This is a genomic window from Mucilaginibacter sp. SG564 (assembly GCF_013149275.1).
GTDB lineage: Bacteria > Bacteroidota > Bacteroidia > Sphingobacteriales > Sphingobacteriaceae > Mucilaginibacter.
Window position 1 is genome coordinate 115,343 of sequence record NZ_JABGNA010000003.1, and the last position, 57,671, is coordinate 173,013.

At 41.7% G+C, this 57,671-nt stretch carries 38 protein-coding genes (2 of these 38 running past the window's edge); 7 read left to right on the forward strand and 31 right to left on the reverse strand.

Going from position 1 to position 57,671, the window contains the following annotated elements; translation table 11 throughout:
* The 6 genes from FHW89_RS08145 to FHW89_RS08170 form a co-directional block, all read right to left on the reverse strand.
* A protein-coding gene (locus tag FHW89_RS08145; RefSeq protein WP_172334539.1) for an RNA polymerase sigma factor crosses the window boundary here: on the reverse strand, positions 1 to 360 show its 5' portion. The gene continues 192 nt to the left of window position 1, outside the view; only the first 360 of its 552 coding nucleotides appear in the window; it begins with the start codon at positions 358 to 360; its stop codon lies off the left edge, out of view.
* Between the two features lie 814 nt (positions 361 to 1,174).
* Positions 1,175 to 1,894, reverse strand: coding sequence for an AAA family ATPase (locus FHW89_RS08150; protein WP_172334540.1), 720 nt, complete (start codon positions 1,892 to 1,894; stop codon positions 1,175 to 1,177).
* A gap of 369 nt (positions 1,895 to 2,263) precedes the next feature.
* Entirely contained in the window at positions 2,264 to 4,333 is a 2,070-nt protein-coding gene (locus FHW89_RS08155) for a hypothetical protein (RefSeq protein WP_172334541.1), read from the reverse strand.
* An 8-nt stretch (positions 4,334 to 4,341) separates the two neighbouring features.
* Complete coding sequence (locus FHW89_RS08160) at positions 4,342 to 5,685, reverse strand: sugar-binding protein (protein WP_172334542.1); 1,344 nt, start codon at positions 5,683 to 5,685, stop codon at positions 4,342 to 4,344.
* A 1,241-nt stretch (positions 5,686 to 6,926) separates the two neighbouring features.
* Positions 6,927 to 8,486 (reverse strand): DHA2 family efflux MFS transporter permease subunit, encoded by a 1,560-nt coding sequence (locus FHW89_RS08165; RefSeq protein ID WP_172334543.1) that lies wholly within the window; start codon positions 8,484 to 8,486, stop codon positions 6,927 to 6,929.
* A 184-nt stretch (positions 8,487 to 8,670) separates the two neighbouring features.
* Complete coding sequence (locus tag FHW89_RS08170) at positions 8,671 to 9,276, reverse strand: SRPBCC family protein (RefSeq protein ID WP_172334544.1); 606 nt, start codon at positions 9,274 to 9,276, stop codon at positions 8,671 to 8,673.
* Between the two features lie 305 nt (positions 9,277 to 9,581).
* Here FHW89_RS08170 and FHW89_RS08175 point away from each other — a divergent pair, with 305 nt between their 5' ends.
* Positions 9,582 to 10,478 carry an AraC family transcriptional regulator gene (locus FHW89_RS08175; protein ID WP_172334545.1) on the forward strand — a complete coding sequence of 299 codons (897 nt, stop codon included), beginning with the start codon at positions 9,582 to 9,584 and terminating at the stop codon, positions 10,476 to 10,478.
* A 71-nt stretch (positions 10,479 to 10,549) separates the two neighbouring features.
* Entirely contained in the window at positions 10,550 to 11,353 is an 804-nt protein-coding gene (locus tag FHW89_RS08180) for an SDR family oxidoreductase (RefSeq protein ID WP_172334546.1), read from the forward strand.
* Positions 11,354 to 11,421: 68 nt separating this feature from the next.
* On the opposite strand, the gene FHW89_RS08185 is transcribed toward FHW89_RS08180, so the two are convergent.
* The 3 genes from FHW89_RS08185 to FHW89_RS08195 all read right to left on the reverse strand — a co-directional run bounded on the left by FHW89_RS08185 (position 11,422) and on the right by FHW89_RS08195 (position 15,548).
* Positions 11,422 to 12,126 carry a response regulator transcription factor gene (locus FHW89_RS08185; protein WP_253952195.1) on the reverse strand — a complete coding sequence of 235 codons (705 nt, stop codon included), beginning with the start codon at positions 12,124 to 12,126 and terminating at the stop codon, positions 11,422 to 11,424.
* Positions 12,123 to 13,481: a sensor histidine kinase KdpD gene (locus tag FHW89_RS08190; protein WP_172334547.1), complete on the reverse strand. Its 1,359-nt coding sequence runs from the start codon at positions 13,479 to 13,481 to the stop codon at positions 12,123 to 12,125. Before FHW89_RS08190 ends, FHW89_RS08185 begins: the two co-directional genes overlap by 4 nt.
* Positions 13,482 to 13,637: 156 nt before the next feature.
* Positions 13,638 to 15,548 carry a TlpA disulfide reductase family protein gene (locus FHW89_RS08195; protein WP_172334548.1) on the reverse strand — a complete coding sequence of 637 codons (1,911 nt, stop codon included), beginning with the start codon at positions 15,546 to 15,548 and terminating at the stop codon, positions 13,638 to 13,640.
* A gap of 584 nt (positions 15,549 to 16,132) precedes the next feature.
* On the opposite strand from FHW89_RS08195, the gene FHW89_RS08200 reads away from it, so the two are divergent.
* Together FHW89_RS08200 and FHW89_RS08205 are read left to right on the forward strand one after the other, a co-directional pair.
* Positions 16,133 to 16,954, forward strand: coding sequence for an SDR family NAD(P)-dependent oxidoreductase (locus tag FHW89_RS08200; protein WP_172334549.1), 822 nt, complete (start codon positions 16,133 to 16,135; stop codon positions 16,952 to 16,954).
* Positions 16,955 to 17,036: 82 nt separating this feature from the next.
* Positions 17,037 to 17,927 carry an AraC family transcriptional regulator gene (locus FHW89_RS08205; protein WP_172334550.1) on the forward strand — a complete coding sequence of 297 codons (891 nt, stop codon included), beginning with the start codon at positions 17,037 to 17,039 and terminating at the stop codon, positions 17,925 to 17,927.
* 173 nt (positions 17,928 to 18,100) lie between these two features.
* Here the strand turns inward: FHW89_RS08205 and FHW89_RS08210 are convergent, their stop codons facing one another.
* From FHW89_RS08210 to FHW89_RS08220, 3 genes are all read right to left on the reverse strand, one after another.
* The gene (locus FHW89_RS08210; RefSeq protein WP_172334551.1) at positions 18,101 to 18,898 is read right to left on the reverse strand and encodes an AraC family transcriptional regulator; all 798 of its coding nucleotides are present in this window, start codon (positions 18,896 to 18,898) and stop codon (positions 18,101 to 18,103) included.
* A 139-nt stretch (positions 18,899 to 19,037) separates the two neighbouring features.
* A complete protein-coding gene (locus FHW89_RS08215; RefSeq protein WP_172334552.1) occupies positions 19,038 to 19,349 on the reverse strand; it encodes a Dabb family protein in 312 nt (103 codons plus the stop codon).
* 602 nt (positions 19,350 to 19,951) lie between these two features.
* Positions 19,952 to 20,737 (reverse strand): SDR family NAD(P)-dependent oxidoreductase, encoded by a 786-nt coding sequence (locus FHW89_RS08220; protein WP_172334553.1) that lies wholly within the window; start codon positions 20,735 to 20,737, stop codon positions 19,952 to 19,954.
* Positions 20,738 to 20,902: 165 nt separating this feature from the next.
* On the opposite strand from FHW89_RS08220, the gene FHW89_RS08225 reads away from it, so the two are divergent.
* Together FHW89_RS08225 and FHW89_RS08230 are read left to right on the forward strand one after the other, a co-directional pair.
* Positions 20,903 to 21,472, forward strand: a complete 570-nt coding sequence (locus tag FHW89_RS08225; protein ID WP_172334554.1) for a Crp/Fnr family transcriptional regulator — start codon at positions 20,903 to 20,905, stop codon at positions 21,470 to 21,472.
* Between the two features lie 104 nt (positions 21,473 to 21,576).
* On the forward strand, positions 21,577 to 22,311 hold the full coding sequence (locus FHW89_RS08230; RefSeq protein ID WP_172334555.1) for an SDR family oxidoreductase: 735 nt from the start codon (positions 21,577 to 21,579) through the stop codon (positions 22,309 to 22,311).
* 413 nt (positions 22,312 to 22,724) lie between these two features.
* Here FHW89_RS08230 and FHW89_RS08235 read toward each other — a convergent pair whose 3' ends face one another.
* The 3 genes from FHW89_RS08235 to FHW89_RS08245 all read right to left on the reverse strand — a co-directional run bounded on the left by FHW89_RS08235 (position 22,725) and on the right by FHW89_RS08245 (position 25,992).
* Positions 22,725 to 24,368, reverse strand: coding sequence for a protein-disulfide reductase DsbD (locus tag FHW89_RS08235; protein WP_172334556.1), 1,644 nt, complete (start codon positions 24,366 to 24,368; stop codon positions 22,725 to 22,727).
* A gap of 85 nt (positions 24,369 to 24,453) precedes the next feature.
* The gene (locus FHW89_RS08240) at positions 24,454 to 24,900 is read right to left on the reverse strand and encodes a protein-disulfide reductase DsbD domain-containing protein (RefSeq protein ID WP_172334557.1); all 447 of its coding nucleotides are present in this window, start codon (positions 24,898 to 24,900) and stop codon (positions 24,454 to 24,456) included.
* A 21-nt stretch (positions 24,901 to 24,921) separates the two neighbouring features.
* The gene (locus FHW89_RS08245) at positions 24,922 to 25,992 is read right to left on the reverse strand and encodes a PLP-dependent cysteine synthase family protein (protein WP_253952196.1); all 1,071 of its coding nucleotides are present in this window, start codon (positions 25,990 to 25,992) and stop codon (positions 24,922 to 24,924) included.
* Between the two features lie 149 nt (positions 25,993 to 26,141).
* Here FHW89_RS08245 and FHW89_RS08250 point away from each other — a divergent pair, with 149 nt between their 5' ends.
* On the forward strand, positions 26,142 to 26,609 hold the full coding sequence (locus tag FHW89_RS08250; protein ID WP_172334558.1) for an Lrp/AsnC ligand binding domain-containing protein: 468 nt from the start codon (positions 26,142 to 26,144) through the stop codon (positions 26,607 to 26,609).
* Positions 26,610 to 26,954: 345 nt separating this feature from the next.
* Here FHW89_RS08250 and FHW89_RS08255 read toward each other — a convergent pair whose 3' ends face one another.
* The 16 genes from FHW89_RS08255 to FHW89_RS08330 all read right to left on the reverse strand — a co-directional run.
* Positions 26,955 to 29,750 (reverse strand): pitrilysin family protein, encoded by a 2,796-nt coding sequence (locus FHW89_RS08255; protein WP_172334559.1) that lies wholly within the window; start codon positions 29,748 to 29,750, stop codon positions 26,955 to 26,957.
* A 10-nt stretch (positions 29,751 to 29,760) separates the two neighbouring features.
* Positions 29,761 to 30,915: a TlpA disulfide reductase family protein gene (locus FHW89_RS08260; RefSeq protein ID WP_172334560.1), complete on the reverse strand. Its 1,155-nt coding sequence runs from the start codon at positions 30,913 to 30,915 to the stop codon at positions 29,761 to 29,763.
* 30 nt (positions 30,916 to 30,945) lie between these two features.
* Positions 30,946 to 31,467, reverse strand: coding sequence for a hypothetical protein (locus tag FHW89_RS08265; RefSeq protein WP_172334561.1), 522 nt, complete (start codon positions 31,465 to 31,467; stop codon positions 30,946 to 30,948).
* A gap of 2 nt (positions 31,468 to 31,469) precedes the next feature.
* On the reverse strand, positions 31,470 to 32,651 hold the full coding sequence (locus tag FHW89_RS08270; RefSeq protein WP_172334562.1) for a TlpA disulfide reductase family protein: 1,182 nt from the start codon (positions 32,649 to 32,651) through the stop codon (positions 31,470 to 31,472).
* Between the two features lie 85 nt (positions 32,652 to 32,736).
* Complete coding sequence (locus tag FHW89_RS08275) at positions 32,737 to 34,197, reverse strand: RagB/SusD family nutrient uptake outer membrane protein (protein ID WP_172334563.1); 1,461 nt, start codon at positions 34,195 to 34,197, stop codon at positions 32,737 to 32,739.
* Between the two features lie 13 nt (positions 34,198 to 34,210).
* Positions 34,211 to 37,540, reverse strand: a complete 3,330-nt coding sequence (locus FHW89_RS08280; protein ID WP_172334564.1) for a SusC/RagA family TonB-linked outer membrane protein — start codon at positions 37,538 to 37,540, stop codon at positions 34,211 to 34,213.
* Between the two features lie 225 nt (positions 37,541 to 37,765).
* Positions 37,766 to 38,938 carry a FecR family protein gene (locus FHW89_RS08285; protein WP_172334565.1) on the reverse strand — a complete coding sequence of 391 codons (1,173 nt, stop codon included), beginning with the start codon at positions 38,936 to 38,938 and terminating at the stop codon, positions 37,766 to 37,768.
* 109 nt (positions 38,939 to 39,047) lie between these two features.
* Positions 39,048 to 39,638, reverse strand: a complete 591-nt coding sequence (locus tag FHW89_RS08290; protein ID WP_253952197.1) for an RNA polymerase sigma factor — start codon at positions 39,636 to 39,638, stop codon at positions 39,048 to 39,050.
* Positions 39,639 to 40,862: 1,224 nt separating this feature from the next.
* Positions 40,863 to 42,995, reverse strand: a complete 2,133-nt coding sequence (locus FHW89_RS08295) for a glycoside hydrolase family 3 N-terminal domain-containing protein (RefSeq protein WP_216650516.1) — start codon at positions 42,993 to 42,995, stop codon at positions 40,863 to 40,865.
* Positions 42,996 to 43,192: 197 nt separating this feature from the next.
* Positions 43,193 to 45,394 (reverse strand): alpha-galactosidase, encoded by a 2,202-nt coding sequence (locus FHW89_RS08300; protein WP_172334568.1) that lies wholly within the window; start codon positions 45,392 to 45,394, stop codon positions 43,193 to 43,195.
* Between the two features lie 2 nt (positions 45,395 to 45,396).
* Complete coding sequence (locus tag FHW89_RS08305; protein ID WP_172334569.1) at positions 45,397 to 47,439, reverse strand: alpha-galactosidase; 2,043 nt, start codon at positions 47,437 to 47,439, stop codon at positions 45,397 to 45,399.
* Positions 47,436 to 50,396: a discoidin domain-containing protein gene (locus FHW89_RS08310; RefSeq protein WP_172334570.1), complete on the reverse strand. Its 2,961-nt coding sequence runs from the start codon at positions 50,394 to 50,396 to the stop codon at positions 47,436 to 47,438. Before FHW89_RS08310 ends, FHW89_RS08305 begins: the two co-directional genes overlap by 4 nt.
* 115 nt (positions 50,397 to 50,511) lie before the next feature.
* Entirely contained in the window at positions 50,512 to 51,738 is a 1,227-nt protein-coding gene (locus tag FHW89_RS08315) for a DUF4998 domain-containing protein (protein ID WP_172334571.1), read from the reverse strand.
* A 16-nt stretch (positions 51,739 to 51,754) separates the two neighbouring features.
* Positions 51,755 to 52,984 carry a DUF4959 domain-containing protein gene (locus tag FHW89_RS08320; RefSeq protein WP_172334572.1) on the reverse strand — a complete coding sequence of 410 codons (1,230 nt, stop codon included), beginning with the start codon at positions 52,982 to 52,984 and terminating at the stop codon, positions 51,755 to 51,757.
* A gap of 31 nt (positions 52,985 to 53,015) precedes the next feature.
* Complete coding sequence (locus FHW89_RS08325; RefSeq protein ID WP_172334573.1) at positions 53,016 to 54,926, reverse strand: RagB/SusD family nutrient uptake outer membrane protein; 1,911 nt, start codon at positions 54,924 to 54,926, stop codon at positions 53,016 to 53,018.
* Between the two features lie 12 nt (positions 54,927 to 54,938).
* Positions 54,939 to 57,671, reverse strand: the 3' portion of a protein-coding gene (locus FHW89_RS08330) for a TonB-dependent receptor (RefSeq protein WP_172334574.1). 708 nt of this gene lie beyond the right edge of the window; only the last 2,733 of its 3,441 coding nucleotides appear in the window; the start codon falls outside the window, past its right edge; the stop codon is at positions 54,939 to 54,941.

Genomic DNA, 57,671 nt, shown 5'->3' on the forward strand with positions numbered 1-57,671 from the left:
CTTTTCTCTTATTAAACTGTCGGTAATGAAATCCCCTGATTCCTCCATGTCTTTAAGAGAGTCCAAGAATTTACCTTTTACTTTCTTATTCTTTAAATGATCAAGAACTTTGTTCCGAACAGCGGTATAAAGATATGCGCCCAAGGGGGGCCTAATACTGACTTCGTTTGATTTAATCCAAAGCATGGTGAAAATTTCTTGGGTAATATCCTGAGCTTCAGTATCGTCCTGAAGCATTTTCCGGCAATGCCGAAACAATATCGGCCAATATCGGTCATAGATCACCTTATATGCATGCTTTTCTCCGGACTGAAGCCGCTGTAATAGTTCGTCATCCCCTAAAAGGGTTAAATTGTCCATCTCCCCGAAAAATCAACTTGGTGGTTTATAGAAAAAGCAATATTAACTAATTATTTAAAAACCTATCAACCAAAATTATTCTAAATAACGGCGTGCGTCCGATTTTATGCAAATAAATGACGGAAACCGGCTAAAAGATAACTATTGGATCAAAGCCACGTTTAAAACAAATCGTCCTGAATCTGGTATCGCAACACCACCTCTGCACTAGATATTATTGATTCTACATTTCCAAAAGCATATAAGTCACTTAAAAGATTGTAGCTTGGCTACGTCAACCCAATAGTGGATGGATAAATAATATTACTTGTCGAAATTATAATGTTATTGCTATACCCCATTACATTTTAATTGTTAAAGATGGACGGATGGTTGACAACAATGCGCCTGCACCACATGACCGGAAAACGTTAGATCATTTGCTTGATCAAATAATTAAAAATTGATACCGGTAAAATATTAGGAACAACTCATCCGGCACCGTGCTAACAAGTAAACAACGCTATAAAATCACTTGCATTTGGAGAATGAAAAAGAAAATAAAGGATGTATTTAAAAGCTTTAGATTGATGATCGAAACGCGAATCATGCCGCAATCCAAAAAACACAAAATGACTAGATACTCTTTACATATCACATGTCAGATTTAATCTATAATTTTCGTAAAATCAATTCCATAATTAAACGCATATTGATAACGAAGTGCAAATTATATTTTATAGCCAATGATCGTAATGTAAACAATTACCTGTAAAAAATCGTTTTTTTTGAACTTGCTATTCCTCTTTGAACACCAACCATTTTAAACTTTTCTTTAGACCAATCTCTCAATGAAAGATTTATAATTATCGAGAAATGTTTTGGTCGTCAAATATTGCTCAGTCTGTTCATATTTCACCTCGGTAATACCGTTATCGTCAAATTGAAGAATTTTTGAATGGGGATAAGCTAATAAGATAGGTGAATGGGTTGCAATTATAAGTTGAGAATTTCTTTTAACTAAACTGTCTATCAAGCTAAGGGCTGTTATTTGTCGTACAGGGGATAACGCAGCTTCAGGCTCGTCAAACAAATACAAGCCATCTTCCCCCAACCTATTCGCCATAACAGCCAAAAATGATTCGCCATGTGAGCATTCATGCAGAGAGTTTACCCCGTAATTACGCGCGACTCCTCCGATTTCATCTAAATATGATGCAACATTATAAAGACTTTCTGCTCTTAAAAAAAAATAGTCTTTGGGTCTGCGATAACTTTTTGAACCGGCGAAGCTGGAAGCCAAGGAATGTTCAGCTCTTTCAATAATATTTCCATGTTTTGAGCCTCCTTCTCTTGATATTCCTAACCATTGAGAAAGTGATTCAATAAAAGTTGATTTGCCTGATCCGTTTTCACCGACGATAAATGTTACATCTCGATGAAAGGATACTGTTGGAAAATTTTTAAAAGCAGGTATATTGAATGGGTATTCATTGGTGTTTTGAAACCCATCCTCCTTAAAAGTAATTGTTTGCAAATAAGGCTTAAAATCCATTATGATGTATTAAATCGTAATAATCAACTGTCATTGATAGTATTTTGACATTTTTTCCTTGTCTGTTGACTCAGCCAAACTTGGATTTTAATGTAAATTCATTTCCCTCTTGTAATTCGCCTAACGAAGATCTAACTTATCAGAATGGTTTTAATTAGTTAACATTAAAAATATTTAAGGAAATATTAAACCTCGCATGAAATATTAGTACATCATGAACATCAATATCGGCTTTCTATTTGCATTAAACTTCTAAGGCCTAGGATCGTTTCGTCCTCAAGATTTTCACCTACCATATACCAATCAATATATAATTTACACAAGTACTTTTAAATGATCCGCATATATCATAAAATTCAACTGAAACGCTTACCACCATAACTGCCGGCCATTTTCAACTGAAAAAATCCTCTCCTCAACGCCCCCTGATTTGCATTTCAGCCAAAAAAGACAATTACTCGGCAGATTTTTGTATGTTAATTGATAATCAACAGCTCTTTGAGATCCGAGCGATATCCATTTTCCATCCCAATAATACAGTTCATATTCATTTTGTGGGATGATACAATTTGAATCATTCTTCGGACAAAATTTAATTTTCGAAATTTTCTTTTGGTGTCCTTCACCCAGATCAAGCCCTATCCACCCATTTTTGATATTGGCATTCTGATAAAAAGTAGTTATATCACCATCAAAAGCCTTTTCGATCCCGTGGCCATCAACCCCTTCCGTACCTATATATTTTCCGGCAAGCACATTCTCCGAATTCTGACTAAAAAACTGTACTTCTGCTATGTTATCAGCCTCCCAGCTCCCGTTAGGCGGAGGAACGTATCGTAGGTAACGAAATAACTTGTCATTTTTCACCTTCGCTTCATTCATGTAAAAAGGATAATAATCAATCGTAGCAATTACCTCGGCATCTGAAAAATCGGGCTTATTAGCTCCCTCAAAATGCCCGTTTTTTAACGTTTCAGAATGAAACGCTGTGTAAGAATACATGGGAGCCTTTCTAGTCAACTCTACGCTTTTTTGCCTGCTCCTTAGATCTTTTCGAAATTTTCTAATAATATTTAATGAATCAAGATAAAAGGGATCGCCTGTTGAAATATATTTACCTTTATCGTATACAGCTGGCAGGTACACGGTATAACAACCCAATTTTTCAAAGTCAGCAAAGTGGTTGGTTATTTTAGTCGCAGCAACAGGTTTCCACCCACTGATATCAAATGCGCATAAATAAATCGCTTTATATTTTTGAAATTCAGGCTTAACATCAAAAGTAATAAACGCACATTTTAGATATTCGTCAGTCACATCTTTAAGGTTACAGTTTTGAAACTCTTCAGGTATGAAATCTCTGGGGACTGTTTGATTGATATTCACCAATGCCGAATCCTGGGAATACATGTAACGATATATTTTGGGAATAGTACGAACGTAATTTACATATAAATTAGTTGGCAACTCTTTTAAAGTGAAGTGATGTCTTTCCGGAGCATATTCAGATGAAAAGTCTACAAAGCTCCACGTATTTATCTTAACATTATTGTCATTTGTAATTAGAAATTTGTTGCTCTTACCATTAACCAAGTGGGTCAGCCAATGTTTACTATTAGCATTTCCCCAATGAGGTATATAGTCCATTGCCGCAGGTATACCAACCGACCTCAAAGCCGCTGTTGCATAGTAAGTTGTTGCTTCGCAACCGCCAATCTTCCCTTGAACCAGGTTGCCTATACTTTGCGGGAAGGGAAAATAGTTTTCGAAGCCATTGGTAAAACTAACATCAAATCCCATTTTCCACTTCATATAATCATGAACTGAATTTAAATCAGTGTTTTTATCAGCTTTTAACGCTGTTGAAAAATTATTCATAAACAATGCCGGTCGCCAGGATTCCAGCTTTTCATTCCGAACCCGATAGGGTAATATATATTCACAAAAAACTTTGAAAGTGATATTTTTCCCCCATGGGCTTTTCTTCCAAGCTTTAAATGCAAACTCTATGTTATTGATTAAATAATTGGCTGTTATTAGCTGATCATCCCGCATAGTAGTAACAGGTTGAAAATCAGAACTATTTAATATTTTACTAAGAGAATCACCTATGCTTTTTTTGTTTTCATCTGAAACTAGCTTCTTGAGGTTCCTTTGTGTGTCGATTACAGAAAAGACCCGTTCATATTCATTTATTTGCTGTGAAGAATAACCTTCATGAGCGTGCATATGAAGAATTAGAAACTCTGCAGCTTTTCGTTTTAAGCTATCACCAGGAGCTGCATAGTAGTCCAATACTTTTTGCAGTTCTTTCTTATTGCTACCTGCAAGATCTAAAGAATTTTGTAAGGTAATATCAGCTTTCCTTTGGCAGGAGGTCAGTACCAAGCAAATGAACAACAAGTGTAGATTTTGTGTGCTTTTTTTAGAGAGCATCATTATATTAGTTATTTTGACCTGTAAAGCTGAACCCCATAAAAATCATTTTCGGGAGGATTGCCATACCATCCTTCTAAGGAGTGGGCTCCATCTGAGGTATATCGCAGTTTATATTTTCCGGGGCTTAAGGAAATTTTATCTTCAACATAAAAAGATGGATAGTGATCATTTATTTCGCCATTCATTTTCCATATAATACTTCCATTAGATGCATCTTCTATCCAGCATTTGTCTCGTGTTAAAACGCCTGTCTTATTCTTGCAGTTGTCTGTAATACAAAAAAGCATATAGATATATTCATGATCATAAAGCATTTTGAACTTGCCTGCTATAACTGATTTTGCCACATCACCATAGAAGGGTTCTGTTATGTTTTCAAAGGCAACCTGATCCCAGGGAGCGTCTATAATTCCATCAATTACAGGAGCAGTGTTTGTTTGCCGGGAGCACACTTTCCGTCGTCTCTTTTGATTTGATTTTTCTTTAAAAATGATTGAGCCAAATGAATGTGGATCATTATACCACTCATCTTTCTTTACACACCAAGATAATATACCATCCCGGGTATTTTCATTAAGATCGCTATCCCCTATAAAAATATTCATCCTCATTTCCGCAGGTGTGTTTGTGTCAGCACGTCCCAATTGTTTCCATGGGATTTTAGTTTCAAGGATATATTCATTTCTGCTTGGGTCACTAAAATGATATTTAATTAAAGAATCGGGTATCCAAATTTCAGGAGCGTCGCCGTTTGGTTTGAATCTTATTTTGTCAAACCTATAATTAAACTCTATTAACCCGGTTTCTCTGCTATTCATTTTAGTACTATCATCCTGGCCATTGTAAAATATTTGAATATTATCGTAGTTATAAGGCGTGCTATTATAATCGCGCATACTAAGTACCTGCCCACCAGCGAAAATCTGAACTTCCCCTTCTTTTTTCATCTCAAAAGGTACCATCTGATTTAAATCATTGGAGATATAATCAATGTCAGCAATTGGAGGTGTGTCGAGGTATGATAATAACCGTTTATCTTTAATTACTTGTCCATATATCTTAAATAGTTTCTGTGCCTCCTCCCGCTTGCCTATAGCTTTATATAATCTTGAGTTAGCGATTAATTCCTTGGAAAGAATTAAATGGTAAGGCGTATTTGCCCCATTGGTTAAGGTATTAAGCAAATCCGGCGAACTCGAATACAAATTTTTTTGAAGAAAATCGGGAATATACAGGCTCTTTAAACATATTACCCCTATCGGGGACTGCAATAAATCATCTTTCCCAAAGGCCCTCGGACTGGTCATTTGTTTTGGATCATAATAGGCGGCAACGAAGATCCCTTTATCCATACATCTTATTAATAAAAGTTCCTTCCCTTGTATTGAAAAGCTATTCCACAAAATTGTATGCTGTTGCAGAAAATGGCAAAACAAGCCACTTGTCGCGACAGATTAGATCGGTAAAATTGTCAAACCAAAACAAACAGGGCAAAGGTCAATCTAGACATCCCGGCATATAGAGGTTCAGACTTTTACTTCGGTTATGGTTATATGTGATGGCTTCAGCAAAATGTAAAAAATCAACGGTTGGCAGCCGGGTATCCTGCTTTCGGGCCCCAGGGACAAGGCATTGCTGTTTTTAGTCATTGAGCAGTAGTACTCTATAAAACAAAAGTCGCCTACGAAAGGCAGATGCCTTATGAATCAACCTTCAGGGCTGTATGGATAGCGCTGCAAACATTTTCGGAAAATGATAAAAAATAAATAATCCTAGTAAATGAGTTCTCTGTTGGCATATTCAGTTGCCTAACCACCCCGATCGAAAGTTTAAAGAAAAGATACAGCCAAAAAACATTTCCATTTTGCAACCAGATGTTAATAACATAACAGATATTTTATTGGAATATTTTTTACCTTAGTTTCATCCTATATGAAAGTAAATAAGTTTCATCTCCCACTTTATTCAAAGCTATACAGCTACATCACGCTGATTATGGCGATTTCTTTATTATTGTTTGCCATTTTTAAACCGGGAAGTGTTCACTTTTACGGGCTTCATTCCCAGGGGTTTTTCTCAGTAACATTTTTGCTTTTGCTGCTGTTCCTGTTTATTAAATCAGGGATAGCAATCGGTTTATTAACTTAGAGAGAATGGGCGGTCAGGTTAGCTTATTATGAAGTTATATTAGAATGTGGTTTTGCAGTGCTATATTTAATCTTTACGATATACTTGATATTTGATTACAACAACCCCTACCCTCGGACGCTAAGCTTTGACCTCTTTTTTATTATTCCTTATTTAATTCAGATAAGAAGGATACACAATAGTACCCCTCCCTATTCTGGCACATTAACGATCTTTTTCCGCTAAGCATTACTACAATGAATGGTTCATACTTTCAACGGTTATTTTACATTAAGTATTTATATCATTTTCATTTTTTAAAGTCTCAAGATATCTGACTTAAGAAAAATATGTAAACCGATCCTATCCATAGAATACCCATCATAAATAAGCGCCCGGGGTTTTCACCCCTCCCTCCTTTATTAAGTACCTTCACATTCCTGCTTCCTGCAAATATTGGCTATCTTCAATGATCTATTATCGTAATAGTTTTATTGCCAGCAGTCGCAGATTTCCTCTTTATAGTGAACATGACCAAAGGTATACAGCAAGCATTCATAATGGCTAATAGTAAAAAAGAATCTATATAGCTAAGGAGATAAGTTTGCCTTTGTACTGTGTTCTCCATTGCAGCGATGGCTTGTTGAGTCGCATTAAGATACGTTTCGCCATGTGCAGTTATTCTATTTATGATATAGTGAAATCGTTGCTGGGTATTTGGATCACTTGCTGTAAGATGGGAAACAAGTGCGCTTCTATTTTCAGCAGCACGGTGCGAAATGTAAGTATTGATCAATGCTATACCAAAGGAACCACCCAGCTGCCTCATCATGTTGTTCAACGCGGCTCCTTGCGGGATATCTTTGGGTTTTAATTCAGAAACCGCCAAAGCAGTCAAAGGAACAATTAATAATGCTGCCCCAACCCCACGAAATATCAGTGGAATAAAAAAATAAGCATCCCCAGTTTCCATGTTGGATTTCGACATGAAAAAGCCGAAAATTGCAGTAAATAAAAATCCAGTAAGAATTAAAAATTGAGGTCGTATGCCCGCTTGCAGTAATTTGCCTAAAAAAGGTGAAATCATTGCGGCGAAAAGGGTACCAGGGAGAAGCATGGTACCGGTTTGAAAAGCGGAATAACCAATTATCCTTTGCGAATACAATGGGAATACAAACACCGCACTGAATAATCCAAATCCCATTACAAAAGTCATAATAGCAGAAATCGACAACGTTGTGCTTCTCAACACTCTGAAATCTATTACCGGATGATCAACGTAAAGCTCCCACCAAACTAGCACCAATAGTGAAATACCAGCGATTATGCTTAAAACAACAATATACATGGCGGCAAACCAATCATCCGTTTCGCCTCTTTCCAGCACAATCTGCAATGACCCCACGCAGACTGCCAATAAAAATATCCCAAACCAATCTACTCTCCTATTATTAATTTCTTTCTGTTTTGGCCGCAGATAAATAAACGATAGGAACGCCGCAACTATACCTATTGGGATATTTACATAGAAAATCCACTGCCAAGTAAAGTTGTCGACAATATATCCACCGAGAACCGGACCTATAGAGGGGCCGATTATGATACCAAGACTAAACATGCCACTTGCTGTGCCACGTTCGCTTGCGGGAAAGGTTTCGAATAAAATCGCTTGTGATGTCGATAGCAACGCACCTCCTCCCACACCTTGTATAAATCGAAATGCAACCAACTCCCACAGATTAGTGGAAGCCCCACACATCGCGGAAGCGATTGTAAATAGCAATATCGATCCGATGTAATATTTTTTCCGGCCGATTTTTTCGGCTAGAAAACTGGTCATTGGAATGACGATCACATTTGCAATTGCATACGACGTAATCACCCAAGCTGTATCTTCTAGTGAAGCACCCAGGTTACCGCTCATGGTGTTGACTGATACATTAACGATAGTCGTATCTATTAATTCAATTATTGTCGAAGTGATGATGGTAATGACAATAATCCATTTTCTAAAACCGGTTTCCATTATAATTATTATTTAATTTAGATGGGCTTTTAATTGGTCATGTTATGAACCTGCGGCAAACAATATATTTCCTTAGATTCAACCATAAATGACTTAGACATTGTCAAATCTGAATACTAAATACAACCACAATTGTATACAAGAAAGAATGCTTTCCAAATCCGTAATAAACTGGATTTTTAAGTTATATACTACCCCTATTTTCAGCAAGCTGCCTAAGCGACTGATTCCAAATATCATGTCCTTGATGCATAACAGCAGGATTCGATCTTCGAAGTTTTTGAGCTCCTTCGCCATAAACGCATTCTTCCATGATAACTTTAGTCTTATCTTTTCCAATAGGAATTAATAGCCAGGTATGGTAAGCCCGCATTCCCTTTCCGTTACCAAACCACCCAATACGACTATTTAACTTGAATTCGTTTATTTGACTCTTTATGTGTACGCCAAATGTGTCCCAATCCCACGTACTTCCAGAATGCAACAGTCCGTCGGTATTGTTATGAATCTGCACATTCTTCGAATTCGAGTACCATTTTGGCCACTTTGTTGCTTCTTGTATGTGCTGAAAAACTATTCTTACCGGAGCGCTAATAATAATTTCATTATGCGCAAATAAATCTGCAGTAACAGGCGAAAAGCCATTGGGCCAGTGGATCTGTGCATCAGCCTTTGAACGGTCTTTGGTAACCTGATCATTAGGACTGGCATTGAGGATAGATACAGCAGTACTAACAATTAATACCACAAGAGTAAATTTCACGCCCTTCATACTTGATTTCATTTTCATTTCTTTCAACTTTAAATGTTTGAGCAAAGTTGCACAGGCAATTAATTTTCAGCGTTACCATTTGTTAAATAGTAACTGAACGCATTAAATTTTACCGTAAAGTTTCACTATGAAATATATTTAGCTGAGCTGTCTGGCAAAAATCATGGTCACCCGAGCATAAAGTCAGCAATGAAGTTTTAATGTTTTTATCGTAACTTAATGAAAGAGTAACGGAGTAAAACAAGTTCCAAATTGAACAGGCCTCGTTTAGACTATTCATTACCGAGCAAACAATCTTCTAAATTTGTTGCTAATTTTGATAAATGAAAGCAGCACGAAATAATTACCCCATCCTGACCGTATTGAACACTTCGGCGAAATCGGGGTATTATGCCGGAAAAATGCAGGATTACACTTCAGCGCTTAGTAAAGGTTATTCGCGTAGAAACTTTTATAAAATATCGTTGCTCACCGTTGGCGAAGGAACGTTATACTATACGGATAAACAGGCACGGATAACAGGATATACGCTGGTATTCACCAACCCATTGATTTCATACTCTTATGAATCACAAAGTGCTGAAAAAGAACAGGGCTATTTTTGTATTTTCACTGATCAATTTATAAACGGACAACTTCGTGAAGGAAAATTAGCAACATCGCCTTTGTTTAAAGCTGGCGGTATCCACACATTTGCATTAAACGAAAAGACAGCTATTTTCCTAATCAGTATATTCGAACGGTTAGTTGACGAAACCCACTCCGAAGATTGCAAACCGGACTTGCTTCGTGCTTATATACAGTTAATCATGCACGAAGCATTGAAACTGGACTCCGCGATGCCAACGAACGTCTCTGACTCTTCGAAACTTCGCTTGACAGATTTGTTTTTAAAGTTGTTGGAGTCAAAATTTGCAGAATGTGGGCCCAATCATGAACTAAAATTCCGCTCTGCTCAACAATTTGCTCAGGGATTGTCAGTGCACCCGAACCACTTAAACCGGGTTTTGAAAACAACTACCGGAAAGTCGACAACACAGCACATTTCTGAGCGATTATTAATTGAGGCAAAATCCAGGCTTTTGCACGATAATCGAAATATCGCAGAGATCGCTTATATCCTTGGTTTTAGCCATGCCTCCAACTTCTTAATTTTTTTTAAACGGCATACCGGGCGAAGTGCAAATTCCTTTCGTAAAAGCCATGCGGCGAATTCATAATTACTTGTTTGAATTTCATAGTTTTTCGACAAGAACCGAACCTACCTTTGATTTTTCAAATCAAAAATGCTATGAAAACTATATTTATTACTGGTGCCTCTACAGGTTTAGGAAAGGCTACCGCGCTGAAATTTGCCAATAGTGGCTGGAAGGTAATTGCGACAATGCGTAATCCTGAACGGGGTACAGAACTATCCTCCCATGAAAACATCACAATATTTCCATTAGATGTTACGAATTTTCAGCAAATTACTCAAGCTGTGGAATTTGCTATTGACAGGCAGGTTGACGTTGTACTTAATAATGCAGGAGTCGGATTAATTGGCCCCCTTGAAGCATATTCTGATGAGCAGGTGCAACAGCAGATACAAGTTAACATGCTTAGCGTTATTCAGATATCACGCGCATTCATTCCATATTTTCGCCAGCGTCAAAGTGGATTGTTGATGGCGACAACTTCGATTGCCGGCTTAATAACTTTCCCTTTCGGCGCTGTGTACTCTGCTACTAAATGGGCTGTTGAAGGGATGTATGAAAGTCTGTCATTTGAATTGGAGCGGTATAACGTCGGCGTTAAAACCATATCTCCGGGCGGCATAGCGAGCTCTTTTAGGGACAATATGGTTATTGCTCCAAATGAGGCTTACAATTCAGCTTTCAACCAAATGTATCATGCATTTTTAAGCGGGAAGACACCGACAAAAGTATCTGCTGCTGAGGAACTCGCTGAAGTGGTTTTTGAAGCTGCAACAGATGGGAAAAAGCAAATCCGATATGTGGCTGGAGAAGATGCCAAAACTTATGTACAACAACGGTTAACTCAAGGAGCTGAACAATTTCGAAATAATCTGGCAGAGATTTTCTTCGGCAAATAATGCCAATAATGTATAGGCTGCTGAAAAACGAGCAGCCTATTTATAAAATAAAATTGACCAATTGCAACTCACGATTGGCGTTCCGTCAACATATAGCCCTGGCCCCGAACGTTGACAATATCTAACGCAGGGTCATTTCTCAGAAACTTTCTTAATCTGGTAATATAAACATCCATACTTCGTGCACTGAAAATATCATCGTTGCCCCATAATTTTATCAGTGCTATTCTGCGCTCGGTAAGTCGGTTTTTGTGCTCGATCAGCAAATCAAGAAGTTCAGCTTCTCTTTTAGACAAATCAATTGTGTTATCCCCAATATAAACTTTCAAAGCAAACGGATCAAATGTTAGTTTGCCTAATTTTTTGTTGTGATATGGCGGCACTATCGAATTTGAATTAATTGAACTTCTCCTCACCAATACCTTGATCCTCATAATCAACTCCTCCATACTAAACGGCTTCTTGATATAATCATCAGCACCAATATCTAAACCTTTAAGGACATCTTCCACCCGTGTTTTTGCAGTCAAAAATATAATTGGGGTCAGATCGTCAACCAAACGGATATCAGCGACGAGAGCGTATCCATCCTTCCGTGGCATCATGATGTCAACGATGCAAACATCTGGTTTTAAAAGATTGTATCTTGCCCAGCCGTCTACACCATTGCTTGCAACAGAAACTTCAAATCCCCTGGTTTCCAATGATTCTTTTACTAATAAGGCCAGAACGTCCTCATCTTCTATTAATAAAATTTTAAGGCCTTCCATCATTGAGGAAAATTAATTATGAACGTAGTACCTTTTCGCAATTCACTTTCAACTTTTATGGTGCCCTGTAAATTAAGTACCAATTGCTTTACATAATTGAGCCCGAGACCATAACCTTTGACCTCATGTAAATCACCATCCTGTATCCGGAAAAATTTATCATAAATAAATGGCAAAATAGCTGCATCCATACCGATCCCGTTATCTTTCACTATCAGCTGCCATGAAGAAGTCGATCCTGATAAAATAACTTCCACTACAGGGTTTGATCTGCTATACTTGATGGCGTTATCGACAAGATTAGATATGATCGTGCTGACCATATAGCTGTCGGTGACAACCTCCGTAGAATTTAGGTTATTGATAAAAATAATTTTTGTATCTGGCCATACCTCGAAAAGACGTAAATTATTCTCAATTAAATCTTTGATCTTAACCAGCTCCATCTTTGCTAATTTATACCCTTCCTCATATTGTGTGATATCTAAAATGCGCCCTACATTCTCACTCAACTTTTGGAGCACGGTTGTGTTGATCTGAAGGTATCTGTAAATTTTTTGCGGATCCTCGGCGGCACCGAAATGGAGTAATGCCTCGTTAGACGTATTTAATATTGATATGGGTGTTCTCAATTCATGAGTTACGTTATTAATGAAATCATTTTTGATATCATCCAATCGAATTTGTGTTCGAATCATATGCCCCATATAGAACATGCATCCAGCTGACAAACAAATCAAAATAAAAGAAACGATTGCAGGAACCACGTTCCGTTTTAAGGACAACAGACCCAAATTTCCAAATTCAGCTTCGATCACTGCAGGGGTTTTAAGGAAATTGATAACTACGCCGATACGACCTTTTCCGACAATTTTTTGACTCCTGCGTAGAACTAGGTGATATGGCAGTGGTAAGCTTTCTTTGATCAATTCCTTCTTATAATTCTCTAGAAGGCCATTGAGGTTTATCGGCGAATCAAGCTGCTGTGCGATCAACCGTGCTAACATCAATTTAACTAAAGGCAGATCATTCGAATTTATTGCCAAACTTTTATATTGTACCGTGAAAATCGTTTTTGCATTCTTCAACATAGATTTTAATGAGTCTGGCACACTCTTTTCTACCGTAGTATCCATAAACACAGATAAAGTTGGAACTTTATTTTTCAGCGATGTAGGTAACACATTTTGCTGCAATTCGTAGGATATAATACTCTTATCCAATGCTGCTGTCAAACTCTTGTTTAAATTTTCCTGGCTGACCATGTATACACTATAAACCCAGTAAAGCTGGAAGATAAGTATGCCAGTAGCCGTTAGAACCGCCATAGCGAATATGAATTGAAACTTTTTACGCATATTTAATTACGATGGATTGGTCTAACTTTTTACAACCAAAGTTATTATAAATCTCAAACAGGTTATCCTTATGCATATCACCAAACAGATCTTATCCGATAGAAACTGTGTATCAGCTCCTTATTCGATCAATACACGCTCTCAACGTGTTAATTATCAACTATCTTTATTTGAAATTGCTATCATGTCTTGAATCTCTTCAACCAGCGCTTCTGACGATCCGGTAAATCCAGTTACCTTGAATCTTATCCTGCCTGTCTTGTCAATGATAAATTTTGTCGGCACGCCGTCAACTCCATACAGGCTCCGTATCTTCGACATACGGCCATCCGGGCCCTTTTCATCAAATAAGACCTGAAACGAAAATTTATTGTCTTTCATGAATTTAGCAGCCTCCTCAACAAAACGCGTTCCTGATTCCCAGGTGTCAACAAACAAGAACACAACATCCTTATTGTCCTTAAATTTATCGATAGCAATCTGCATTCCTGGAAATGATGCTTTGCAAGGTGCGCACCACGTTGCCCAAAAATCAAGTACAACAACTTTCCCTTTTAAATCTGACAAGCTAATTAACCGGCCTTCCTGATCTTTTAACCTAAATTCGGGTGCAGGAATGTTAATTTGCTTCTTGGACAATTCTTCGAGTTTTTCAGTCTTTACAAAATTGACCAGGCTGTCCAGATATTTATCAAAATCATTTAAGTTTCCTTTCAAGTGAGCATACGCAACTTTTAGCTCCTCTCCTAAAGCAGGGGAGTTATCGCCTGATTTGATTAATCTTTCTATCGCACTTTTGGCACTTTCGTAGTTTCCAACCTTATTTAGCATCCGGGCATAATGTTCAGTGATTTCCAGCCTTCCGTAATTGCGGCTGTAATTATATACTTGCCTTTCAAAATCAGAAGCTTCATCCCATTTGCCTTTATTGAAAAGCAATAATGCATACGTATCCAAACAATCAAAATATGTGCTTCGGTTCGCCTCCTGTTGCATTCCCGGGCTTAAGAACGGTTGCGATTTAGCGTGTTTCGACAAACTGTCTAAAAGGATTAAATTTTGCTTAGCTATTAGGATGGCATCTTCTATATTTGAACCTTTATTTGCCCAGTTAGCAAGAACTTCATTAATTTGCTCAGGCAAATTTGACTTATCGTTAATTAACGCCAGTTTTTGATGATAGTCAGTGATTCTATGAGCTTGCAAATAGGCAACGGCCAATTGACCCAGTAATCTGTCTAAATCAGGCGTGGTGTTGCTTTTATTTGCCGGTCTTAGCGAGCAAAACACCTGAAATAGCGAGTCTTTTCGGACCACATTGTCAGTTTGGGTAAAAGTTGCTTCTAATTCGCTTTTCACCAGATTACCTTTTGGAAATCTTTTTTTGATTAATGACGCCAAAGAATCTGCCAGCTTCGACTTCTTTGCGTGCCTAAAATAATTGTAAGCGTTAGTCAGGTCATCTTCATTTGCGCTGGTCGATAATTTTAAAGCGATATTATTTGCTAAATCTTGGTCGGCTGAAGTTGCATAATATAAGGTCAGCAAATATAAAGGCTCATATTCCCGCTCTAAAAGTGGATTTATCTTAAATTCTTTTTTGTATTCCACTGCAGCATTTACCATGTTCTTTTTTATTCCGAACATATCTGCTGCAAGACCAATAATATATCCTTTGCTAGCGAAAGAGCCATTAACTGGCTTTTTATTTTTATAGGCTAAATAGACATATCCTGATTGGTTATTATCATCCTGCAAGTTTCCTGCAGTAAATTGGACGCAAAAAGCCTTCGCACCAACCGGGATCTTGAATTTGCCCAAAATTAACCTTCCGTCCTTTCTAAGGTCCACATCAATAACTGGAAATTTGTCGTTATCAAAAAAGTATACAGCGGCCTTTACTTCCTTGCGCTGCAAATTCGTACCCTCGGGATCATAGCGGAAACTAACCGTAGCTCCTGCCTCTGGAGTTTTATTCGATAGTTTTAAATGCGCGCGCGTTTGCCCGATCGAATGCAATGCTCCGGTAAACAAAAACGCCGTTAACAAAAATTTATATTTATTCATACATCATTTAAATTTCACGGCGCAAAATTACTTTAGTCGATCCATCAGAGTGTTAATGGTTTACTGATTAGTGTTAACGAGTGTTAACTGGACAAAACCTTGGCAACGTATTCGGAAGAGCCAGCGTATATTTGCAAACAGTGACATCATGAAGGCTTGTCTTTCAATCAAATAATAGCAGACGAACCGCTCGAAATCAATCAGTGATCTAAGCGGCCTTAAAAAGTGTCTCTTTTTATTACAGTATTATGCAGGAATATGGCAAAATAAAAACTTTTTGTAGTCAAAGTATCTATTATGTAAATAGTGATAGCTGCTACCAACGACAAGATCAATTAAGACTTAATGTATAATTCGGTTTCCTCGGCCACGTAAAAATTGGTCTCGAGCAACCCAAAGTACTACAATCGTCCAACATATATATAATGGAGAAATTTAAATTGATAGAAATACGAAAAACAACTACTTCGCCCTTTAGGATGGTCAAATCTTAACGTTAATATGTGTTATTTATTCGTACTTATGAGCTATTTATAATTTACAAGCGCCGTTAGTTTTACAAACATAAAATTAAAGAAAAAACTATGTCAAAAACTATTTTAATTGCCGGCGCCTCCCGTGGCTTGGGAAGAATATGGGCCGAAGCGTTTTTAAAACGGGGTGATCGCGTTGCGGCGACCGCCAGGAACATCGATTCACTAAATGAATTAGTTGAACAATATGGAAATGCGATCGTTCCTATAGCGCTTGACGTTCATGACCGTGAGGCTTGTTTTGCCGCGGTAGATAAAGCGAAAAAAGAGCTCGGCCGTATCGATGTTCTGGTCAACAATGCTGGATACGGCCTACAGGGTGCCATCGAAGATACGTCAGAGCAAGAGGCCAGAAATCAATTTGAAACTAATTTCTTCGGTTCCCTTTGGCTTTTACAAGCAATTGTACCAGTGATGAGAGACCAAAAAGGTGGACATATCGTACAGGTATCAAGTTTCCTGGGTGTGATAACGCTTCCTACGCTTGGCTTATACAACGCATCCAAATTCGCAATTGAGGGATTGTGCGAAACTTTAGCATCAGAAGTAAAACCTTTCGGAATTAAGGTATCCTTAGTTGAGCCCAATGCCTATGCAACAGAATTCTGGGGTGGATCTTCCTATGTACAAACTACCCATACTGAAACGTATGTACCGGTATTGGAAGGCTTTAAAGCCGGCCTGAAGCCTGAGTATATCGGAAAGCCTGAAGCAACCGTAGATGCATTACTACAGCTGGTAGACACCGAGAACCCACCGTTGAGACTACTCTTAGGAAAAGTAGCTCTTTATTTGGTTAAACAAAATTATCAGAATCGTATGAAGCAATGGGAAGATTGGAATGAAGTCGCGGTTGCAGCCCACGGTCATTAATCAATGTGATAGAAAATTAAATAAATATAAAGGTGACACCGAATCATAGATGTCGCCTTTATATTAAAAAATGAGCTAAGGGATGAAACATTATAGAAATTTGAGTGAATTACATCATGCAAACGGCTGGACATCGCCAGAAAACCCATTGGTTAGTTTGATCCGCTGCAATCAAGCGTGTTCATTAGGTGACAGGGCATTTACCAGCGATTTTTACATGATCGGGTTTAAAAAACTTATTTCCGGCATCTTCAAATATGGACGGACAAAATACGATCATGACAATGGCTCAATGTCGTTTGTAAAGCCGCGTCAAATTATTGAAATGAGAGATTTGGAGTTCGAAGAAGAGGGATTTCTAATTTTCTTCCATGAAGACGTTTTAAATGGTCATCCGCTTTACAATGAAATCGATAAGTACCACTATTTTGAATATGAAACAAATGAGGCACTTCACTTATCACCAAAGGAAAAGGAGATTATCTGGGGACTATATGATAAAATCCGTACTGAGTATTATAATAATCAGGATGAATACAGCAGAGAAATCATACTAGGTCATATCAGCTCAATCTTGATGTATGCACAAAGGTTTTATAAAAGACAATTTATCAACCGTACTGATTTATCTGGAAAAACTGTTACCAAATTCCAGCGGGTTATATCATCGTATTTAACAACAGGGCAGTTACTAATTGATGGCCTGCCATCTGTTAATCAAATTGCCGACAAGCTGAACATGTCGCCAAGGTACTTGACTGATATGCTTAAACAAGAAACTGGTAAAACAGCTATGGAACTGATACATATTGCTATTATAGCTGAAGCCAAAAACCTTTTAACGAGTGCAGATCAAAGCGTTGCTGAAATTGCTTATCAATTGGGGTTTGAAAACGTCTCCTATTTCACTAAGCTTTTTAAACAACAAGTTGGCCTGCGTCCTTTTGAGTTTAAAAAGATGAATCTAAACTAACGTATGCGTAAAATACGCTTTTACATCACTAAATCTAGCCCAGAAAAGACAATAACCTATGCCTTACCACTTAACCCCAATGGTACTAAAGATTTGCTGTAGCGCCTGCTGCCTGTAAATAACTGTACCCGGAAATTGGGCGTTAGACTTTCGATAAAATTTTCCAATCACATTTACTCGGGAATATTATTAGGCGAATAGCCAAATTGCTTTTTAAACGCATAAGAGAAATGTGATAAGTTTTCAAATCCAACCTCTATATATACTTCATTGGCTTTTCTGCTTTTTGTTTTCATTTCGCTGTGTGCAAGATTCAAACGTTTCATTGTGAGCCATTTTTGAGGAGAGGTTCCAAATTTATTCTTGAAATCCTTTTTGAAAGTAGTCAAACTGCGTCCTGTGAGATAACAGAATTTATCCATGGTTAGATTAAACATATAATTTCTTTCCATGAAGTCTGCCAGATTAAGTTTTCCGGGCCCTTCAAAGTCGGCAAGCATTGAATCAATTTCCGGTGTAACGTGACGAAGGATCAAGATGGCTTCATCTACTTTTGCAGCAGTAATACTTTCGGGAAGCTTACTGTCCAGTTCAAAATACGGCATCAATGAAGCAAATAAGCTATCAAACAACGGATGTGGTTTAAAGATCTTGATATTTGATAATTGTTGTGGCTTCTTACTAAACGGATTTTTCGAATAGTAGCGTTGCAGCCTCTCGGTACGAAGGAAGATAAGCACAGATTTGTATGGGCGACCATCTTTGGGATATTTAATCAGGGTTGACAGGATGTTCCGGCGCAATAAGATAAGATCACCCGGACTAAAAGTATAGGAGTTATCTGCCTGTATCACCCGCATCTCTCCCGATAAAATTTTCACAAACGCGTGCTCTTCCATGAGTACTTCTTTGTGGATGTATTTTTCTTCTATACAGGCCAGAACAATATCTGCATCGTCGTTTTGTTGCATTTTTAGAATTAAATCAAATTTACCAAAAACATAATGGCCAGCTTTATAGCCCTCCCATTAGAGTTTGAAAGGTTTTAATACCATTGGCGAGTAGATCAACCCGCTCGCCAACGATATTTTGGCTATTTGCTTATTTATTTTAGCTTGCAATATTGAAGTAGCCCCCAAAAAATCTTGCTCCATATTTCATAACTACCTCACCAGCTTTTTGATGAATCGGGTGAGGAAAATATACTTTTGCTGCATCCATACTTTCAAAAGTAACAGTTATTCCATAATGAAAATCCTCGTCAAAAACTACGTGATCAGGATCTGCTTTCAATCCGAACAGAACCTGTTTTACTCCTGGGATAGTACGTAGTTCTGCCAAAGCGGTGTTTAATTCTGTAATGTGCGCCTCATTATTTGGCTCTTTTAGCCAAATAAAAAAGAAATGTTGGACCTCTGTCATAACGATCTTTTTTTTAATTATTAATGATATTTGATTTAATGCTCTCAACAATACAGTCAATTCCAAGACGTAAAGTTAGCCAGTTTTAAGCACTCGAAATATGACTACTGCGTTTTGAACTACTGTTATTTTAAACAAATCAAAAGTAGACTTCATCATCCAGACAAACTTTGTTTAGAAGTCGTTTTTACTTTGTTCAAAAGTCGCATGCATTTTTTTGTCTGGTCACCTGTAAGTTGAATACACCGTGAATTGATTGGTTTAATATACTTTTTTCAGAATCACCGAAATTATCGCGCCAATGCTTGCGGCAATCCATATAACGGTCATTAAGTCCTTCCCAGGCTTAACGTGTTACTGGCGTCAAGTAGATAAATTTCAAAGCAACTTTCGTGAACAATGATAGTCGCAATTATCAACCTATCTCACCTTTAATTTCGGAAAGTAGGCTAAAAACAGAATTATGGCCGATTAGCATTCGACCTTCGAATTACATCAGCCCCAACTAGCTACATATCCATGTCTATCAAACTCCCAAATTCATTAATGTTTGCAAATGAATGCTTTTTAATTTCAAATGCGCCTCAAGCAAATAATCTTTATCATAAGCCGCGGGAGACTGGCATTGCCACTCCTGTTATTCTCTTACAAGCGTCTAAAAATACTTCCTGGCATTCATGATCTGCCGCCTTTGGATTAAAAATCCGCGCTTGCTGATGGTAAAAATAACATCCGCTTACTAATGCCTCCTTGCTGCTGCTGCTCGCCAGCCATGCCTGAGTAACCGGCCCCTGTGCCAGGTCATCAGTTGCTTCAGCTCCCCCCATTTTGGTACTAACCCAACCTGGTTCGACAGCATTAGACAATATCCATGGCCAAAAACGAGCAGTAGCCTGCGAGAGCAACAAATTATGAAATTTCGAATCAGCATAGGCTTGAAATCCGTTCCACCTTTTTTTTTGCCAGGTTAGGTCCTCCAAAGTTTTGTCTCCATGAAAATGCAACGAAGAACTAATATAGATGAGTCTTTCGGGCTTGTTTATTAGTGCTGTTAGAAGGTAAGGCGCAAGACTATTGACAGCAAATACCTCAGGCAATCCATCGACGGTATTGCCCCTATTTAGCTCCCGGTATCCAATTCCGGCGTTATGTATAACAGCATCAAATTTCCCAAATTTGTTTACGCTGTCAGCAAGAAGAATGGTGTCCTTTATCCTTGAAAGGTCTCCCGATAAAACCCCAACGGCTCCCGGTAACATCGCGTAAGCTTCTTGCGCCCTCTGGTCGCTGCGTGCATGTATTAACACGTTGTGACCTTCATTAATCAAAATTCTGGCTGCCATCTGCCCAAGACCATCAGCGGATCCCGTTATAAATATATTTGACATACTCATTTTTGTTTGCCGGCAAAGGTGCAAAAGTGCAATATCCACAGACTTACCATATGTTAAAATCGCAAAGAGCTTTCACAACATTCTCAAATTTTGCAGACTTTTGTTACTGATCGCCGCTAAACGGTATATCTTTGTTTTACAAGCCTATTTTAATTACAGATGGAAAACCTGGTTCAGCAATTAAATAACTACAGACAGATTTCAGCGGCTGATGCCGAAATAATAACCTCATACTTTAAGCCTGGAATCTATAAGGAAACCGAATATCTTTTTACAAGCGGCAACGTATGTAGTACCCTTTATTTTGTCGTTCGAGGTGTTTTGAGGATCGTCGCCGTTAATGATAAGGGGCTGGACGTCACTCATTATTTTATCAAAGAGGGACAATTTTGTACAATTTTAGATAGTTTTAATAATAGCAGCATTGCACAAGATAGCATACAGGCATCATGCTCTGTGGAAGTTTTGGAGATAAATAAGAAAAGCTTGCAAAAACTATATGATAAGTTACCTTTTGTTCAGGACCTGATTGGTCAAATTAATCAGCAGAGGCTCCTGGAGAAAATAAGGCTAAAAAACATCTATTCTGGCGAGGATTCAACCAACCGCTACAAGCTTTTTCTTGAAGAGCAACCTGACATTGTACATAGGGTCCCATTAAATTATGTGGCTTCCTATCTGAATGTGACACCTCAATCGCTGAGCAGAATCAGAAGAAGCGTTAGGTAACACCGCCATCCCTCTTAAATTATTTTAATCTAAAACATCACATTTTACCATATGGTAAGACCTGTAAGATTTTATATATCGACGTTTGTAAAAAATAATTAATCATGTCAAACGCAAAAAAATCTTTAGAAGGTAAAAGAGTAGTTTTAATGGGTGCAAGTTCCGGAATTGGATTTGCGACCGCAAAAGCAGCAGCCGAAGAGGGTGCAAATGTGGTTATAGTATCAAGCAACCAACAAAGGATCGATAACGCCCTTGCCGAATTACCTTCAGGCAGCGAGGGATTCGCTGTTGACCTTAGCAAAGAAGAAAACATTAAAGAATTTTTCGGCAAGATCGGATCATTTGATCATCTTGTATTTTCAGCAGGTGAAAATCTTACTTTAAATAACATCAGCGAAACCGATATCGATCAAGCTCGTGATTTCTTTACACTTCGTTTTTGGGCTCCATTTGCTGCGATCAAATACGGAGCATCATCAATCAATGAAGGCGGTTCCATATCTTTAACCAGCGGTACCGCAAGTGCACGTCCTGGCGCCGGTTGGTCTGTAGCATCAGCAATTTGTGGCGCTATGGAGGGATTTGTTCGCGCCATGGCCGTAGAGCTTGCCCCTGTTCGGGTTAACTGCGTTGTGCCTGGAGTTATCAAGACCCCGCTTTGGGATAGCATGCCCGAAAGTGATCGCGAAGGCCTTTATCAATATGTGAGCAATTCAGTATTGGCAAAAAGAGTTGGCGAAGCAGAAGATGTTGCTGAAGGTTTCATATACCTCATGAAACAAAAACACGGCACAGGTCAAAGCTTAGTGATCGATGGCGGAACGCTGTTAGTTTAATTTACGTCGTCTAACGTCAGTATTAATTAATACATCGTTTCTATCAAATGTCAATAAAATAATCACGTTTATCCGTTGATAATTTTGTTGACATTTTTTTTGTCTTCTACTATTGCACGCAAACCACAGGCCAAATGTTAGGGTTTCAACTCCGGGATTTAAAAGTGTCAATCATTGTTTACCAACAGTAAAGTCTTTTGAAGTGAACAAAAAGTCGTGAAATCGATAGGATTTTTAGTTATAAATTAAGCCTCGCTTCTCGAACCTTACCTATGATGCCGCACATTACAATTTATAGATTTCCACTGGTTACATGACCGAAATAATAGGATGAAGATAATAAAAAAGCACTCCATCCGGGAGTGCCTGAATTTTAAATTAACTAAAACTAAAATATAAAGAACGAATGGATACTAAGGACGAAAAGCATTTAGGCCGCTTTTTAGGTATTTATAAAAACTCATAGCGTCGTAATCTGCCCCTTTAGGTGCCACTATTGGTTGCTCTGTCTGCGAATTAACAAGCACATAAAACGGCTGAGAATTTGCCAGGAACCGGGACGTTTGCAAGTAACTCCATTTGTTCCCAATCGTTTTGATCTTACGGCCTTCAGGCGTGACAAACTGTTCGCCAGCAGGCAGATCAGTTTTATCGTCAACATAGAGTTGAATTAGGACATAACCTTCGTTAATTGCCTCCGAAACCTGTTTATCTGGCCAAATATTTTCTTCCATTTTTCTGCAGTTGACACAAGCATGCCCTGTAAAATCTATCATCACCGGTTTTTTTATCTTCCTTGCGTAAGCTAAACCTTCGTCATAATCGAAAAACGGGTTAAAGCCCTTAGGTTTGTCAAACAAATTAACATACTTCTCTGGTCGGGCGTTGTTTATTACCATCGCCGTGTTTCCTATGCTGATCGAAAGGTCGAAGTCCTGGGTCGCCTTCGGTGGTAGAAATGCACTTATTGATTTCAAAGGTGCTCCCCATAAACCAGGAACCATATAAACTGAAAATGATAGAACCCCGATTGCCAGAAACAATCTCGGAACAGTGATATACGATAGGGTACTGTCATGTGCGAACCGGAGTTTTCCTAAAAGATAGAAACCCATCAGTGTAAAAATCACTATCCATAGTACTAGGAAAACCTCCCTGTCAAACAAATGCCAGTGATACGCAAGGTCGACATTACTTAGGAACTTTAAGGACAAGGCCAGCTCTAAAAAGCCCAGCACCACCTTAATGCTATTTAACCAGCCGCCCGATTGAGGGAGCGATTTTAGCAGGGATGGAAAAAGTGCGAACAGGGTGAACGGCAATGCCAATGCTAGGGAAAAACCAAGCATACCCACTGCCGGACCAAGCAACGCTCCGCTGACTGCAGCCTGGACCAGGAGCGTTCCGATTATTGGTCCTGTACAACTGAAGGAAACCAGCGATAATGTAGTGGCCATAAAGAAAATTCCGAGCACGCCCCCCTTGTCGGCATTTTCATCCATTTTGTTAACCCAACTGTTAGGAAGCGTGATTTCAAAAGCGCCGAGAAAAGAAGCGGCAAAAGCAACCAGCAACACAAAGAAGAGCATATTAAATACACCGTTGGTCGCCAAATTATTCAAGGTATCGGCTCCGAAAATAACGGTTATCGTCAATCCCAGGATTACATAGATTGCGATAATACTTAACCCATAGCATATCGCCATTCTTACCGCTCTAGATTTCGAATGCGATTGTTTAGTGAAATAACTCATCGTAAAGGGCAGCATTGGAAAAATACATGGCATAAGAAGTGCTGCAAAACCACCCAGAATCCCCGCAAGGAAAATCGCCCATAAGCTTTGATGGGATTGCTTTTTTGATGCTCCAGCTATATTATTGGCGGAATTAGCATCGCTTTTAGAGTTATCCTGCTGACGAATTGTGCTTCCCGGGGCCTTCGTGGGGGCAACCGGCGTAAATACAATACCATCAGTGGAAACGGTATCCTGCCCGTAACTCACAATCGGCGCGAAACTGGCGACGATAAATAGAACAAATAAACAGATTCTTCTCATTATTTGGTGATTCGGCTTATAGATGATGGCACAAGCCATCCCCCCAACCGGCTTAATTAGGTCTGATGTTTAAAACTGATAAAAATTACTTAACAGCCACGCTAAAATCGATATCTTCAGGAGGAAGGCATTGATGATCATTACAGGTCATATATTCCAGCGTACCATTGACTGTCATCTGGCGCTTCTTAATCCTGATCTTTTGCTGAAAGATCACCTTGTTCTCGAAAAAACTTACATCCATGTGAAAGGCTTCTTCCCGGCGCGTAATAGATTTTGATTCAGTTGTACTACCAATTAAAGTGTAATCCGGCGATGATTTGAAAGTAAAACTGGTCTTTACCGGTCCGCCATCCTTTACATGTTGGGAATAGATATGCCAGCCATTATCGATAGTAGCTTTGAACATGACGACAGCCTCAGTTGCACTCGTCTTTTTCACACCGAAGCTCCAGCTTACCGGTTTTACAATTTGAGCTTGGGTAACAGAAACAACAGCTATAAATAGAAGAGTACTAAAAAGATTTTTCATTTTAAGATTTTGAAATCAGGGTTATTGTATAATCGGTTCTGATAGCCGACTGATAGAAAGGTATTCGGTAAATAAAACATCGGAAGAAATGTAGCCCTCCTGCACGGGCTCCTGCTTTACTAAATCGGTGCTCAAATACTTTTTATTGCTATCACAAAACAGGGTAACAACGGTGGCATCCGGCCCCATTTTCTCTGATAACTTGATAGCACCTACGACATTTGCACCGGATGATATGCCAACAGCCAGGCCAAGTTCTTTAGATAACTTTTGTGCCATTATGATTGCATCACCGTCATTTGCCTGAATAACCCCTGACAGTTCATCGAGCTTAACGATTTTTGGAATGAACTCATCGGAAATTCCTTGTATGCGATGGGTACCAATTTTGTGACCGGTAGACAACGTTGGGCTTTCAGCAGGTTCGAGCGGATGGATTTGTATATTCGCATTCATAGCTTTCAGATAGGCACCGGTACCCATTACAGTTCCACCAGTACCAACGCCGGCTACAAATGCGTCCGGAATACGACCAATACGGGTGAGCTGCTCCCAGATTTCAGGACCCGTAGTCATTTCATGTGCTTCTGCATTATAAATGTTCTCAAACTGCCTTGGTAAAAAATAATGGCCAGATGATGCTGCCATGCTTTCGGTCAGATTAATGCTTCCAAGGAAACCGCCTTCCTGTTTACTGACCAGGTGAACTTTAGCACCAAGGCTTTTGATAATGTCAACACGCTCCTGACTTAGCCAGTCTGGCATCATGATGATAACTTCATGTCCCAGCGCTTTTCCCAGGGCAGAAAGAGATATGCCTGTGTTACCGCTGGTGGCCTCAACAATGATGTCTGACGGCTTTATCGTTCCCTGCTTATAGGCCTGAAATAAGATGTACAATACCATCCGGTCCTTCACGCTTCCCGTAAGGTTGTAATGTTCGTCCTTAACGAAAATACGCCCAGGCTTCCCCTTGTATTGATACCGCAACTCAAGCATCGGTGTATTTCCTACCATATGCCAGAGATGACTAAACTTTCCCCTGATCGATGATTCGATCTTCGGCTTATCTTCTGTAGTCAACATTTCCATTCGCAAATAATTGGGATAAATCTCGCATTATCCGTATTTAGGAACAATAGAATGTACTAAATCCAAATTCTTCGTGGATATTTTCGATTATATTGTTATTTTATTTGGTTTATAATATTAATTGTGGCGAGATTTAGCTTTATTTTCAAATGATGCCGTTAGAACTCGATAAAACAGACCTCCAAATTCTAAAAATTCTCCAGGACGATGCGTCTTTAACTACCAAAGAAATTGCCTTTCAAATCAGGAAGGCCGTTGGAACAGTCCACGACCGCATTCGTAAACTTTACGAGCATGGATATGTCAAAAAAACTGTAGCTATTCTGGACCGAAAAAAAATCAACAGGGGACTCATCGCCTTTAGCCACGTATTGCTCAACGATCATACCGCCGCCACGCTCAATTCATTTGAAACCGAAGTTGTTAAGTTCCCGGAAGTAATGGAATGTTTCCAAATGACCGGCACGTTTGATTTCATACTTCGCATAGCGACCAGCGATATGGAAACCTATGGTGACTTTTACCGCGATAAATTATCGAAGCTACCCAAGGTACACACCGTGCAAAGCTTTTTCGTACTCGCCGAAATAAAAAGCGATACGTCTTATCCGCTTTAACTATCAAAAAAGTAAAAATAAAATCACGGCTTTTTTTAGCAATTCCACATACAATAAACAGGTTAAAACAGTTCATCTTGACAATAAGCTCAATTTAACAAGGCCGGTTAATAATCGGAATTTTGTTTAAGCATGCCATCGCTTGATGGTGTTTTAAGCTAGTGAATAAAAATATTATCTTTTACCCCAATCTTAGGATTGGAAAGAACGAAGGTATGCCGCCGGCGACCTACTATAAAATGCTTTGTAAAAAGCCACCCTATATTGGTAGGTGGCTTTTTAAACGTTAACCGATGAAATATTCATCATATTGCTAAAAGCTTCAGTTGAAGACTCTTTTAGCGCTTACCTTGCATCTGATTCCGGAAGTAACTCAAACGTAATCATGTTGTGCCCGGAAAGGAAATTTTGTGCCGCCTGCTTTAGTGATTCAGCATCGATCATACCGAGGTTTTTTTCTGTGTCTAATGCTTGCAGAATGTCCTCATGATTCTCATACTGACCCAACAGATAACCCAACCAAAAACCATTGTCTTTCATCGCGAGCTCTACATTCTTTTTATACTGTGCCTTAAATTTTAGAACATCGTCAGCTTCAGGCCCGTTGTCTCTTAAAAATGCCAGTTCCTGCTCTACTACGTTGACCAGGTGCCCTACATTTTTAGGGGCACTTCCAAACGACACGACGATAGCGAAACGGTTTTGCGGGTATTTGTTGTAGCTGCTTTGTACCTGCGGGCTATAGACCTCGCTTTCCGCTTCTCGCAACTGTTGGAGCATTTTAATCTGGAGAATTTCGCTCAACGCTTTCATCTTCAGGTTGTCAACCGGACTATACTGATAGTCACCGCTGAACACCATACGTACCAATGCTTTGTCTTCCGTTCCCTTGTACACTTTTTTGGTGATTATTCCTGCTGGAATATGGATTCCCAGATCGCGAGCCTGTACGACTTTATGAAGAGATGGCAAGCTACCGATATACTGCTCGAGCAACGGCGTGATTCGCTTTACATCAAAGTTTCCCACAAACACAAATGTGAATTGTGATGCGTCAGAAAAGCGATCTCGGTATATGTCATAAACTCGGTCCAGCTTGATCTTATTCAGCCGTGTTGCAGTCGGAGGCCCCGCACGATAGCTGTAGTTTCCCAATACATAACTCACGGTATCTGCGAAAACGGCATTCGGATCAGCATACCGGTTGGCCAAACCGGCCACTGCAGTACTCACTGTATTCTTGAACAACAATGTATCTTTCCGGGCACTTGTAAACTGCAGGTAAGTAATTTGCAAAGCCGTTTCCAGATCGGCTGCCGAGCAACCGGCAGAGATCGTTTGTGATCGGGGCGCGATCATAGCTGCCGAGCTCACTACTTTACCTGTCAATACCTGGCTGAGTTGATTCGGCGTCAGTCCTCCCAAGCCCATTCGCGCGATGATTCCGCCTGCGTTCGAGGCTGCATCAAAATCTGAATCATCATAAAGCGATGTCCCTCCGGGCGCAAAAGCGCCATAAAGAATTTGATCGTTCTTGAACGAAGTAGGCTTGAGCACCACTCTTACTCCATTGCTCAGGATCAATTCTGTTACCCCAATACCGTCAATCTCCTTCCGTGATGTTACCCGGCCAGATCGGGGTTTTGCCGACAACAGTGACATGTTCACTTGTTCGTCCTGATACGGCCTCAACTCCTCTTTCGCTATCTTAGCCATCCAGCTTTGTACAGCGATAGAATCCGGCAATGCCCCCTTATCCTTTTCAGGCGCAGAAACCAAGATATCTTTATCTTTTGATGAAAGATATTCGTTCAGTAATGCAGCGATATCAGGCAATTTAATATCGCCAATGTGCTTCTTGGTAAAACCATATTCCCAGGCGATTCCGGGTGAGGCTTCACCCGCGAGAAAGAGCCGCTGGTATTCCTTAACATAGCTTATCGAAGGTGTCTTACCTTGTTCGTTCGCACTGGCTTGCATATTTCTCAGATAATTCTGCCGTGCGCGCTCGAATTCAGCCTGCGTAAAACCATATCGCCGGATTCGTTCCAGTACCCGCCAGGCCTGTACAAAGCTTTGCGCTAACATTCCTTCCTTCGACGACACGCTGAAGCTCAGCATATCCACATTGCTCAGCAAGCTTCCGATTCCAAGGTTTACCCCCGTGTATGCAGGAGCCGTGTCCCGGTTCAGCTCCGCATACCGACGGTTATTCAGCAGTTCGTTAAGCAATGCTGTTTTAATTGACGCCAGATAGTCTTGCTCCGTAGCCAGCGTACGAGAGCGATGCTTCAGCATAACTTCCAGTGTTGTCGATGTCTCTTCCTTATCGGTAACTGTGATGAACTGGCTCTTACCAGTCAGCGGCACTGTGTACCTAGTTCGTTCACGTTCTTTAAATGGGTTCTTCAGATCCGAAAACAGATCTTTCACTAATTTTTCTGCCTCCTCTACCTTTACGTCCCCTACGATAATGAGCGCCTGCAGATCCGGGCGGTACCAATCGTGATGAAACCGTTTGATTACCTCTGGACTGAACTTCGTCAGAACTTCATCGGTGCCTATCGGCAGGCGTTCTGCGTACCGCGCGTGGTTCAGTAAGATCGGAAAATATTTCCGAGACATACGATCTCTGGCGCCTTTGCCCAGCCGCTCCTCTTCCAGTATCACCCCGCGCTCTTTCTCAATCTCAGAAGGATCCAGCGTCGCCTCCTGAGCCCAGTCGCGCATAATCTTGATTCCCTCACCGAACATCAACGGATCATCCGTTGAGAGCGGCAACTGATATACCGTTTCATCAAAACTCGTATAAGCATTCAGGTCGGCACCGAAGCGTACTCCTGACCTTTGCAGATAATCTACCAGATTATTTTTAGGATAGTGCTTCGTCCCATTGAAGTTCATGTGCTCCATAAAATGCGCAAGTCCCAGTTGATCCTCATCTTCCAGTATCGAACCCACCTTGTTCACCAAATAGAGTTCTACATGTTTGCCTGGTTGCTCGTTATGGCGGATATAATATGTAAAACCGTTAGGTAATTTCCCTGTACGGACAAGCGGGTCTAAAGGCAGCGTCTGTGAACGGGCAGTCAAAAATATTAAGCCAGATATGGCAAAAAGCAATAATTTCTTTGTAAACATTTGATGGAATCTAGTTAGTTGTGAAAATCTCATTCAGCTTCTTCTCAAGCTCACCGCCCCTAAGGCTTCGGCCAATGATCTTACCATCCGGCGCAATCAGGTAGTTTTGCGGAATCCCGCTAATGCCGTAAAGCGCAACTATAGTGTTGGTCTGGTGATCAAGGTCAGCAACATGTGTCCAGGCACCCAGATGATCAGCGATGATAGCACTACGCCAAGCCCTTTCCCTTGCCCTTGTATCAAGCGATACACTTAATATTTCGAAGCCTTTCCCATGGTATTTCTTGTATGCTGACACCAAATGCGGATTATCCTCCCTACAGGGCGTACACCAACTGGCCCAAAAGTCCAGTAATACATATTTTCCTTTATAACCGGATAGTTTAATGGCTTTACCCGCAGTGTCGGGTAAGGTAAAATCCTGGGAAACACTGCCGATCCCTCCTTTTGTGTCAAAAGTTATAGCATCGTTGATGCGCTTACCAAACTCTTTACCATTGACGCCTTCGCGGATATGCTTAGGGAGCATGTCAAAATATGGCTTTAATAACTGACCGTCAATATTATGCCCTGTCCCTCCAAGCGCTTTAAGGGCATAAAACGCAGCTTCGGAGGTGGGGTGTGCCTTGATAAAGCCACCAAATATCTTTTTCCTGTAAGTTTGTTCAAACGCATAAAGCTGTGCCGTCGCATCTTTGGCAGCCACGGTATCCCGTTGTTTTGTCAATTCCGCAATTTTAATTTGAAGTGCCTGTTCTCTCTCCTCGTAAGGCTTGGCCTCGGTTTTCAGGAGTTGATAACGCTCGTAGCCACGCGACCCGGAAACTGTGATGTTACCAAATGCATTTACATGCTTCACCTCATATTTACCTGCACAAAGAAACATTAATGCCATCCGATCCGGATGGTAAGTTTTGCTGTTTTTAAAATTATAAGTCATCAGAAAAGTCTGCTGCCCTGCACTTACATGTCCTTTCAATAAATATGCATGATTTATAACAGTGGCACTGTCAATGACCTGAGTCAGGTCACCTTCACTATGCACTGCATAAACCATTTGAGCATCTACGCCAACTAACCTGCCATTCAGTTCATAATTGATATTTTCCTGACCATATGAGAAAACGGGAATGGACATCAGTAATCCGAAAAAAAGTTTCTTCATGATCTTCAACTTAGTTAAATACGAATTTTACTATTCTTTCTTTTTTTCATACACCAGTTTCCCCGCGAGCACATTGTCACCATAAGTATTATTAAAAGCTATAGTAAGCGCCTGACCGTCATCGGAGATCGTGTAGGTTTTAATACTTAATGAAAGCAAGCTAATCTGATCCTTCATTGTTGAGATGAGCGATTGACTATTAATTATTTTTACACTAATGGAATTTGTCGAAGTATTTGGAATGTCGTTGATCACAGTTACAACCGTCTGCTCAGAAGGCCTACCATTCAGCCTCAACACCGTTGAAGATCTCGCAGAAGAATCGCCGGATTGAATACTAATCTGCTCTTCAGATTGGCTGATCGTTATCGTTTTGATCTTTGAGGCGTTTGCTGCGCTCAGTTTCCCAAAATCGCATTTTTCCTCGTTTAACAGCCATGTGCCACTGAAGTTCTTCAAATTACTTTGAGCATTGCTCGTATAACCCGCTACCATTAAAACTAAAGCGCAGGTCCATTTGATTACATATCGTTTACTTAAAATATTTTTCATATTTATTTATTAAAAATTGAAGCCAGCTTTGAGTTAAGTTCCTCTCCCCTCAGGTTTTTCCCTATAACTACACCATTTGGATCTATCAAAAAGTTTTGAGGGATCGATGACACGCCGTACATAGCGGCGGCCTCATTTTTCCATCCTTTCAGATCAGAAACCTGCGTCCAGGTAAGGCGATCGCTGGCAATTGCTTTTAACCAGGCAGACCTTGCTGATTGCGAATCGAGTGACACCCCTAAAACTGTAAAACCTCGATCTTTATAATTATTGTAGGCCTTTACAACATTGGGATTCTCTGCGCGGCAGGGCATACACCAGCTTGCCCAAAAATCGACTAAAACATATTTTCCCCTAAATGAAGATAAGGCTACCGGTGTATTATTGACATCATATTGTGTGAAGTCAGGTGCTTTCGAACCTACGGCCACCATTTGTGCTTGCTCAGCATTTTTCACTTTGGCAATGGCAAGCAAAGAGTCTTTAGCTACCTGGAGATGTACGATTTCTTTTCCTAACCGGTCTACCTTTACATGGGCAGGTAAGAGTTCGATCAGCGTGTCCTGCTGGGCCTTACTGATTAAACCCGAAGCGATCAAGGCATAGGTTGTGAAAGGTGAATAGCGTTTCTCGGGGTTATTCTTCACGAGCTTGTACGAATCAAAAAAACCTTTGAAAGGCAATAATTGTGATCGTTTCAATACATCCGCTTGTATTTGTGGATTTGTTTTGTACTCGTCAGTCTTCACAATTCTTTGCAGTTCCTTCTTTTCTTTATCCATATCCTGAAGGATCAGTTCGTGCTCAAGCTCTGCTAACGCGCCTGTTCCACTTACTGTAATACTACTGATAGTGCCCTTTGAGACAACATTCAGTTCCCCCTTGTCAAGATAAACAGTGTAGCCTTTTGCGGCCCCGCCTTTATTATCGGGTGAGACAGTGACCACAACCGCCTCATCGACATTTAATATACCTGTAAAGCTATAAGCCCCATCCTTTACAACTGCACTGTCTGCCTCGTTTTTAAGCAGGCCTTTGACCAGTGAAGAAATGTACATTTTAGCCGGCACCGGTGAAATATTCTCTAGCCTTCCATTGATTTTAAAAGGCATGGTCTGTGCCGATCCATATACGGAAACAAGGCATAAGATCCCCGTAAACATCGAATAGTTTCGTGTCTTCATTGTAGTTTTTGCTGTGGTTTTGAAATGATTTTTTGCCGGTAGCACCCAATGGCACTACCGGGTGAATTTTAATAGGAGTTAATAATTAATTGTAGCCTGGGTTTTGGGCCAGGTTCGGATCATTTTGTATATCAGATAAAGGTATTGGCCACACAGCTCTGAATGGCTGCCAGGTGTTATTCTTTTGCGTTTGTAGGGCGGTCATCACCGCGTCAAGCGCACCTGTTCGTTTTAAATCAAAAAATCGATGGCCTGCCTCCGTAAATAATTCCGTCCGGCGTTCTTTTGCGATCGATACCAACATGGCATCTTTTGAAGTAATCGTTACTCCTACAAGTCCCGCACGCGCACGCACAACGTCAATATCACCTTTTGCACCATTCAGGTTTTCTAACTGAGCACGTGCTTCCGCCCTGATTAGATATTGCTCGGATAGGCGAAGTACAATGGTATATTCAGCACCCGCGACATTCGACTTGTATTTATTAGGATAATAATAAGTCGCAGTAGGAATTGTTGAAGTTCCGGTTACAGTTGTTGACCTCACCCAATTCGCAAGCCTGGTGTCACCTTGCTCAAACGCATTTAATAAATCTGGCATTAAGGCAGCCTTTGAACTACCAAACGGAGAAAGTGCCGCAGGCGAAGCTAACGTAGTTGGCATACCGCCATTGTAAGCATCGTAATCATTTACATGCGCACCCTGAGATGGGACCAGGGCCCAGATTGTTTCTTTACTGTTAGCCAAAAAGGCTTGCGCAGGCGGCACTAATTGATAATTGGCATCGGCAATTACAGTTGTAGAGACCGCTTCCGCATTTGCCCAGTCGGCGGTGTAAAGGTAAACACGCGCGAGCAATGAATTGACTGCTTGCAGGTTAGGCCTGCCACGATCTGTTGTTGTATTTCCAGATCCGTCTTTATAGGAAACCGTTAATAAAGTGCGGGCCAATTTTAGGTCAGCAATGATTTGCTTATAAATCTCCGTTTTAGGCGATTTGCCCAACAAATTATTTTTATTAAAATCGGAAGTGGTAATCAGTGGTGCGTCTCCATATAAGTTAACTAAGTTGAAATATAGAAACGCCCTTGAGAACAATGATTCACCTAGCCATTGATTTTTATAGGTCAGGTTTGTAGCACCGTTAATGCCTTCGATGGTTAGATTTACATTGTAAATTTGTTTATACAAACCCACCCAATGCGTACCGGTCATTGTGGAGGACAGTGCGTCGCTGAAATAAGGTTTCGAGGCAACGTCGTTTAATGGGGTAAACAACTCATCGGCATATATACCGGCCAAATACCCAATACCGCTGACGCCCATTACGATTGATCCTGATTGGGAACCATTCAGTAAAGCATTGAAATTTCCGTTTACTACCGCCGACGTTGTATTATCTGAGACGAATGCTGTCGAACCGGCAACTGCGTTTACTGGTAGCGGAATGTCGAGATATTTCTTGCAGCTGGTTAACATTAAAGATAGCACTACAGCAAAAGTTGATGACTTGACAACTGCTGTTATATTTTTTGATATTTTCATGATCATTCCAAATTTACAGTGTAACATTAAGTCCAGCGGTGAACACACGCAACGGGGGGGTCGCGCCAAAAATCAGATTCTCCGGGTCCAGCCCTTTATACTTTTGATTAGATATCGTAAGCAGGTTTTGTCCGCGCAAAAACATTGTCAAATTAGTTAACCTTAGCTTTTTATTAACCGATTCAGGCAACATATAACTGAAATTCAGGTTAGTCAAGCGGGCATATATAATCCTGCTATACGCACCTGAACTTTGCTGAAACTGCGTTTGTTCAAATAATGCCGTTAATCCATTTTGGCTGACCTTCGGAATGTTAGTAATGTCGCCGGGGTTTTGCCAGCGCTTGAGGTATTCTGTACTAGTGTTGATATTGAAATAACCGGGTAACATGGTTTGTGACCCAATAAGGTTAGTGCCCATGCGATTTTTGAATTCAAAAAAAGCATCAAGGTTAAATCGTTTGTATCTGAACGAGTTTCCGAACCCGCCATAATACTTCGGAGCAAGGTCAATAAATACGGTTTTATCAAGAATCTGGTCTAACTTGACCGGACTGAACAACGGCCAATACTCGGCAGTTACTCCATTTCGGTTCGTGAAATTGTAATTCCCCGTTTGCGGGTTTACCCCGGCATAGTTATATAACTTGATGCCTGTAACCGGCTGGCCAATTACATAATTTGAGTTTAATGCAAGCAAGTTTAGACCCGGATAAGAAATTAGTTTACTATGAGGGATACTTATATTGAAAGTAGTTGACCATGAAAAATCTTTGTACTTTAAGTTTACCGTGGTCAACGAAAGCTCGAGACCCGATGTCTGAATTAGAGCATCTGAATTTACCGAAAACGCCTGGAACCCAGTTATCGAAGCTAATGATTGAGCAATTAACTGATTTGACGTGCGTGTTCGGTACCAGTCACCCGAAAAAGTTATACGATCATTAAATAAGTTAAGATCGAGGCCGAGATTCAGCTCTTTCTTCATTTCCCAGTGTAGCGAAGGATTAGCAAGACTCGACGGCGTTATCGCGGTATAACCGGCGTAAGATTGAGTGGTATTGTAATAAGGAAGATATGCGTAATTGCTGATATTATCTCCCCCCGAAGTACCGTAATTGGCCCTCAGCTTTCCAAAATCCAAAAACTTTATCTTTTTAAAGAAAGTTTCCTCTGTGAATATCCATCCGGCGCCTACCGAACCGTATGCGCCAAAACGTTTATTAGGACCAAATTTGGTTGATCCATCATACCGGCCATTCAGGCTTAAGATATATTTTTGGTCCCAGATGTATTTCGCCTGAGCAAAATAACCGATGTAACGGGTGGGTGTTTGGTTATAACTTACAATTGGCGTATTGCCACCCGCAGCCGGATCTCTAATCAAAGCGTCAAGCAGGTAGTTGGAACCTCTGATAACTGAAGTGTTATTCAATACGTCCTGCGTTGTACCACCGATACGGGTTTCAAGTTCACCTTTACTTCCAAGATGACTTTCATAAGCGGCATTAATATCCACATTCCAGGTCCTGGTTTGATAGTTATTACCAATGCTATAGGTTAACTGTGTAACAGTTGACGATCCTAAAGCCGGGTTAAAAGCCGTCGACGGAGCTGCACTAAGTTCGCGGCCGGTAAGCAGGTTGTATCCTACGATAGCATTTATAGAAAGGCCCTTAACCGGTTTATAAGCAATTGTACTGGTGCTCAGCAAATTATTAGTAACGATCCTGGATATCATGTTAACCGCCGCAGCCGGATTGCTACCGTTTTCCCAGTTGAGTGTGCCGTCAGGTAGAAATAGCGGGGGAGCATTCGGAGCTGTCAATAATCCAGAGCCACCATAAGAAAGAGTGCCTGATCCATTATTGAAGTCAAATGGTATCAATGTGTTAACATCTGAAGAGAAACTTGACTTAACATCTATTGTAAACTTTTTGTCGGGCGTGGTGCTGTTAACGTCAAGAGTCAGCCCCCCATTCTTCACGTCACCACCTTGTTTCTGAATAGAGTTTTGCTGACCGAAATTACCACTTATGCGGTAAGCAATTGAATTGCTTCCTCCTGAATACGAGAGATTCGCGTTTGTTGTGGCTGCATAATTGCCGGTAAGTTCATTCGTCCAGTTGGTGTAACGGTTTTGAGGCCATGTGCCATTAAGGTCAAGGTCTGTAACTCCAGGCGTCGCACCGTCATTTTTGAATGCCTCGCGACGCAGCATTAAATACTGATCAGTATTGAGCAAGTCCGGTGTGGTGCCTCTAAGCGTTACACCTGAGTAAATATTAAGGTTTAATTTCGGGGGGCCGGCCAACCCTTTTTTAGTAGTAATGATAACCACACCGTACGCTCCGCGTGAACCATAAATTGAAGTCGCATCCGCATCTTTTAATACAGTTACACTTTCAATCTCATTACTATTCAAATAATTAAGCGCGTTACCACCCCTAAGTGGTCCGGGGTTGGGTCCGTTTACTCCGCCTTGAAATAGCAGGGGCAAGTTTTGTCCGGCTGGATAGGCGACTCCGTCAACAATATATAAGGGTGCAGCGTTACCATTTCCGCCGCTGATACTACTGCCCGCCCGCACTGCGACATTGAAAGACCCTCCGGGCAGTCCTGTGTTTTGTTGAATAAAGGTACCCGGCACATGGCCTTGTATCGCCTGCAGTACATTTGGGACCGGATTTTTTTCAATCTCCGCGGCATCGATCTGCACAACGCTTCCTGTTTGAAACCGACGTGTGGTGTGCCCATAAGCCATTACCTGCACTTCGTCAAGGGAACCGACGGATTCTTTCATCTCAACAATTAATGGGGACTTGATATCTTTGACCTCGATCTCTTTTGTAATATATCCTATAAAACTAAATTGCAATACTGCGTTAGGCGTAATTACCAGTGCGTTAAACATTCCGTACTTATCGGTGGTCCAGGCAAAGCTCATACCTTTCACTTTAATTGTCACACCGGGAAGCGGCAGACCGCGTTCATCAACAACTTTTCCAGATACGAGTGTGTTTGGATCTGTTGTACCGACAGCCGGCTCTGCCTTGCGGTTTATAACAATGCTCTTGTCGATAACCAAGTACTCGAGCGGTTTATTTTCAAAGCATTTATCAAGAACCTCATGAATGGTAGCATCATTTATCTTGACGTCAACATTAGGCAAGCCCTTTAATATCTCCGACTTGTAAAGGAAAGTATAACCACTTTGACCTTCAAGTTTTTTAAACAACTTCTCAATCGAAATATTCTTTTCAGAGAGGTTAATGTGCTGCGCCAGCGTTGTAGCGCTAACCTGTAGCAGACCAATAAAAATTAGCAGTGTGGTTAGCTTCATAACCAGTAATAATTTTTTAAGTCGCGCATTTCGAAGGCGCGATAAACAAAAAGTAGAAATTTGCATACTTTTGTATGGTTTTGGGTTGGGGATTGTAGTTTCAATAGTTAAAATCGGTTAGCCCAAAATTTTGCCGGATCGTGGTGACAACACTTTCCGGTTTTTTTATGGTTAACCCCGATCATACAGCCTGGCTGCGAAATCGTTGAACAGATCGTTAGTGGGTTATTTGATAATCAGCTTTCTCCCTTCTATTTTAAATTTGACACCAGTAAATTCGAGTAATTTTAAAACTTTTGAAATATTCACGTTTCGTGATAACGTACCGCTAAATCTGTCAACTGGAACTTTTCCCTGATAAACAACATCGACGTCATACCAGCGGCTAAGTTGTCTCATTAAGGCTGGCATATCTGTCTGATCAAAGCGAAATTTCCCTTCTTTCCAGGCTATTACATCATCCGTATCTACGCTATGATTTACCTGTATTTCAGCATCTACTTTATCATTGACTGCTGATTGCTCTGCCGGCTTTAGTTTGGCAGTTGCACTGCCGTGAATAACTTTCACAGACCCTTCCAAAAGCGTGGTTTTAACCGATGGCTCATCCGCATAGCTATTGACATTGAAATGCGTCCCTAACACCTCGACGGTTTGTGTAGCAGTGATGACATGAAATGGATGGGACATATCTTTAACCACCTCAAAATAAGCCTCACCGGTTAACTCGACGACGCGGTTGGGTCCGGTGAATACAGCTGGATACCTAAGAGACGACGCCGCGTTGAGCCATGCATGGGTACCATCCGGAAGCACAACCTGGTATTGACCGCCTCTTGGTGTAGAAATGGTGTTCATAAGATCAGGCACCTGATTACCTGCCGCAGCTACGACATAAACAATTTTACCTGTGCTGTCTTTATTTATAGCAGTGCTCTCTTCACGTGCTATTTCCCCGGTACCGGCATCTGACAATATAATTCTCCTGCCGTTAGATAAAGTTAAAATCGCTTTGTTCGATCCGGGAGCGATATCATTCTTTGCGATTTTATCGGGGGTATCGGACGTTAACTGTCCCGGCCGCAGATGAAAATAGCCGATCGTCAGACCAATAACGATAGAAGCTGCTGCTGCAAGCCTTATCCATAATTTATTATTGCTGGCTCTTATTTGCGGCTGAGATACGATGTATTGAAATATGTTTTCTTTGGTTTGTTCGTTTACGGCAACATCGAACTGCTTCGGACTGATCTGATCGTAAACGTTCTGAAGTACGTCTTGAATGACTCCTATCTGGTCCGGATCACGGAGCATCATTTGCAGGTCATCAAGCTCACTTTCTGTAGCCTCGTCGTCGAAGTATCTTTGAAATAAATAGCTTATACGGTCTTTATTCATAATCTATACTGGACATAATTTATTAATACTTTTATATTAAATTAATATCCGCTTTATATAGTAGACGTATGAGCAAGAGCTTCGGGGGTATCAGTCTGTGATTTTTTTTTTAAATAATTTTAAATAGAATTAAAACAATGGCGATATCTGTGTTTTTTACGACGTACTTCCGTACAGCATTTAGGGCTAGCTTCATATACGACTGGACCGTTAATACAGATAGATTCATTTTTTCAGCAACTTCTTCATGTTTTAACCCTTCTTGCCAACATAACTGAAAAACCATTTTTTGCTGTGGCGGCAATTGGTTTATAGCATCCTGAACAATGCGGCGCGTATCATTTAGGATTATCCGCTCTTCAGTCTCATTATGGGTCTCCAGCCAGGTATGATCATTTTCGTTGCGTACTTTTATCTGAAGCTTTACACGCCTCAAATAGTCTAGCGCTCTGTTCCGAGCCAAAGTGACCAGGTAACCTTCGAGTTTTCTGATCTTCTTCAACTCCACTTCCTGCCTCCATAGTTTTAGAAAAGTTTCCTGAACGATTTCCTCTGCGACTGGCTCTGATTTGGTCAAATGGAGTGCGTACACATAGACGTGGTTATAATAGTATTCGAAAACAAACTTGAATGCACGTTGATCTCCTGCTGCAATTTTGTGCAACAATTCGTTTTCGTCAACTAGGGGACTCACTCTCATGCGTTGTCTTCAAAAATAAGAATAAAAAATATGTTAAGAAATTACTAATTATCACTTCAGGAGTAAAGAAAAACGAAAAATCGATACCGAATTTTCATAAAAGCCCATTACAGCATAAAAAACCTCGAATTAAACTGCGAAAAAGACAAAACGAATGAATAAAGAACAAATTTCCAAAACACGAAAAGCAACAATCCTGGCCAAAGTTCATCTGCGAGTTGACTGGCGCTTTATTTTACCTGAAGTTCCAGGCTAACTACAAACATGATAATATATTCATCATTTATATCTTGCCAACATATCCCTCATAGCGGACGAATGCTTGGCCTTGAATTTTGGTTTTAGCATTAACCATTTTGAATTATTTCTTCGGGCGTCATTAGTCCGTGTCGCTTGGGGCAGTAATTGCCTGGATAAATCTTTACCGGTACATTATTGACTTTTACAATTATATCTTCCGTGACATTACCTTTAAAGTTTGCCGATTGCCATTGAAATTTATTTGCTGTGATCTATATTCAAGTGTTAAAATAACTGCTGTCGACGCGAGGCGTAAGGAAATTTTTTAATCCTCGCCATCCTCTTTACCTGGTAATAAACGAACAGCTATAAGACATATCAAGCAACATAAAACTAAAATACCAATGGCTACAATAAAAATCATCGGACCGACAAAGAATAAAATTCTGCATTAAAACTGAACAAACACCTCTTTTGCCCTTGGCACACCAGTATACTGTGTAATTAGCGAACTGTTTTTCTTGCTATCATTTGGCTTATAATCGTTCTTGTAATTTAGCTCAATGATAGTAAACAGCAAGTACAATGTAACATTGGGGCGGGATATCATAAAGCTTTAAAAAGCCCCGCATTATCTTAAATATTAACACATATCCGGCCATTAAATAATTAGTAACGAAACAACATACTATTCCCAGGAGCAAAAAAGAGAATGCGATAAGTAATTACCTTAATCGCATTCTCCTTATAAATCATCATCCGGCAACGTCGGTAAAATTGTTAAATATATCGGAAGTATAGTGAACAAGGCAGCTCAATTCCTACTTTTCAGGCAGACAATCTCAACGGGAAATAGGGTCTTTTTACTTTGATCACTGTTATCAACATTGATAGTAAGACCGTCTTTAGAACCGACTTCTTTAATACTTTTATATCCATTCTGCTTTTGCCTTGGTTAATAAAAAACTGCCAACCCTGATCGAATTATTTTACAGTAACTATTTTAGTAATGTGGATATCGTCAGCCGCACTGCCAATCTGCAGCTCAAACTCGCCAGGCTCCACAACATATTTCATTCGCTCATTGTACAAGCCCAGATCGGAGACAGGGATTTCCAGGTGAACTGTTGCAGTCTGACCTTTTTTGATCAGCTGTTTCTTAAAAGCTTTCAATTGCTGGACAGGTGTTGCTACGGAACTTACCTTATCATGTACATATACCTGCACAACTTCTTTTCCATCCGTGTTTCCGGTATTTTGTACATCAACATCAATTTTGATAATTCCTTTACCGGTCAATATTGAATCTGCCAATTTACATCCCGTGTATTTAAAAGTAGTGTAGCTTAAGCCGTAGCCAAAGTCCCAAAGCGGGTCAGGACGATCGAAAATATAGTGTCCCCTGGGCTGCTCCGGGCTACCCGGGCTGTCAAACGGCTCGTTTCTGTCGGTAGCAAAATGGTTATAATAGCTCGGCGAGTTTCCGGTACTTCTTGGAAACGATACGTTCAATCTGCCCGATGGATTAACCGCACCGGTAAGAATATCGGCCAATGTCCGGCCTTGACGCTCACCACCATACCACTGTGCAAGCACCGCATTGGCGTTCTCCTTTACCCATGGCATAGCAAGCGGCTTACCCGCAATAAACACTACGATGAACGGCTTACCAGTGGCCTTGATCGCTTTTAATAAGTCTTGTTGAGATCCTGGTAATTCCAAAGAACTAAGATCGAAACCTTCTCCCGCCGTAGAATTGTGTGGGCTTCGGCCAAGAAATGTGCTGCGTGTACCTATAGCGACGATGGTAAGGTCACTCTCTTCGGCCATTTTTGCGGCTTCAGCAATTCCAGATTTGTCCTGACTCCACCAGTCGCATCCATGTGCATACTTCAGCTGAACTTTACCGCCAATAACTTCCTTCAGGCCTTGCAATAGTGTGGTACCTTCCTTAGTGTCATGCCCTGTCCAGGCGTAATCGCCAAAGACAGTTTGATCTGCATTCGGGCCGACAACCGCAATAGATTTATATTTCGCAAGATCTAATGGCAGGATATGGTTGTCATTCTTGAGCAGGATAGCGCTTTCATCCGCTACTTCTTTCGAAAGCGCAACGTGACCTGCGCTTCGAACCACCTTTTTTACTTTCGATGGATCGCCATAGGGATTATCAAACAAACCAAGCTCGAATTTGACCGTGAGCACACGGCGTACGGCCTCATCAATGAATTTGATATCTAAACGACCTGTTTCTACCGACTTTTCCAACGTTTCATATGCGCCGTCCACATCCAGGTCAACACCAGCCTTAAGTGACTGAATGGCCGCCTCCTCGCGGGAATCAACCGCATGATGGAATGATTGTAAACGTTCTACTGAACCCCAATCTGAATATACATACCCTTTAAAACCTAACTCCCCCCTGAGAATATCGGTCATGTAATACCGGGATCCGCTCACAGCTACACCGTCGTAAGAACTATAGCAGGACATTATTCCCAGTGGATTTGTATTGGCGATCACCTTTGAAAAAGGATAGAGGTAAAGGCTGCGCATATCACGCTCTCCGCCACTCACGTTAGCACAGTTAAGGCCTCCTGCGGGTGAGCCATGCGCCACAAAATGCTTTGGAGTACAGGTAATATTGAAAGATTGATAGCCGCTTACAAATGCAGTTCCCATTTGCGCAGCCAGGAAAGGATCTTCGCCAAAAGTTTCTTCTACCCTGCCCCAGCGCAATTCCCGCGCAAGGTCAAGCACCGGAGACAATATCTGATGGATACCAATCACATGCGCTTCCTCACCAGCCGCAATTGTCATCTTTTTAATCAGCTCCGGATTGAATGTGCTGCCCTGGGCCAGCTCATGCGGGAAAATCGTGCAATTGTTCTGCAATATTCCTTCTATGCCCTCTACCGCGGTGAGCAAAGGGATGCCCAAACGTGTTTTTTGCAGCATATAGCTTTGTAACTGCTGATACATATCCGCACAGTTTTGTGCATCCATGCTCATTTCATGGGTGCAGCCGAAACTCTCCCCTTTAAAAATGCGATCAATTTCGTCAGTTTTTCCGGCAGCCCGGTTTTCAAGCTGCTGCACCTTCTCCTTAAGGGTCATTCGCTTTAGTAGATCTTCTACACGAGCCCGAACCGGCGCATTTTTATTCTTATAAAGTACCGTGTCTTTACCCGGCAAGTCTGCGGAATAACTTTTGGCTACCGCAAATAGCAAAATTGTTAATATAATCGTCTTTCTCATTTTATTGAAATTGTTATTAAGCTTTTGAGGAGCGCGTAGCGCTCATAAACCACATTTTACCTGACCAGCTCCAATTGTATAACCACGCTGGTACGGTTAGTATTGACATCCGGGTTAAAGCCGAGACTCATCAAAAAATCACCGGAATAAACTCTCCCGTCAACTAAAGGATTCGTGCCAGGATAGAAATTGATCTCCTTCAAGCGGTAATTGGCCCCGGGCTCCAGTCCCTTTAATTTAACAGGCCGTCTACTCCCTTCGCCATAACGGCTGTTTACCAGATAATTGAACATGACGGCCTTATCTTTGTCAGCGTTAACATATAGCATTGAAGCAACACTGCCCTCTGTAGGATTTGCCAGCCGGTATTGATCGCCCTGCCAGATAACCGGTTTGATCTCGTTATACGTTTTCAAGGCATTCTGGCAAAACTTCAGGTCCTGCTCATTCAACTTGCTTACAACAATATCAAAACCCAGTTTACCCATCATGGCCACATCTACACGAAACTTCAAGGGTTGCCTGCCCCAATCTGTAACATGGTTGGAGCTGGCGATTGCCGGGTAGAAATAAGAATATTCCCATTGTATGAAGATACGCTCCAGCGGGTCGGTGTTATCACTGGGCCAGTATTCCGTAAAATACTGCAACGCGCCATAGTCTACGCGACCGCCGCCGCCAGAACAAAGCATCATCGGCACGTCAGGATATTTTGCTCGGATGCGCTGAAGGACTTTGTAAAGCCCCAGTACATAGTCCACATAGAATTGCGACTGGTTATTTTTCAGTTTAACCGAATAGGCATTGTAAATAACCGCGTTGCAATCCCATTTGATATAAGCTAGCGCAGGATCTTTGATAAACAACGAATCGACCACCTGGAATACAAAGTCCTGTACCTGGGAGTTGCTCAGATCAAGAACCAGTTGATTACGAAAATAATACTCTGGCCTTTGGGGCTGTTTCACTACCCAGTCTGGATGCCTGGCATATAGCTCGCTTTTAGGATTGACCATTTCCGGCTCTATCCAGATGCCGAACTTTACCTGATTGGCCTGAGCTTCCCTGGCTATGGCAGCTATGCCATTCGGCAACTTCTTCCTGTTTTCCTGCCAGTCGCCCAGCCCTGCATGATCGTCGTTGCGCGGATAACGGTTACCAAACCAGCCGTCATCCAGCAGGAACAGATCAACTCCCAATCTTTTAGTGTCCTGCAGCAGTTCCTTAAGACGGGACTCATTAAAATCAAAATAGGTCGACTCCCAGTTATTCAGCAAGGTCAGGCGGGTACCTTTTCCATCTAACAGTTTGTGATTCCGGGCCCAGCTTTGCAGATTGCGGCTCGCAAAGCCCTTGCCATGTGCCGAATAGGTATACAAAAAGGCAGGTGTTTCGAATAGCTCCCCGCTCCTTAACGAATATGGGGAAGCGTAATTATTGACGCCTGAAATGATCCTCAAATCATTTTGCGGATCAACCTCCAGATCGGTTCTAAAATTACCGCTCCACTCCAGAGCTCCATAAAGAACCCCTCCCTCATCCTCAGTTGCAGGCCGGTCAAGGGATACCATAAATACCGAAGGCATGAATAAATTTGCCCGCGTTCCAAGCTTGGAGTCAAGGGTTTTGATACCATGGGAAAGCTGAATTTCCTCCGGCTGCATTTCCCGGGCCCAATCCCCATGATACTGCCTTAGCCAATAACTGTTTCCCTGTAGATTGATGTTAGCGGAAGCAAACTTTTGTAAAGTTACTGCCCCCTTTTCATGATGAATGATCCTGCTCCACTGCTCAATAACATTTTCCCGGAAGTAAGAACGGTAACATAAAGTCACCTCAAAATCATATACTGGATCTTTTAGCAGTATTGTCAATAAGCTAACATCATCGCTAATCTTTTTAACCTCATGGCTTACATATTTCAGATCGAGGGAATTGTTGCCATCTGCATGCGTAACCGTTATTGCCGGCTCCAGTAAATTGCGTGATCCCGATGAAGTATAAGCGGAATTATATAATCCGGTATAGTCATCGGCTTGACGATTAACACCCGTGATCTGACCATATTCAGTTACACTTCTTAATTTTTTCCCGAGATAGACACAGCTCACATCCCCATTTACTCCCGCTTGTAAAACAACAGCGTTGTCTGCAGTTTCTACCGGAATAATTGTCTGGCTATGCACATGAATTACATGAATAGTAAGAATAATTGCAATTAAAATAAATTGGCGCAATACCTTGTGTGATAAGTTCATGATTACTTCCCTTCTGGTGTAATTTTTAAAATGGTCGCATCAGCTCCCGGCAGATCAACTACGATAATATTTTTTTCTGTCGAGATCTCCTGCGACATCAAGTCATTGACTTTCACCCGCTTTGCATTTATGCCCAACCTGGACGGTGATATGAGATATCTTTTGGGGCTGGTCCCGTAATTAAATACGGCTAAATACTGGATGTCGCCAATCTTCCTGGTAAATAGCGTGGCAGCTTCCTTACCGGGGACGGTCGCTACTGGCATGAAAGCCTTACCGTTTTTTATGACAGAAAGAATAGCGGGGTTCTGATAAAGTTTTACCGCCCGGTCACTCCACTGACCATGAACAGAAAAATCATCGCCAGTGATACAGGTTCCGGTTATTACCGCCGATAAAAATCGTGCGCGGTTGGCTCCTTCAGACTCACTTGCCAGCACAACATGATCTGCATCGACGAAATTGTATAAAAAGGTCTGCCACCAGCCATAGGTTACGCTGTTTAACGTATAACGAGTATGATCAATGGTCTTGAAAGCATCGCAGGCAATCCGCCTGGCATGCACATACCGCCCTGTTGCAAGACTCGGCGAGATTGCTGCGTAGATAAACATTTGATCACCTATACGATTGATCAGGTATTCCATCCCTTTGCGATAGGCTTGCATTCCCGTAGTCACGGTCGTATCATAAAAATGAGTAGACTCTGCACTACCATGACCCAAAAAATCGATTTTGATCATTTTGAAACCACATTCCTTTAGCTTGTCAATAAAATAATCGATACGCTTCCGGGTGCCGGGATGGGTAGGGTCTATAGCCCGTGCGCCGTCAATTTCATGATAGCCTCCGGTGGTTTTTGTCCATAAATCTCCATAATTATAATCGCTACCCTCAACCTTACGGTCGGGGCCGGACTTCCAGCCCCAATCCGTAAAGGGCGCCCAATACACCCCTGGTTGTAATCCCTTAGACAAACAACTATCTGCAAACGCCTTTAATCGGCTGAAATCAGCATGTCCCGTCATCATCCGATCCCAGAACGAATCCAGATCGATAAATGCAGTACCACCTGTGCGAAAGCCTTTCAGGCTGTCGGCAAAAAAATGAATTACCTTTAGTGCTTTGTCAAACGTAAGCTTATCCTGCATAACACCCCAGCTGTTCCATCCCACAGGAGTGGGTTTTGTCCAGTTGTAAACAAATGGAGGTTCGGCTATGCGGTTAGCTTTACCAAATTCTTCCATCCCCTTGCGCCAATCCTCAAAGAAACCGCAAAAAATACGTGGGGAGCAGATGGTGTCGCCCTTTACGGAACCATGATCCATACGGTCTCGGGTAATATCGGCATCGGTAAACCCGGCAAGGGCCGTTATTTGAGCGACTTGACCGGGCTTCAGTTCTGTTTGCATTCCTGTTTTCCATATCCCATGTTCAACTGATCCGGCTATAAAACCATGCCGGGAAACATCATCAAAAACAACGGCGACTTCAGCGCTATTGCTCTTAAACGGTGGCAGCATTGCCTTGGAGTCATAACTAATGAAAGTATCGTTGTCAAATGGGACGAAAAGACTGTGCCAATTGCCCGGCAACGGTGCCAGACTCGCCGTAAAAGGAATTATCCTGTTACTTGACAAACCCTTACCGGTGAGGCGAACCTGGGTCAGAAAAAACTCTCTGCCGGGATAAGTATAAAATATTTCCTCTGCTTTAATATTTCCGCTATTCAGTGTAATAACGGTCTTGGTGCCGGGCCCGAAACCATCCCTTATCCTGCTCTGTTCATGTTTATAAGCTGTGATAGTCTCCGCGCTTTCAGCGCTGTTAACCGTATAGCTGCAATCGGCATTTGAATATAACAATTTACCGCGTGAATAAACATTAAACTTTGACTCACGCCCCTTAAATTCAATATAGCTATCCTTACCATAAGGAATTTTCAGGATATCTTTATCTTGTCCGTGTGCGTCGCCCGCAGCAAACAGACCTGCAAAGGTCATCAATAGTGCACCCAAACAAGGAGCCATCAATTTTATAGTCATGGATGTAATTTTGCAATATGATTGTTGTAGGGCTCGGCGGTTAACCTGATATCTTTTTCACCCACAATAGCACTATCAAATGATATCTCGACTTTTTTCGACTCACCGGACATGAGTGCGAAATAATTATCGCTCATAATCGCAGGAAGGATTTGTTCACCGTTCGAAACTTTGATGAGCATCAAACGTATTCCGAACGCCGACGATTTTGATGACGCTGGGTTGGTGATTGTAGCCGTGATTAAAGTCTTACCTCCTGATTTAATTGTTTTATACTGAACGCCAAGGTTGACTTTTTCAAGGGTATTCAACGCAGTATAATCCTTGCGTTTACTGCCACGCCAGTAAAGATTATCAGATACCAATTTGCCGCTATCGTTGGTAAGCTTCAGTTTAATAAAATGAACGTCGGTTAACCCCGGACTGGGTACGTCTCCTTGGTAAACTTCAAAATCGTACAACGAATACCCCCACCAGCTGCCTCGCTCAACGCCGTGCATCCTGACATAGCGGCAACTGACTTCAGGAAAGTCAGCTTTATGCCATCCTACTCTGCCTTCATTGGTTTGATAAACTTGCTGCCAATGAGAGTTATCATTAGAGACCTCTATTCTGTAGGATTTTCCGTAAGCCGCCTCCCAATTAAGACCCACACCGCTGATAACTTCCTCCTGGCCAAGATCCACAGCAATCCACTCGTCGTCATTGCTTCTACTAGCCCAGCGGGAATTATTATTTCCATCATTGGCATCACCTGGATTGCCGTCAGCAGATGAGGATGCAAAAATTTTCTTGCCTTTTGCCAGATCAAAATGATCTGTCTTGAAATCCAGCTTAAAGGCCTCGGCCGCACTGTTACTCGGGGAAGCCAATTCTACTGTTTTAGTATATTTCGGAACGATATGTCCATCCAGGTTATAAATCTCTGCGGTCGCGGTTAACCCGGCAATATTTTCCCGCGTGGTATTCACTACCTTGATCGCATTTGTAACCGGGTTCCACTGAATATGTATCGGCTCACAAGCCTTCTTCGCGCCGAAATATGCACCGGTCAGGTCGTAGTAATAATCATAAGTCTGCCACACCATCGACGGGTAGGCCGATTGGCTCATCCAGGTCATCACACCGGAAGCATCTTCGCCCATATGGTCGAGCCAGCCCTCATACATCGCTTTATTGCTCTCGACATTCACGAATTGCGCTTTTCGGCAATAATCTTCAATATCTTTCGGGCTGCCATAACCTTTTGAAATCATTTCATCGTACTGATCCGGGCCGGCATTAAATGCACTCGGACCAAAGAAATGCTGATTCCACATTTCATTACGAGGCCACCATTTATCTTTCGGCATGAACTTTTTAAAGCTTTCAAAATTCACAAAAACAGCCGTACCGATCTCTGTCCGCATACCCCAGCCCTTGTTACCGCCAGATCCGGTCGGATATGGAGTAAAATAATAACGGGGATCCTTAGCCGTCCACGGGCCGCTGCCCGTCAGGTTCTCGGCATGGGAGTTGGGTTGATAAAACCGGTCCCCGTTATCAAAAACGCGTACATCTTCACGGAGCCAGTTATTCAAGGGAGGTTCCGGCCAACCCTCATTGTCTGCGCACCAAACAGCTACCGAAGGATGGTTTCTTACACGTTTTATTTTTTCGACTGCGTTAGCGTTAAAAGCATGGATGTCGGCGGGAAGATTAGGGTCTGAATTAAGCCAAAACTCATCCCAAACCATGATTCCGTATTTATCACACGCCTCATAAAACTCTTCATCTGTGGTAGAACCAATCCAGTTACGGATCATATTGAAATTCATCTCTTTATGCAGTCGTATCTTGGTATCATACTCTTCACCGTGACAGCGCAGCATATACTCTGACATACCCCAGTCCCCTCCTTTCACAAAGACAGGCGTACCGTTGATAGCGATATGCAGCACGTGGCCAATCGTATCATAACTGTATCGTTTGATCCCGAATTTGATATTCCGCTCATCAGATACATCGTTTCCGACTGTCAACTTTAAATTCAAATTATAAAGGTTGGGGTCTCCATAGCCATTAGGCCACCACAACTTCGGATTATTGATCATTAACTGCTCAAAATCCCGCTTAGACAACTTTACATCTGCAAGATTGCCGTGATTAACATGTACTTTTTGTGAGAAAGTAACATTGCCCGGCATAATCGTGCCTTCCAGCATACCATCTAAATCCTTTTCGGAATTGTTTTTTACCTGCATAGCGACTGAAACATCCGCCCGCGCATTGGTAGGCAATTCCGTGCGGACCCAGGGATCCCGCAAAGTCAGGCCGCCGCTGCAACTGAGATATACCTTATCCGTAATGCCAGAATTTAATCCAGGTACGTAGGGCATCCAATCCCAACCCGCACTGGAAACGTAGTTTGGACTTCCCACATTGGCAAGTGGCTGAATCGGTGGGTGTACTAACACGGATAGTATGTTTTTGCCGTCCTTTTGAACAATACCGGTGATATCGAATCGGCCACGCGCCATAAATCCGTCAAGTGTCCCAAGCAACTTGCCATTCAGATAAATTTCAGCTTTCCGGTTAACACCATCAAAATTGAGCCAGATATTTTTCTGCAGATAGTCGGCAGGAATCTGAAACTCCGTCTGGTACCAGAAATTACGATCATACTTCATACGATCGACTTTATTTATATTATCACTAAAATTCGGATCCTTTTCAATTCCAGCAGCTACAAAGGCAGAAAACACCGTACCCGGCACTATAGCCGGCGTCCAGCTTTGTGGCGAAATATTAGCCCCGGCTGCATAATCGCTGACTTCAGCCTGGGCCTTAACGTACCAAATGTGTTGCTTGGAACTTCCAAGATTGTATAAATTTAGCTGAGCATAAGTATTCGAGCCAATAATAATGCCCAAGGCAGTAAGGAAGGTTTTTGCAAACGGGTAAAGTTTTTTAAACATAGGGTATTTGACTTTTAATTAGAATATAGCTACGATAGGGCTATACCACTCTTACTATATAAGTATCATAAAAAGAGAATCACTCCCGTTCCCGGGAGTGATTTCTTTACTTTTTTTACCTGATTCTCAACGCAACATTTTTGAATTGCAAATAAGTGTAGGTTCCTTCGCTGACCGCCCAGCCGATGGAAACCGTCGTCTGCTGAGTAAGCGTAAAGGTTAAAGTGTGCGTACCACCAATGCTATTGGAATCCCCATGATATTGGGCAAGTATCGCACTGTTATTACTCAGCTTGTCGATATCCGGGATCGTTGTGCCTGTGGCGACAATTTCATTTGCGTTAATATCACCTCCGTAACCGGCAGTTACAAAGTCAAGGTCATAGGTACCGGCCGGTAAAGTAATAGTTTGGTATACTTTACCGTTTACCAGCGGCGCATCACTGTAATTCTTAGCCTCAAAGTGGATACAGCCGCCATTGTCCGTGGACCAACCACCGCCCTGTCCATTATTCTGGTTCACTACGTTAGCGTTAACCTGCCAGTCTTTTGGTAAGCCCCATTTTCCGGTTCCGTTATCACTCCTGTAAAAAGGATTACCGGGATTTTTGATGAACACCGCCGTAATATCTCCTGCACGGCTGATATTAGGATAGGTGGTGACGTCAGCAACCGTAAACGTATCCAGCGCATTACGCTGTGGAATATAGCTTGACTGAAAAGTCACCTTAGAACCAAACTTAAAGTTTGTCAAAGTAACCGCGGTACTGTCCGGCGATAAATTAGCAACCTGAGTTTTATTGTTGTTGTCCGTATACGTTACCAATGTCTTGGTGTTGATTGAATCCGGCGCATTAAACTGAAGTTTAACGTTACCTTTTAACAGATCAAGCAGATAAGGGTTACTCGCATTGTAAGACCTGTTAAAAAGACCACTTTGGTATTTTGGCCCGTAAACACGGACACCGCTGACATTGATAGCAATCGAGCTTCTGCCGTCGGCATCTATCGAGTATACACTGAAATTATAGGTACCCTCGCTTAGGCCAGGTACGATGACTTTTGCCGTGTCCAGCGGGTTATGACTGCCGGAAGTTATCGTTAGGGAATCTTGCTTATTATTCCAGAAAATCTTGTATTTGACAATCTTCGGATCGGGGCTGGGATTCCACTGCAACATCGTCCGCAGGTTACCTGCGCGGTAATCAGCGTTCTGAATAACACCGGGATAGTAAATCTCCCCGCCCTTCAGCAGTTCTTTATAGGCATCGTTCTTTTTGGAACAGCCGATCACGGTCACTGCGGCGAGTAACCATGCTATATTTTTTATATTGAATTTCATTGCTTTGCTTAATTTATTATTGCGGAACACCTGAAAATGTAACCTCCCTGATGATGGTGTAGTCAAGCCCAAACCACGTATCTTTAACTACAATCCTCACATATTTTACCGGCGTGGTATTATTGGGAACGCTAAAGTCAATACCATTATTTACATAAGCCTGGTCACCTGCATTGGTCTGCCCCTGCGGCAATCCAGATGGCGGATCCGGCACCTTGAAGCTGCCAAGCGAGATCCAATCACCGTATTGCGTACCCGGTGCAGCTCCGCCCGGAGTGACCGCGTCGCCCGGATTGCTGACATTAGAACCATATATGGTAAAATCTTTCGGATTGTTGCCTCCGTAATCCCTGAAATACATCAGGAAGTGAGTTAGCTTATAACTTGCACCAATACCGAACGTACACTGCATCAGCTTCTGACTGGACCCAATAGTGGTCTGCCAGGCATTCGCGCCATTATCCTCAGTGGTATTACCGTCAAAAATATTAGGGACAACGCCGCCATAACCGATAAAAGCATCACTGTTCATAGGATAGTTAAAGAACTTCGTTTTGTCGAGTATCTCTTCATAACTTGGCGTAAGCGTCACTACAGTAGTATCCGAAACGTTCCCATATCTGTCAGAAACGTATACACCAAACTTGGTCGGCTGGGATTTATAGCCTCTGAGGGAATAATTGATGTCTGCAAGGCTGGTATAGTGTTCATCAGCAATCGCAAACTTATTGGTGACCGGATCTATGGTGACTGTATTTAAGGCCACCGCACTTTGAGCCGCATTCTTAGCCTGGATATTGATACCACCATAGTCGCCGTTGAGCTTCAGAGATTTGCTGATCAACTGATAAAATGGCGTATCTGGGTGTACGGTCACCGTTACTGGATCCGACTGCACCGTAGACCGGTTGACGGCACGGAGCGTAACGGTATAGTTCTGGCTGTTATGGAATCCCTCCAAACGCACCGTATCAAAAAAGTAGCTGGACTTAATTTGACGTGAAACACCGTTGCGAATGGTATAATCAGCCTCAACATATAACAAGTCCTTGTCCGAAGGAAGATCGTACGTGATAACAGCTGCTCCATTATAATTTTTTACTTTAACATTCGTTACAACCCCTGGCTTGCCGCCGCCGGTTGATTCCGGATCGCGATAACTATCGCTCTTTTTGCACGCATTAAAGCTAAAAGCCAGTATGCTAAGCACCATTACAATCGATGCTCTATAATATTTTTTTCTCATTTCACTAAGTGTAATAATCAATTAAACAGTATTACCACGCTGGATTCTGTACCAGGTTACTATTCACTACCAGGCTATTTGTCGAAACCGGCCACAAATAATCGCGTGTAGCGAATACAGGGATTTCAACATTTTTGGCCCTGTAATAATTAATCGCCTGGTCCTCATAAATGCTCCAGCCTTTGAGTGGCGCTGCCAATACCCCTTGAAGTTCCTTCCAACGTCGTAAGTCCCATCCACTTTGCCCTTCAAAACATAATTCTATCCGGCGCTCCTGGTGAATAATATCCCTCAGACCGTCTTTCGTACTCGGCTTGCTTGGATTTTTAGAGAATTTAGACCATGAATCGACTACACCTCCAAGACCGGCACGCGCCCTCACCTTATCTACATAAGTTAATGTTTCGGCAGTAGGTCCATTTACCTCATTTAACGCTTCGGCATACAGCAGGTAAAGCCCGCCCATACGCATGACAGGCATGGAAAAATCTACCCAACTAAACCCATCATCATATGTCGTCAGGTAATTCGCAAGTTTTTTTGGCCAATAGCCGGTAATATTGGTTTTTTGGAGCGTCTTTGGTCCGGCTAATGAAGACTGCCCGCGCGCCTCGACATAATGCATATTTGAACCGTCCAAAATTCCATTACCAAACCAGGCGCCGCCGTCAAAGCCAATACTTGCGTAAAATCTTGGCTCACGATTAAAATGGGCCTTAATGGTAGTATACCCCGGCTCTATGTAGCTGGAGTTCGAAGCATCCCCTACCTGAAGCTGGTTGCGGTTGGCGTAGTCGAAACTGTTATCTTCTTCAATTGGGACACCATTATTCGAATAAAATAACTCCGCGGTAGCAATAGGAACAGCATAGTATGCTGGATTTTGCCCATCATTTTGATTTGCTCTTTGCGTCATCCTAGGAATGCAATATTCCTGGCCATGCCAGATGGCGTCTAAGGACCATATCAGTTCGGTATTAATATCCCAGCGTTGGGTTAATGCGGTTTGGAAAGTCAATTCCTGATTAAGCTGCGGCGTTAAATTGGTCACATTCGATGCAGCAATGAAGGTCGTGTTAAGATGAAGGCCGACAGCTTCACATGCCGTAATCGCATCCTTACATGCGGTCGCAGCTTTCTGCCATTTCGTTGCATCAAAACTCGGAAACAGCTGCGTACCGTCTTTATCTTTGAAGTTAGCATAATCCGGGTTACCGTTAAAGAGCGGGCTTGCGGCAGTCATTAAAACTTCCGCCTTAATAGCCATCGCAGCCGGTGCAGTGACTCTCCCCAGTTCTTTGCCGGGATTCGTAATACTTGCCGGTAAATCAGGTATCGCCTGATCAAGCAATCCCACGACGTAGTTAACAACGGCGTCCACCGGCTGACGTTTCACCTTAACTTGGGCAGGGGTGGCTTCTACGGGAAGATTCTGATCAACGATGGGAATTGGCCCGTATAAGCGGAACAAATAATAGTGGTAGTACGCCTTTAAAAATTTGGTTTCCGCGATCCACCGCTTTTTCTCTGCTGCTGACAAATCTGTCGGTTTATCAATATTTGCGAGCATGGTATTACACTTGCGTATAGCTTGGTACATCGCAACGCCATTACCGGATCCATCCCAATAATCTAAGCCGGGATTACCCGCGTTCTGCGTTCCGGTGATTAAAGAAAAGCCAGTGATGTCAAGCGGGTTACTCGGCAGGTTCATCGGGAAGATAATTTCCGAAGAGGTAGTAAAGCCCGGACTACGATTCAAATCATTTAAATTTTGTATAGCATTATAACAAGCATACAAATAATTCTCAGCCTCATTCCTGTTACTGAACGCATAATCCAGCGTTCCTACGTCAGGTGGTACGACATTGAGGTATTTTTTGCAAGAACCGGTGGAAAGTATCAGTCCTACCAGGCATAAATATTTATATAATGTTTTCATTATTTTAAGCTTTTATAGATTTACGTTGATACCTATATTATATACTTTCTGTATCGGATAGGCAAAACCGTTGCCGCCAAGTTCAGGGTCCCAAAGTTTAAATGAACTCCAGGTAATGAGGTTCAACCCATTCATGTAAATCCTGCATTTCTTGAGGCCAAGGGTCTTTGCCACTGATGCCGGAAGCGTATAACCAAATTCGGCCGATTTAAGGCGCATGAATGCCCCATCCCTTAACCACCACGTACTCGGTTGGAGGTTATTTTGAATATCATTGCGGTTCACGCCTAAACGCGGATATAGCGCATAGATATTTTGATTATCTTCCGACCAGTGACTATCTGCAAACTGCTTAAGTAACTGGGTATTTCCATAGATGTATTGATCTGTGCTTTGTATAAAAGGGCTAACCTTGTTCGGGTCGATAAAGAATGAAACCCTGGCCTGTCCCTGGAAGAATGCCGAAAAATCGAAGTTCTTATATTGCACGGATGCGCCGTATCCGTATACGATTTCAGGAACCTGCGGGTAACCGATAAAGGTTTCATCACGCTGGTCAATTATGCCATCACCGTTCAAATCGCGGTATTTGATATCTCCGCCCTGGGGCGCCTTTCCGGTCGATGAAAAGATCTGAGAAGGTGAACTTTGGGCCTCCGCATCGTCAACGAAAAGCCTTTCAGCAACATAACCATATCCCGCACGTATCGGCTGTCCGACTGTATGACGCCATGGTTCCGGATAATCCGGCTCTTCATAATAAGTATACTTATCGGTAGCAAGTGTGAAGTTGCCACGAGCTGAAACCAGCCAGTCTTTGCCGAATTGCATTTTGTAATCAGCCGAAAGGTCTATACCCTTTGAATTGGCTTTACCCAAATTGGCGTAGATCGGAGCTTCCAAACCACTGGTTGTAGGGATATAAGTACGTTGCTGTAAGATATTGTAACGGTTATAATTATAGTACTCCGCTGTAATATTCAGGTTTTTCAAGGTCGTTATTTCCAGCGCAAGGTTCATTTGTTTGGAAGTCTCCCAGGTAACGTCCGGATCCGGATAATTCAGGATCTGCACACCGGGACGTGAATACCCCCTGTTCGTTCCAAATTCAGCCCCGCCGCCGCCTGCCAGATTCACGTTGGAACTATAAAAAAATCTCCGGTCGCTGATTGCGTCATTACCTACCAAACCATAGCTTCCTCTAAGTTTAACACGGTCAAATATTCTGGTCAACGGCTCAAAAAATTTCTCCTCAGAAAGCAGCCAGCCGCCGCCAATGGTTGGGAAAAAGCCATAACGATGCTGCTCCGAGAAGCGCTCGGAACCGTTGTAGCCAAAGTTAAATTCGGCGAAATATTTACCCTTATAATTATAAGCAACTCGTCCGGCTAAGCCCATATTTCTATGAGGCAGTGCATCGATCAACTGTGCAGCATTGGAGTATACAGTTTGCTGCTGTGTCATTACGATCGTGCTGGAAAGGCTGTGGTTGCCGAACTGGCGGCTGTAATCAATATTACCCTGTAAATAAAGATTTGTGTTAATCATCGGTGTGCCGGGGTAATAGCCCAGATATTCCGTTGCTGCACCTGCAGCCTGGTTTAACCAATTCAGCGTATAACTATTTGATGCCCTGTTATAAGAAGCAACATTATAATAAAATGGGTTGTAGGATAAATTAGAGTCGAAATAAGAATACCTGTTTGTCTCAAATAAACCGTGGAAGTTCAATCCCTTAGTAATAAAATCAAGTTTCTGATTTAATTCTAATTGCGCAAGAACGCGTGATTCTGAGGATGTTTTATGTCCGCGTAACAACAAAGCATACGGATTATTGAAAGGCACGGCATTAAAAGTACCCGGAGGCGCTCCAAATAGGATGTGTTTGGTAGCCAAATTAGCCGAATCCGCCGGGAAATAGGCAGGGAATAATACCGGACTGGTGTGGAGCGCAACATTATAAACATCTGAGTTGAACGTTCCGTCAGTAGTAAGCGGCCCCTGATAAGAGCTGAAGTTGCCGCTAAACCTTACAATAGCTTCAGTAGTTTTAGTCAACGTTAAGTTGATATTCGAACGTAACTGATAGTTCTGAAATTTGATATTGTTACTGTTGTTATTATTAGGATCTTCAACTAGGTTCCCATGGTCCAGGCTGTATGAACCGGCGACATAGTAACGGGCCAGCGGGCTGCCGCCGCTGATACTCATGTTACCGCGCTGGGTCGAAGTCCGTGGTTTCAAAAGTGTCTTCAACCAATCTACAGCAGGATAAACGTAGGGATTGTAACCGGGCCCTTTATTAATGGTGTTTATTGTGTTGTTGATCTTATCCTGATTGAATGGCAACGGTTGCGTGGGGTCACGGGTAAGTGTTGCTTCATTAAACAGGTTCATGTAAGTAATCGGATCCGCAAGCTGCAGCGATTGTGTATTCTGCGATATCGAATTTTCCAATCTTACGTTAATGGCCAACTGACCGATTTTACCTTCTTTAGTGCTCACTAAAATTACTCCATTCGCACCGCGGGCACCGTATAAAGCCGTCGCACTAGCGTCCTTTAAAATCGAGAAACTCGCGATGTCATCAACGTTGAGACGCGCAAGATCATTGGTACTCAATTCAATATTGTCAATTAAGATTAAGGGATCTACCTTATAGCCGAATGTCGTAACACCCCTGATGAAGAATTGCGCGTTGTCTTGTCCTGGCTGCCCCGTTGGCTGATAGGCAATTACACCGGC

What these genes read in the sequence shown, in the direction of transcription:
- FHW89_RS08270 (WP_172334562.1), bottom strand. Translation starts at nt 32,651, where the DNA reads ATGAAGACACGAAACTATTCGATGTTTACGGGGATCTTATGCCTTGTT.
- FHW89_RS08255 (WP_172334559.1), bottom strand. Translation starts at nt 29,750, where the DNA reads ATGTTTACAAAGAAATTATTGCTTTTTGCCATATCTGGCTTAATATTT.
- FHW89_RS08185 (WP_253952195.1), bottom strand. Translation starts at nt 12,126, where the DNA reads ATGATGGAAGGCCTTAAAATTTTATTAATAGAAGATGAGGACGTTCTG.
- FHW89_RS08150 (WP_172334540.1), bottom strand. Translation starts at nt 1,894, where the DNA reads ATGGATTTTAAGCCTTATTTGCAAACAATTACTTTTAAGGAGGATGGG.
- FHW89_RS08230 (WP_172334555.1), top strand. Translation starts at nt 21,577, where the DNA reads ATGTCAAACGCAAAAAAATCTTTAGAAGGTAAAAGAGTAGTTTTAATG.
- FHW89_RS08295 (WP_216650516.1), bottom strand. Translation starts at nt 42,995, where the DNA reads ATGACCCTTAAGGAGAAGGTGCAGCAGCTTGAAAACCGGGCTGCCGGA.
- FHW89_RS08260 (WP_172334560.1), bottom strand. Translation starts at nt 30,915, where the DNA reads ATGAAGAAACTTTTTTTCGGATTACTGATGTCCATTCCCGTTTTCTCA.
- FHW89_RS08320 (WP_172334572.1), bottom strand. Translation starts at nt 52,984, where the DNA reads ATGAGAAAAAAATATTATAGAGCATCGATTGTAATGGTGCTTAGCATA.
- FHW89_RS08195 (WP_172334548.1), bottom strand. Translation starts at nt 15,548, where the DNA reads ATGAATAAATATAAATTTTTGTTAACGGCGTTTTTGTTTACCGGAGCA.
- FHW89_RS08175 (WP_172334545.1), top strand. Translation starts at nt 9,582, where the DNA reads ATGAAAGCAGCACGAAATAATTACCCCATCCTGACCGTATTGAACACT.
- FHW89_RS08220 (WP_172334553.1), bottom strand. Translation starts at nt 20,737, where the DNA reads ATGTCAAATATATTTATAACGGGATCCGCTGATGGTCTTGGGCAGATG.
- FHW89_RS08325 (WP_172334573.1), bottom strand. Translation starts at nt 54,926, where the DNA reads ATGAAAACATTATATAAATATTTATGCCTGGTAGGACTGATACTTTCC.
- FHW89_RS08305 (WP_172334569.1), bottom strand. Translation starts at nt 47,439, where the DNA reads ATGACTATAAAATTGATGGCTCCTTGTTTGGGTGCACTATTGATGACC.
- FHW89_RS08160 (WP_172334542.1), bottom strand. Translation starts at nt 5,685, where the DNA reads ATGGATAAAGGGATCTTCGTTGCCGCCTATTATGATCCAAAACAAATG.
- FHW89_RS08280 (WP_172334564.1), bottom strand. Translation starts at nt 37,540, where the DNA reads ATGAAGCTAACCACACTGCTAATTTTTATTGGTCTGCTACAGGTTAGC.
- FHW89_RS08180 (WP_172334546.1), top strand. Translation starts at nt 10,550, where the DNA reads ATGAAAACTATATTTATTACTGGTGCCTCTACAGGTTTAGGAAAGGCT.
- FHW89_RS08265 (WP_172334561.1), bottom strand. Translation starts at nt 31,467, where the DNA reads ATGAAAAATATTTTAAGTAAACGATATGTAATCAAATGGACCTGCGCT.
- FHW89_RS08290 (WP_253952197.1), bottom strand. Translation starts at nt 39,638, where the DNA reads ATGAGAGTGAGTCCCCTAGTTGACGAAAACGAATTGTTGCACAAAATT.
- FHW89_RS08235 (WP_172334556.1), bottom strand. Translation starts at nt 24,368, where the DNA reads ATGAGAAGAATCTGTTTATTTGTTCTATTTATCGTCGCCAGTTTCGCG.
- FHW89_RS08240 (WP_172334557.1), bottom strand. Translation starts at nt 24,900, where the DNA reads ATGAAAAATCTTTTTAGTACTCTTCTATTTATAGCTGTTGTTTCTGTT.
- FHW89_RS08300 (WP_172334568.1), bottom strand. Translation starts at nt 45,394, where the DNA reads ATGAACTTATCACACAAGGTATTGCGCCAATTTATTTTAATTGCAATT.
- FHW89_RS08190 (WP_172334547.1), bottom strand. Translation starts at nt 13,481, where the DNA reads ATGCGTAAAAAGTTTCAATTCATATTCGCTATGGCGGTTCTAACGGCT.
- FHW89_RS08245 (WP_253952196.1), bottom strand. Translation starts at nt 25,992, where the DNA reads ATGGAAATGTTGACTACAGAAGATAAGCCGAAGATCGAATCATCGATC.
- FHW89_RS08315 (WP_172334571.1), bottom strand. Translation starts at nt 51,738, where the DNA reads ATGAAATTCAATATAAAAAATATAGCATGGTTACTCGCCGCAGTGACC.
- FHW89_RS08225 (WP_172334554.1), top strand. Translation starts at nt 20,903, where the DNA reads ATGGAAAACCTGGTTCAGCAATTAAATAACTACAGACAGATTTCAGCG.
- FHW89_RS08200 (WP_172334549.1), top strand. Translation starts at nt 16,133, where the DNA reads ATGTCAAAAACTATTTTAATTGCCGGCGCCTCCCGTGGCTTGGGAAGA.
- FHW89_RS08170 (WP_172334544.1), bottom strand. Translation starts at nt 9,276, where the DNA reads ATGAAAATGAAATCAAGTATGAAGGGCGTGAAATTTACTCTTGTGGTA.
- FHW89_RS08285 (WP_172334565.1), bottom strand. Translation starts at nt 38,938, where the DNA reads ATGAATAAAGACCGTATAAGCTATTTATTTCAAAGATACTTCGACGAC.
- FHW89_RS08250 (WP_172334558.1), top strand. Translation starts at nt 26,142, where the DNA reads ATGATGCCGTTAGAACTCGATAAAACAGACCTCCAAATTCTAAAAATT.
- FHW89_RS08205 (WP_172334550.1), top strand. Translation starts at nt 17,037, where the DNA reads ATGAAACATTATAGAAATTTGAGTGAATTACATCATGCAAACGGCTGG.
- FHW89_RS08275 (WP_172334563.1), bottom strand. Translation starts at nt 34,197, where the DNA reads ATGAAAATATCAAAAAATATAACAGCAGTTGTCAAGTCATCAACTTTT.
- FHW89_RS08165 (WP_172334543.1), bottom strand. Translation starts at nt 8,486, where the DNA reads ATGGAAACCGGTTTTAGAAAATGGATTATTGTCATTACCATCATCACT.
- FHW89_RS08310 (WP_172334570.1), bottom strand. Translation starts at nt 50,396, where the DNA reads ATGTTTAAAAAACTTTACCCGTTTGCAAAAACCTTCCTTACTGCCTTG.
- FHW89_RS08215 (WP_172334552.1), bottom strand. Translation starts at nt 19,349, where the DNA reads ATGACAGAGGTCCAACATTTCTTTTTTATTTGGCTAAAAGAGCCAAAT.
- FHW89_RS08155 (WP_172334541.1), bottom strand. Translation starts at nt 4,333, where the DNA reads ATGATGCTCTCTAAAAAAAGCACACAAAATCTACACTTGTTGTTCATT.
- FHW89_RS08210 (WP_172334551.1), bottom strand. Translation starts at nt 18,898, where the DNA reads ATGCAACAAAACGACGATGCAGATATTGTTCTGGCCTGTATAGAAGAA.